The organism is Paractinoplanes abujensis, assembly GCF_014204895.1.
Classification (GTDB): domain Bacteria; phylum Actinomycetota; class Actinomycetes; order Mycobacteriales; family Micromonosporaceae; genus Actinoplanes; species Actinoplanes abujensis.
The window spans coordinates 6,704,748-6,760,421 of sequence record NZ_JACHMF010000001.1 but is presented as its reverse complement, the minus strand read 5'-3'; the positions used below and the strand labels follow the sequence as shown (position 1 = coordinate 6,760,421).

Annotated in this window: 56 protein-coding genes and 2 tRNA genes (2 of these 58 running past the window's edge); 29 read left to right on the top strand and 29 right to left on the bottom strand. The window is 70.2% G+C overall.

Translation table 11 applies throughout. The annotated features are described in order from the left end of the window. On the bottom strand, positions 1-691 hold the beginning of the coding sequence (locus BKA14_RS30980) for a Hansenula MRAKII killer toxin-resistant protein 1 (protein WP_184954320.1). 851 nt of this gene lie to the left of the window's left edge; the window shows 691 of its 1,542 coding nt (coding positions 1-691); it begins with the start codon at positions 689-691; its stop codon lies off the left edge, out of view. Between the two features lie 166 nt (positions 692-857). Here BKA14_RS30980 and BKA14_RS30975 point away from each other — a divergent pair, with 166 nt between their 5' ends. Next, a complete protein-coding gene (locus tag BKA14_RS30975) occupies positions 858-1,784 on the top strand; it encodes a PASTA domain-containing protein (protein ID WP_184954319.1) in 927 nt (308 codons plus the stop codon). Positions 1,785-1,788: 4 nt separating this feature from the next. On the opposite strand, the gene BKA14_RS30970 is transcribed toward BKA14_RS30975, so the two are convergent. Further along, on the bottom strand, positions 1,789-2,088 hold the full coding sequence (locus BKA14_RS30970; RefSeq protein ID WP_184954318.1) for a hypothetical protein: 300 nt from the start codon (positions 2,086-2,088) through the stop codon (positions 1,789-1,791). A gap of 370 nt (positions 2,089-2,458) precedes the next feature. Between BKA14_RS30970 and BKA14_RS30965 the strand changes: the two genes are divergently transcribed. The 3 genes from BKA14_RS30965 to BKA14_RS30955 all read left to right on the top strand — a co-directional run bounded on the left by BKA14_RS30965 (position 2,459) and on the right by BKA14_RS30955 (position 4,139). Continuing rightward, on the top strand, positions 2,459-3,340 hold the full coding sequence (locus BKA14_RS30965; protein WP_184954317.1) for a helix-turn-helix domain-containing protein: 882 nt from the start codon (positions 2,459-2,461) through the stop codon (positions 3,338-3,340). Further along, on the top strand, positions 3,304-3,528 hold the full coding sequence (locus BKA14_RS30960) for a DUF397 domain-containing protein (protein ID WP_184954316.1): 225 nt from the start codon (positions 3,304-3,306) through the stop codon (positions 3,526-3,528). Before BKA14_RS30965 ends, BKA14_RS30960 begins: the two co-directional genes overlap by 37 nt. A 158-nt stretch (positions 3,529-3,686) precedes the next feature. Next, complete coding sequence (locus BKA14_RS30955) at positions 3,687-4,139, top strand: hypothetical protein (RefSeq protein ID WP_184954315.1); 453 nt, start codon at positions 3,687-3,689, stop codon at positions 4,137-4,139. Positions 4,140-4,142: 3 nt separating this feature from the next. On the opposite strand, the gene BKA14_RS30950 is transcribed toward BKA14_RS30955, so the two are convergent. The 3 genes from BKA14_RS30950 to BKA14_RS30940 form a co-directional block, all read right to left on the bottom strand. Beyond that, entirely contained in the window at positions 4,143-4,739 is a 597-nt protein-coding gene (locus tag BKA14_RS30950) for a hypothetical protein (RefSeq protein ID WP_239093122.1), read from the bottom strand. Between the two features lie 108 nt (positions 4,740-4,847). Further along, entirely contained in the window at positions 4,848-5,672 is an 825-nt protein-coding gene (locus tag BKA14_RS30945; RefSeq protein WP_498370438.1) for a WecB/TagA/CpsF family glycosyltransferase, read from the bottom strand. A gap of 371 nt (positions 5,673-6,043) precedes the next feature. Further along, a tRNA-Leu gene (locus tag BKA14_RS30940) sits at positions 6,044-6,126 on the bottom strand. A 199-nt stretch (positions 6,127-6,325) separates the two neighbouring features. Between BKA14_RS30940 and BKA14_RS30935 the strand changes: the two genes are divergently transcribed. The 7 genes from BKA14_RS30935 (at position 6,326) to pknB (ending at position 15,255) form a co-directional block, all read left to right on the top strand. Continuing rightward, positions 6,326-7,120, top strand: coding sequence for an FHA domain-containing protein (locus BKA14_RS30935; protein ID WP_184954313.1), 795 nt, complete (start codon positions 6,326-6,328; stop codon positions 7,118-7,120). A gap of 5 nt (positions 7,121-7,125) precedes the next feature. After that, a complete protein-coding gene (locus tag BKA14_RS30930) occupies positions 7,126-7,608 on the top strand; it encodes an FHA domain-containing protein FhaB/FipA (RefSeq protein ID WP_133873756.1) in 483 nt (160 codons plus the stop codon). Then, complete coding sequence (locus BKA14_RS30925; protein WP_184954312.1) at positions 7,605-9,062, top strand: PP2C family protein-serine/threonine phosphatase; 1,458 nt, start codon at positions 7,605-7,607, stop codon at positions 9,060-9,062. Before BKA14_RS30930 ends, BKA14_RS30925 begins: the two co-directional genes overlap by 4 nt. A gap of 79 nt (positions 9,063-9,141) precedes the next feature. Further along, positions 9,142-10,602, top strand: a complete 1,461-nt coding sequence (locus BKA14_RS30920) for an FtsW/RodA/SpoVE family cell cycle protein (RefSeq protein WP_184957057.1) — start codon at positions 9,142-9,144, stop codon at positions 10,600-10,602. Next, positions 10,599-12,095, top strand: a complete 1,497-nt coding sequence (locus tag BKA14_RS30915; protein ID WP_184954311.1) for a penicillin-binding transpeptidase domain-containing protein — start codon at positions 10,599-10,601, stop codon at positions 12,093-12,095. The genes BKA14_RS30920 and BKA14_RS30915 overlap by 4 nt, the downstream gene beginning before the upstream one ends. 2 nt (positions 12,096-12,097) lie before the next feature. After that, positions 12,098-13,402, top strand: a complete 1,305-nt coding sequence (locus BKA14_RS30910; RefSeq protein ID WP_184954310.1) for a serine/threonine-protein kinase — start codon at positions 12,098-12,100, stop codon at positions 13,400-13,402. Then, positions 13,399-15,255 (top strand): Stk1 family PASTA domain-containing Ser/Thr kinase, encoded by a 1,857-nt coding sequence (gene pknB / locus BKA14_RS30905; protein ID WP_184954309.1) that lies wholly within the window; start codon positions 13,399-13,401, stop codon positions 15,253-15,255. The genes BKA14_RS30910 and pknB overlap by 4 nt, the downstream gene beginning before the upstream one ends. A 52-nt stretch (positions 15,256-15,307) precedes the next feature. Here pknB and BKA14_RS30900 read toward each other — a convergent pair whose 3' ends face one another. Genes BKA14_RS30900 through BKA14_RS30885 form a run of 4 tightly spaced genes read right to left on the bottom strand, consistent with a single transcriptional unit; the run spans position 15,308 to position 19,125 of the window. Next, complete coding sequence (locus tag BKA14_RS30900; RefSeq protein ID WP_184954308.1) at positions 15,308-15,958, bottom strand: aminodeoxychorismate/anthranilate synthase component II; 651 nt, start codon at positions 15,956-15,958, stop codon at positions 15,308-15,310. Between the two features lies 1 nt (position 15,959). Beyond that, complete coding sequence (locus BKA14_RS30895; protein WP_184954307.1) at positions 15,960-16,265, bottom strand: hypothetical protein; 306 nt, start codon at positions 16,263-16,265, stop codon at positions 15,960-15,962. A gap of 5 nt (positions 16,266-16,270) precedes the next feature. After that, positions 16,271-18,313: a class E sortase gene (locus BKA14_RS44435; RefSeq protein ID WP_239093119.1), complete on the bottom strand. Its 2,043-nt coding sequence runs from the start codon at positions 18,311-18,313 to the stop codon at positions 16,271-16,273. Then, positions 18,313-19,125 (bottom strand): DUF881 domain-containing protein, encoded by an 813-nt coding sequence (locus tag BKA14_RS30885; protein WP_184954306.1) that lies wholly within the window; start codon positions 19,123-19,125, stop codon positions 18,313-18,315. Before BKA14_RS30885 ends, BKA14_RS44435 begins: the two co-directional genes overlap by 1 nt. Positions 19,126-19,304: 179 nt before the next feature. Between BKA14_RS30885 and BKA14_RS30880 the strand changes: the two genes are divergently transcribed. Together BKA14_RS30880 and BKA14_RS30875 are read left to right on the top strand one after the other, a co-directional pair. Continuing rightward, the gene (locus tag BKA14_RS30880) at positions 19,305-19,568 is read left to right on the top strand and encodes a cell division protein CrgA (RefSeq protein WP_184954305.1); all 264 of its coding nucleotides are present in this window, start codon (positions 19,305-19,307) and stop codon (positions 19,566-19,568) included. Between the two features lie 197 nt (positions 19,569-19,765). Next, a complete protein-coding gene (locus BKA14_RS30875; protein WP_184954304.1) occupies positions 19,766-21,898 on the top strand; it encodes a (Fe-S)-binding protein in 2,133 nt (710 codons plus the stop codon). A gap of 2 nt (positions 21,899-21,900) precedes the next feature. Here BKA14_RS30875 and BKA14_RS30870 read toward each other — a convergent pair whose 3' ends face one another. After that, positions 21,901-22,569 carry a GOLPH3/VPS74 family protein gene (locus BKA14_RS30870; protein WP_184954303.1) on the bottom strand — a complete coding sequence of 223 codons (669 nt, stop codon included), beginning with the start codon at positions 22,567-22,569 and terminating at the stop codon, positions 21,901-21,903. Between the two features lie 100 nt (positions 22,570-22,669). Between BKA14_RS30870 and BKA14_RS30865 the strand changes: the two genes are divergently transcribed. The 4 genes from BKA14_RS30865 to BKA14_RS30850 all read left to right on the top strand — a co-directional run bounded on the left by BKA14_RS30865 (position 22,670) and on the right by BKA14_RS30850 (position 26,647). After that, positions 22,670-24,004, top strand: coding sequence for a hemolysin family protein (locus BKA14_RS30865; RefSeq protein WP_184954302.1), 1,335 nt, complete (start codon positions 22,670-22,672; stop codon positions 24,002-24,004). Further along, positions 23,997-25,052, top strand: a complete 1,056-nt coding sequence (locus BKA14_RS30860) for a hemolysin family protein (RefSeq protein ID WP_184954301.1) — start codon at positions 23,997-23,999, stop codon at positions 25,050-25,052. Before BKA14_RS30865 ends, BKA14_RS30860 begins: the two co-directional genes overlap by 8 nt. 74 nt (positions 25,053-25,126) lie before the next feature. After that, positions 25,127-26,029 carry a LamG-like jellyroll fold domain-containing protein gene (locus tag BKA14_RS30855; protein ID WP_184954300.1) on the top strand — a complete coding sequence of 301 codons (903 nt, stop codon included), beginning with the start codon at positions 25,127-25,129 and terminating at the stop codon, positions 26,027-26,029. A 339-nt stretch (positions 26,030-26,368) separates the two neighbouring features. Continuing rightward, a complete protein-coding gene (locus tag BKA14_RS30850) occupies positions 26,369-26,647 on the top strand; it encodes a site-specific integrase (protein WP_239093117.1) in 279 nt (92 codons plus the stop codon). Positions 26,648-27,018: 371 nt separating this feature from the next. Here BKA14_RS30850 and BKA14_RS30845 read toward each other — a convergent pair. Further along, a tRNA-Gly gene (locus BKA14_RS30845) sits at positions 27,019-27,092 on the bottom strand. 52 nt (positions 27,093-27,144) lie between these two features. After that, a complete protein-coding gene (locus BKA14_RS30840) occupies positions 27,145-27,645 on the bottom strand; it encodes a pyridoxamine 5'-phosphate oxidase family protein (RefSeq protein WP_184954299.1) in 501 nt (166 codons plus the stop codon). Between the two features lie 75 nt (positions 27,646-27,720). Between BKA14_RS30840 and dcd the strand changes: the two genes are divergently transcribed. Next, the gene (dcd, locus tag BKA14_RS30835; protein WP_184954298.1) at positions 27,721-28,299 is read left to right on the top strand and encodes a dCTP deaminase; all 579 of its coding nucleotides are present in this window, start codon (positions 27,721-27,723) and stop codon (positions 28,297-28,299) included. A gap of 144 nt (positions 28,300-28,443) precedes the next feature. Here the strand turns inward: dcd and BKA14_RS30830 are convergent, their stop codons facing one another. Both BKA14_RS30830 and BKA14_RS30825 read right to left on the bottom strand, forming a co-directional pair. Beyond that, on the bottom strand, positions 28,444-28,587 hold the full coding sequence (locus BKA14_RS30830) for a hypothetical protein (protein WP_184954297.1): 144 nt from the start codon (positions 28,585-28,587) through the stop codon (positions 28,444-28,446). An 11-nt stretch (positions 28,588-28,598) separates the two neighbouring features. Next, positions 28,599-29,252, bottom strand: coding sequence for an HAD family hydrolase (locus BKA14_RS30825; protein WP_239093116.1), 654 nt, complete (start codon positions 29,250-29,252; stop codon positions 28,599-28,601). 182 nt (positions 29,253-29,434) lie between these two features. Between BKA14_RS30825 and BKA14_RS30820 the strand changes: the two genes are divergently transcribed. Then, positions 29,435-29,902, top strand: coding sequence for a YcxB family protein (locus BKA14_RS30820; RefSeq protein ID WP_184954296.1), 468 nt, complete (start codon positions 29,435-29,437; stop codon positions 29,900-29,902). Positions 29,903-29,944: 42 nt separating this feature from the next. Here BKA14_RS30820 and BKA14_RS30815 read toward each other — a convergent pair whose 3' ends face one another. Beyond that, complete coding sequence (locus tag BKA14_RS30815; protein WP_184954295.1) at positions 29,945-30,688, bottom strand: hypothetical protein; 744 nt, start codon at positions 30,686-30,688, stop codon at positions 29,945-29,947. A gap of 216 nt (positions 30,689-30,904) precedes the next feature. Here BKA14_RS30815 and BKA14_RS30810 point away from each other — a divergent pair, with 216 nt between their 5' ends. Further along, the gene (locus tag BKA14_RS30810; RefSeq protein ID WP_184954294.1) at positions 30,905-31,393 is read left to right on the top strand and encodes a hypothetical protein; all 489 of its coding nucleotides are present in this window, start codon (positions 30,905-30,907) and stop codon (positions 31,391-31,393) included. A gap of 177 nt (positions 31,394-31,570) precedes the next feature. On the opposite strand, the gene BKA14_RS30805 is transcribed toward BKA14_RS30810, so the two are convergent. Next, entirely contained in the window at positions 31,571-32,455 is an 885-nt protein-coding gene (locus tag BKA14_RS30805) for a hypothetical protein (protein WP_184954293.1), read from the bottom strand. 276 nt (positions 32,456-32,731) lie between these two features. Between BKA14_RS30805 and BKA14_RS30800 the strand changes: the two genes are divergently transcribed. Beyond that, complete coding sequence (locus BKA14_RS30800) at positions 32,732-33,007, top strand: YciI family protein (RefSeq protein WP_184954292.1); 276 nt, start codon at positions 32,732-32,734, stop codon at positions 33,005-33,007. On the opposite strand, the gene BKA14_RS30795 is transcribed toward BKA14_RS30800, so the two are convergent. Then, complete coding sequence (locus tag BKA14_RS30795) at positions 32,992-33,543, bottom strand: phosphoribosyltransferase (protein WP_184954291.1); 552 nt, start codon at positions 33,541-33,543, stop codon at positions 32,992-32,994. The two genes, BKA14_RS30800 and BKA14_RS30795, sit on opposite strands and share 16 nt — an antisense overlap. A gap of 100 nt (positions 33,544-33,643) precedes the next feature. Between BKA14_RS30795 and BKA14_RS30790 the strand changes: the two genes are divergently transcribed. Continuing rightward, complete coding sequence (locus tag BKA14_RS30790; protein WP_184954290.1) at positions 33,644-34,771, top strand: PP2C family protein-serine/threonine phosphatase; 1,128 nt, start codon at positions 33,644-33,646, stop codon at positions 34,769-34,771. On the opposite strand, the gene BKA14_RS30785 is transcribed toward BKA14_RS30790, so the two are convergent. Next, the gene (locus tag BKA14_RS30785; protein WP_184954289.1) at positions 34,768-34,974 is read right to left on the bottom strand and encodes a hypothetical protein; all 207 of its coding nucleotides are present in this window, start codon (positions 34,972-34,974) and stop codon (positions 34,768-34,770) included. The two genes, BKA14_RS30790 and BKA14_RS30785, sit on opposite strands and share 4 nt — an antisense overlap. 296 nt (positions 34,975-35,270) lie before the next feature. On the opposite strand from BKA14_RS30785, the gene BKA14_RS30780 reads away from it, so the two are divergent. Then, positions 35,271-37,127, top strand: coding sequence for an acyl-CoA dehydrogenase (locus BKA14_RS30780; protein ID WP_184954288.1), 1,857 nt, complete (start codon positions 35,271-35,273; stop codon positions 37,125-37,127). A 114-nt stretch (positions 37,128-37,241) separates the two neighbouring features. Here the strand turns inward: BKA14_RS30780 and BKA14_RS30775 are convergent, their stop codons facing one another. Next, positions 37,242-37,763 (bottom strand): SixA phosphatase family protein, encoded by a 522-nt coding sequence (locus tag BKA14_RS30775; protein WP_184954287.1) that lies wholly within the window; start codon positions 37,761-37,763, stop codon positions 37,242-37,244. Between the two features lie 88 nt (positions 37,764-37,851). On the opposite strand from BKA14_RS30775, the gene BKA14_RS30770 reads away from it, so the two are divergent. Then, a complete protein-coding gene (locus BKA14_RS30770) occupies positions 37,852-38,154 on the top strand; it encodes a DUF6458 family protein (protein ID WP_184954286.1) in 303 nt (100 codons plus the stop codon). A gap of 69 nt (positions 38,155-38,223) precedes the next feature. Here the strand turns inward: BKA14_RS30770 and BKA14_RS30765 are convergent, their stop codons facing one another. Then, a complete protein-coding gene (locus tag BKA14_RS30765; RefSeq protein ID WP_184954285.1) occupies positions 38,224-39,063 on the bottom strand; it encodes an NAD(P)H-binding protein in 840 nt (279 codons plus the stop codon). 118 nt (positions 39,064-39,181) lie between these two features. On the opposite strand from BKA14_RS30765, the gene BKA14_RS30760 reads away from it, so the two are divergent. Continuing rightward, positions 39,182-39,556: a winged helix-turn-helix transcriptional regulator gene (locus BKA14_RS30760; RefSeq protein WP_239093114.1), complete on the top strand. Its 375-nt coding sequence runs from the start codon at positions 39,182-39,184 to the stop codon at positions 39,554-39,556. Between the two features lie 22 nt (positions 39,557-39,578). Here the strand turns inward: BKA14_RS30760 and trhA are convergent, their stop codons facing one another. Beyond that, the gene (gene trhA / locus BKA14_RS30755; RefSeq protein WP_184954283.1) at positions 39,579-40,256 is read right to left on the bottom strand and encodes a PAQR family membrane homeostasis protein TrhA; all 678 of its coding nucleotides are present in this window, start codon (positions 40,254-40,256) and stop codon (positions 39,579-39,581) included. A 78-nt stretch (positions 40,257-40,334) separates the two neighbouring features. On the opposite strand from trhA, the gene BKA14_RS30750 reads away from it, so the two are divergent. The 3 genes from BKA14_RS30750 to BKA14_RS30740 are packed head-to-tail and all read left to right on the top strand — an operon-like array spanning position 40,335 to position 42,563. Next, positions 40,335-40,940 carry a 5-oxoprolinase subunit B family protein gene (locus tag BKA14_RS30750; RefSeq protein ID WP_184954282.1) on the top strand — a complete coding sequence of 202 codons (606 nt, stop codon included), beginning with the start codon at positions 40,335-40,337 and terminating at the stop codon, positions 40,938-40,940. Further along, positions 40,937-41,764 carry a 5-oxoprolinase subunit C family protein gene (locus tag BKA14_RS30745; protein ID WP_184954281.1) on the top strand — a complete coding sequence of 276 codons (828 nt, stop codon included), beginning with the start codon at positions 40,937-40,939 and terminating at the stop codon, positions 41,762-41,764. Before BKA14_RS30750 ends, BKA14_RS30745 begins: the two co-directional genes overlap by 4 nt. Beyond that, positions 41,760-42,563 carry a LamB/YcsF family protein gene (locus tag BKA14_RS30740; protein ID WP_184957053.1) on the top strand — a complete coding sequence of 268 codons (804 nt, stop codon included), beginning with the start codon at positions 41,760-41,762 and terminating at the stop codon, positions 42,561-42,563. The genes BKA14_RS30745 and BKA14_RS30740 overlap by 5 nt, the downstream gene beginning before the upstream one ends. Here the strand turns inward: BKA14_RS30740 and BKA14_RS30735 are convergent. From BKA14_RS30735 to pdhA, 6 genes are all read right to left on the bottom strand, one after another. After that, the gene (locus BKA14_RS30735) at positions 42,505-44,295 is read right to left on the bottom strand and encodes an NHL domain-containing thioredoxin family protein (RefSeq protein WP_184954280.1); all 1,791 of its coding nucleotides are present in this window, start codon (positions 44,293-44,295) and stop codon (positions 42,505-42,507) included. The two genes, BKA14_RS30740 and BKA14_RS30735, sit on opposite strands and share 59 nt — an antisense overlap. Positions 44,296-44,364: 69 nt before the next feature. Beyond that, positions 44,365-48,186, bottom strand: coding sequence for a hypothetical protein (locus BKA14_RS30730; protein ID WP_184954279.1), 3,822 nt, complete (start codon positions 48,184-48,186; stop codon positions 44,365-44,367). A 305-nt stretch (positions 48,187-48,491) separates the two neighbouring features. After that, positions 48,492-48,629 carry a hypothetical protein gene (locus BKA14_RS30725; protein ID WP_166661173.1) on the bottom strand — a complete coding sequence of 46 codons (138 nt, stop codon included), beginning with the start codon at positions 48,627-48,629 and terminating at the stop codon, positions 48,492-48,494. Positions 48,630-48,793: 164 nt separating this feature from the next. Next, the gene (locus BKA14_RS30720) at positions 48,794-50,206 is read right to left on the bottom strand and encodes a dihydrolipoamide acetyltransferase family protein (RefSeq protein WP_184954278.1); all 1,413 of its coding nucleotides are present in this window, start codon (positions 50,204-50,206) and stop codon (positions 48,794-48,796) included. Between the two features lie 5 nt (positions 50,207-50,211). Beyond that, positions 50,212-51,201 (bottom strand): alpha-ketoacid dehydrogenase subunit beta, encoded by a 990-nt coding sequence (locus tag BKA14_RS30715; protein WP_184957052.1) that lies wholly within the window; start codon positions 51,199-51,201, stop codon positions 50,212-50,214. Beyond that, on the bottom strand, positions 51,198-52,337 hold the full coding sequence (gene pdhA, locus BKA14_RS30710) for a pyruvate dehydrogenase (acetyl-transferring) E1 component subunit alpha (protein WP_184954277.1): 1,140 nt from the start codon (positions 52,335-52,337) through the stop codon (positions 51,198-51,200). The genes BKA14_RS30715 and pdhA overlap by 4 nt, the downstream gene beginning before the upstream one ends. Positions 52,338-52,747: 410 nt before the next feature. On the opposite strand from pdhA, the gene BKA14_RS44430 reads away from it, so the two are divergent. Continuing rightward, positions 52,748-54,256, top strand: coding sequence for a hypothetical protein (locus BKA14_RS44430; RefSeq protein ID WP_184957304.1), 1,509 nt, complete (start codon positions 52,748-52,750; stop codon positions 54,254-54,256). 3 nt (positions 54,257-54,259) lie between these two features. On the opposite strand, the gene BKA14_RS30700 is transcribed toward BKA14_RS44430, so the two are convergent. Continuing rightward, a complete protein-coding gene (locus tag BKA14_RS30700) occupies positions 54,260-55,471 on the bottom strand; it encodes a hypothetical protein (protein ID WP_184954276.1) in 1,212 nt (403 codons plus the stop codon). Positions 55,472-55,508: 37 nt separating this feature from the next. Continuing rightward, positions 55,509-55,674: the end of a GTPase gene (locus BKA14_RS30695; protein ID WP_184954275.1), read on the bottom strand. Its footprint extends 1,517 nt past the window's final position; the window shows 166 of its 1,683 coding nt (coding positions 1,518-1,683); its start codon lies off the right edge, out of view; the stop codon is at positions 55,509-55,511.

Genomic DNA, 55,674 nt, shown 5'->3' with positions numbered 1-55,674 from the left:
TCGCCGCGCCGATCCCGAGGTCGCCGCGGCGTGCGGCGGGCACGGCGGTGAGGGCGCCGACCAGGAACGCCGCGGACAGGGTGAGCAGGGCACTCGGCCAATAGATCGTGCCGTACAGCCCGCTGTTGGCCACCTCGGCGAACTGCCAGCTGGTCAAGTAGGTCGCGGAATCACGGTTCACGGTCAGCTCGACCACGATGCCGGCGATGGCCAGCGCCCACAACCAGACGCCGGTGGCCATCAGATTGGCCGCGACCGGGCGCGACGACACCGCCCAGAACGCGACGACCAAGCCCAGCACGAGCCCGACCACGGCGTATCCGCCCGCGATGACTTGCGGGCTGAAGGCGTCGAAGCGTACGGCGGAACGGGCCGGAAGCGCGATGAGCGCGACCGTCACCAGGGCTCCGACCGCCGCGCAGGCGGCCAGGGCGAAACGCCACGCGGCGGTGGTGCGCGGTCCTGGACCGCCCCGGGAGCGGCTGCCCAGCACGGCGCCGAACACCGTGGCGCTCGCCGTGATCCAGGTGGCCCAGCCCAGGCTGCCCAGCCAGGCGCTGTCGTCGGGGGTCGGCGTGACCGGCCAGACCACCACACCCAGGCCGTAGCCCAGGCCCAATTGCGCGGCGCCCGTGCCCGCTGCGGCTCCTGCCGCGGTGGCTACGCGTGCCATCCAGCCCTTGTCGGCCATGCGCCGCACTGTAGCGGTAGCCGCCGATGCCTGCGAATCGATGGATCGGTCTCTGCATGTCCTTCTCACCTGTAGCCACCTGGTGTGTTTGTCCTGCGGAGGCCAGACATGTCCCGCAAGATTCGATACGTTGACCCATGCGGGTGAACGAGCCGGAGGAGAGGCGATGTCCGACGAGAGCGACGAGACGCGACGTCTCTCGCCCGGCGATGCCGAGGACCCTGCCGCCGAGGCGACCGAAGGGCCGGCGAAGTCCGAGCCTGACGACCTGGACGCGACGCGGGTCGACGAGGCCACGGTGGGCCGCGCCTCCGTGCCGCCGCCCGGCGACGAGGACACGCTGGACGGGGTACGCCGCAGCGACGACACTCTCGACGACGTCCGCACGGTGCCGGCAATCCGCGACGAACCGACGGTAGTCACCGGCCGGCCCGGGTCGACCGCGGTGATGCCGCCGGTCGGCGACGACGACTGGGCGCCCAGCCGGGCCAACCCCGCGTGGTCGGGGCGGGCCGAGGTGCGGCCGCCCCAGCCCGGGCGCGGTTACCCCGAGGTCGACTGGGCCGCCTCGGCGCCGGCCCAGCCGCGGGACCGCTGGTGGATGCCGATCGTGGTCGGCATCGTGGCGCTGATCCTGCTCGGCGTGCTGGGCTGGGCGATCTATCTGCTCGTGCAGGACTCGTCGGACGAGACGCCCGCGCCGGCCACGAGCACCTCGGCCGCGCCGGCTGAGACGCCCACAACTGCGGCCGAGACCGTGACGTCGTCACCGAGCGCGACGCCGACCGCTACGTCGCCGGATCCCGTGCAGTCCACGACGGATCCGACCGCGAGCGAGATCACCATCCCCGCGCTGCGCGGGTTGGCCCTGGCCGAGGCGCAGGAGGCGCTGCGCTCGACCGGGCTGAACTACCGGTTGATCTATCGCCAGGCACCGGACGTGCCGCCGGACACGGTGATCGACAGCGATCCGGTGGAGGGGCAGGAGGTCCCACCGGACACGACGGTCACCCTGGTGATCGCGGCTCAGCCGACGAACAACCCGACGGACACGGCCGAGCCCACGGACGGCACCGGCGCGGACGGTAACTGACGGGTCAGCGGTTGGTCCGCACCGTGCGGGCCTGGACTGTGCCGCTGACCAGGCCCGGCTGCCGGCCGTTACGGGCCCGGGGGTCGGGCGCCTTGCCGACGGCACGCAGGCCGCTGACCTGGACGAAGATCGAACGGCGCTCCACGGCGTCACCCGTCGCGTTCAGTTCATAGCCGTCCAGCCAGATCCAGCCCTCGTACGTCGGCCAGTCGTGGACCCGGATGACACGGAACAGCATCGGCGCCGCGAATTGGACGCTGGCCGCCTTCGTCACGTGTATGACATCACCGGACCGAGGAAGCACGTCATCTCCTGCCCTGAAACCTTGACACGAAAGCACCAAGTGTGCCCGGCGTTAACGCCTATGCAAGCTTTCGACGATGCCAATCCTCGAAAGCGTTGCGGAACGTCACCGTTACCGATCCTGAGGCCTGCCGAAAGTGGATCAGTCCACGTCGGACGGCGCTTAAGATCGTCACCCCGTTAACGGTGGCGCATCTCTACGTTGAGCGGGGCTCGGCCCATCCCCCGATCGGGGCGGAGTGACGCGAGCCATACCGAAAAGATTGCACCACGAGTCCGGTCGATGCAAGTTGCATGTCAGCCCTTAGTGATTACCGGTTGGTAGGTCCGATGAACTTGAATCACTAAATGATCGACAGGAGACTGTGGTTGTGAATCAACATCGCAGTCCTACCATTCGACGCCGCCGGCTCGGGGTCGAGTTGCGCCGGCATCGGGAGGGTGCCCGGGTCACCATCGACATGGTGGCGGAGCGATTGGGTTGCTCCACGTCCAAAGTGTCCCGAATTGAGACGGGACATACCAGCGCCACTCCTGGCGATGTTGCGGCCATGCTGGACATCTACCGCGTTTCCGACGAGGTCAAACAGGAGCTTGTCCACATTGCCCGGGAGGCGCGGCAAAAAGGATGGTGGCACCCGTATTCCACTGTTCTCACGGGGGCCTACGTGGGGCTGGAGGCTGCCGCCCGGTCCGTCCGGACGTACGAGTCGCAGGTCATTCCGGGTTTGCTGCAGACCGAAGCGTACGCAATTGCGGTGATTCGGGCCGCCCAACCGGGGGACAGCGATCAGGAAATCGAGCAACGGGTGCGCGTCCGGATGGAAAGACAGTCGTTATTGATTCAGGACGATCCGATTGATCTTTGGGTGGTGCTCGATGAGGCGGTGGTAAGCCGGCCGGTCGGCGGCGACGACGTCATGCGTGATCAATTAGCCAGATTGATCAACACCGCGCAGTTGCCGAACGTCACGTTGCAGATCATGCCCTTCGCGGCGGGCGCGCACGCCGGGATGGACGGCACGTTCGCCATTCTCGAGTTCGAGGAGGAGGGCGACGCCGACGTGGTGTTCACCGAGAATGCGACCGGCGGCCTGTTTCTGGAGAAGGCCGAGGAGCTCGGCCAGTACAACTCCATCTTCGAGACCATCCGGACGTCGGCCCTCCCCCCGGAGGAGTCCATCGGGATGATTCACATGCTGGTAGAGGAGCCATTGTGGAAGTCGAAGCGAAGGGTTTCCGGATCGATCTGAGCCGGGCACAGTGGTTCAAGAGCACTCGCAGCGGGCCCAACTCCGACAACTGTGTCGAGGTGGCCTTCGTGGACGAGGCGATCGCGGTGCGCGACTCCAAGAACCCGCACGGACCGGCACTGATCTTCACTGCCGCCGAGTGGGACGCGTTCGTCGGCGGCGCCAAGGACGGCGAGTTCGACCTCTGATCCCTCGAGGTCCGTCGTAGTGCGGCCGGTTCTCCCTCATCGGCGCGGGAGAACCGGCCGTAGTCATTTCTCCGCTCGCCTCGTTGAACGGCAAAAGCGCGGCCCGGACCGCGCAACACCGGCGGGGTCGCTTCCCCCGAGCGAGGCAAGGCAGACAGATGACGATGGGTTCGGACAACCTCAGTAACTCCTCGACGGCGCAGGACCGCTTCAGCGGTGGGGTCAGCGCCTATCGGCAGAACCGGCGCGAAGCCGCGATCGCCGCCGAGGCCGCCGACGGCGAACTGGTGTCGCGCAGCTCCTCGGGTCTGCCCACCCGGTCGCCGGGCCGCTCGCACAGCATCGACTCGACCAACCCGCTCGACCGGGCGGCCAAACTGCCCTCCCTCGACCTGCAGGGGCTGACCGAGCCGGTCTTCCCGTCGAGCGGCTGGCCGGCCATCGACTCCGGGTCGTCGCAGTCGATGGCGGACCACCCGCTGCTGCGCGGTCTGCTGCTGGAACTGCCCGCCCGCGGCACATTGCCCACTTCGGACTGGCTGGACCGCTGGTTCGAGGCGGCCCGATCGATCCTCGAGCTCCTCTATGTGCAGGAAGCCAAGAAGGGCTGACGGTCAGCGGCTGTTGACCGGCACCCGCGGCCGGTTGCGCCCGATCGGGGCCAGCGCCTGCACGCTGAGCTTGCTGTGCCGCAGACCGGCCCGAACGCCGATCGCCAGCACGGCCACACCCACCACCGTGATGCCGATGCCGGCCAGGTCGGCCCCCGGAACCTTCACCACACCGCCCGCGATCGGCAGGCTGAGCAGCGCCGCCAATCCGGTGACCTGCAACGGCACCAGGATCAGCGGATGCGCCGCGGCCGCCCGCAGGGCCGGCGGCACGGGGGTCTGCGGCGCCGTGGCGAAGGCGCCCGCACCTCGCCGCACCTGAGCCATCCGGCGCAGGCCGGCGGTCAGCACGATCAGGGCCGGAACGGCCGGCACGAGCGCCGCGGCCGGAGCCGCCGACTGGCCCGGCAGCAGAGCCGTGACGATTCCGATGGCGACGAACACCGTCGCGCCGGCGGCGATCAGCATGGTGATCAGGCCGGCCCGGCGGCGCAGAGCCGGCGCCGAACGAGCCGACGGCAGCGAGTCGGCCAGCAGCCCGGCCGTGAGCCAGACGGCAACCAGGGCGCCGGCGAGGATGAGGTCCGCGACGATGTTCACATCGACAGCGTTCACCCGGTGGCGCCAGGACGAAACCGGGTTTCCACCCGACCGGACCCCGTAGGGGGTGTCGGTGATTACCCTGTCGCGACCCTGAGGCGGTCCAGTTCAGACAGCGAACGTGGTGACCGGCTCGGTGGCCGGCGCGGGCGGGGTCGCCTTCCACAGGCCGCTGCGTTGAGCCGCCAGCCGGGCCAGGTAGGCCGGGTTGAGCAGCACGTATCGCTTCCACAGACGCTTCGGTTCGAGGCCCAGGCGCCACAGCCACTCGAGCGCGTACTTCTGCATCCACGCGGGCGGGTTCTTGAGCAGGCCGGCGTGATAGTCGAACGCGGCCCCGACGGCAAGAAGTGGCATGTCGAGAAGCGGACGCATCGCGTACGTGAAGATTTCTTGCCGCGGACACCCGAGCCCGACCAGAACGATGCGTGCCCCCGAGCTCTTGATCCGCTCGGCGATCTCCTCCGCCTCGCCCGGGTGGCTCGTCCGGAACTTCGACGCCTCCACCCCCGCGATCTTCAGCGCCGGGAACATCTTCTCCAGGGCCGGCACGAGCCGCTCCAGGGTGGGCTGCGTCGACCCGTACAGATAAATGGGCAGCCCCTCGGCCGCCGCCCGCTCCACGACCTTGAGCGTCAGCGTCGGCCCGTACACCCGATCCGTCAGCCCCGCGTGGTGCACGCTGTTCAGCGCCCACCGCACCGGCTGCCCGTCCGGCGTCACCAGGTCGAAGGAGTTGAGCCGCGCGTTGTGCGCCTTGTCCTGCACTCCCGTCATGACCCCGTGCACCGCCAGCGCGGTCACGGCATAGGGCCGCCGCTCCTGAGCCGCCTCCATGATCCGGGCAGTCGCGTCCGCATAGTCAGTGACGTCCACCAACACTCCGAGCACACTGCGCTTGCCGGTCTGAGTAGCGGCCTGTTGGGCACTCACGAAGGCATCCTCGGGTTAGGCGTCACCGTCAATTTTCGCCGCCGAGCATAGCCTTCCGCATCCCCATCACCCATTAGGAGCCGAGGGGCCGCCCGCCCGACGCGCCCGGCACGCGGCGCATCCCGTTTTCAGCCCCTCTGCCCACCTGTTGCCGCCCCGTCATGATGTTGGGACCACACCGTGACCATCACTCAGGGCGACCAAAGCGGGGTTTTGGATCGTCTCGGCGTAGCCGGCAGCCCCACAAAACGTGAGAAATACACCACACCGCGCCCACCGTGACGTGGGGCGCCCGAGCGACCGGCTCCGGTGCAGATATGACGAGGAGCCCCGGTTCGCGCTTCTCAGCGAACAGGGGCTCCTGCGACTCGTGGGGATGGGGGGAGTTGAACCCCCACGTCCTTTCGGACACACGGACCTGAACCGTGCGCGTCTGCCATTCCGCCACATCCCCGTGGCTTTATGAAGCCGGCCCGGAGGCCTGCCTTTTTGTTACGGGCTGCGACAGACTACGCTGTCGCACGTCACCAAGCGAGTTGATATCGCCCGTGACGCCAGGGAAGACTAGCACGGCGTCTACGGGTGTCATACGAGGGTCAGAAGTGCCGGTCGCTCTTGAGCTACAGATGCGCAAGCGGCGGCCGGATACCATCATGTCCTCGGAAGCCGAGGAGGAGCCGGTGAGCGTGCTGCAGCGCTTTGAGAAGCGATTGGAAGGCCTTGTCGAAGGGGCCTTCGCCAAGGTGTTCAAGGGTGTCGTGCACCCGGTGGAGATCCTGAATGCCATGCAGCGGGAGGCCGAAGCACACAAGGCCATCCTCGCCGGTGGCCGGACTCTCGTGCCGAACCGCTACGTGATCGACCTTTCGCCCTACGACCACAGCCGGCTGGCGCCGTATGCCGCCGCGCTCGCCCAGGAGCTGGCCCAGTCGCAGGCCGAGTTCATCGGGGAGCAGGCGTGGACGGTCTACGGCGACGTGATCGTCGAGATCGAGCGTGGTGACGGGCTCGACACGGGCATGTTCCGGGTCACCGCCGAGGTCTACACCGGCGGCGAGGTCGCCCCGGTGCAGCAGCCGGCGTATGACGCGGGCCCGCAGTACCCGCCCTACGAGCAGCAACAGCAGGGTGGCTATCAGCACGGCGGCGGCGCGCCCAACGGCCGCGGCGGTGTGGGCCTCATCTCGGGTGACGGCCGCACCTACCCGTTGCAGATGGGTTCGACGGTGATCGGCCGCGGCGACCAGGCCAACCTGCGCCTGCCCGACGTCGGCATCTCGCGCCGGCACGCCCGTCTGGATTACGACGGCAACCAGGTCGTGCTGACCGACCTGGGTTCGACCAACGGCACGATGGTGAACGGCCAGCGGGTCTCGGCTGTGGCGCTCAACCCGGGCGACATGATCCAGCTGGGCACCACCACGCTGACGTTCCGAGTGGACGGCTAAGCACCTTGCCCGAATTCGTCCTCACCGTCGCCCGGTTCGGCTTCCTCATCCTGCTGTGGATCTTCGTGTTCACGGTGGTGGGAGTGATCCGCCGGGATCTCTTCGCTGGGGTCCGGTCCAAGAGCATCGTCGCCAGCCCTCGGGGGGTGGGTGGCGCGGTGCCCGAGGGCCGGCCCGCGAAGGCGAAACGCGGTAAGGCGGCGCGGCAACTCGTGGTCACGGCCGGCCAGCTGTCCGGCACGCGCATCACGCTGAGCGAGGCTCCGATCACTATCGGTCGTGCCGAGGATTCGACCCTCGTCATCACCGACGATTTCGCCTCGGCCCGGCACGCGCGGCTCGTTCCGCGGGACGGTCAGTGGTTCGTCGAGGATCTCGGCTCGACGAACGGCACGTACCTCGACCGCGGTAAGGTCTCCGGACCTACTCCCGTCCCCCTTGGCGTACCGATCCGTATCGGTCGCACTTCTCTCGAGTTACGGCCATGACCCTGACCCTGCGCTATGCCGCTCAGAGCGACCGCGGTCTGATCCGAGACCTGAACCAGGACTCCGTCTACGCCGGGCCGCGGCTGCTTGCTGTCGCCGACGGTATGGGCGGCATGGCCGCCGGTGACGTCGCCTCCAACATCGTCATCGCCGCCATGGCGCCGCTCGACGAGGACGTCCCCGGCGACGCGATGGTGGACGCCTTACGCCACGCGGTCGGCACGGCCAATCAACAGCTGCGCGACACCGTCGACGCCAACCCGCAACTCGAGGGCATGGGCACGACGCTGACCGCGGTGCTCTTCTCGGGCAGCAAGTTCGGCATGGTGCACATCGGCGACAGCCGGGCCTACCTGCTCCGCGGGGGCGAGTTCGCCCAGATCACCAAGGACGACACGTACGTCCAGATGCTGGTCGACGAGGGCCGGGTCAGCCCCGAGGAGGCGAGCAGCCACCCGCAGCGGTCGCTGCTCACCAGAGCGCTCGACGGTCGCGACATCGACCCCGAGTACTCGGTGCGTCAGGTACTCAAGGGCGACCGTTACCTGATCTGCAGCGACGGCCTCTCCGGCGTCGTCAGCGCGGAGACCATCGGCCAGACGATGCGCGAGCTGGCCGACCCGCAGGCCTGCACCGAGCGTCTGGTGCAGCTGGCCCTGCGCGGCGGCGGTCCCGACAACATCACGGTGGTCATCGCGGACGCGACCGACGCCGACATCGTCGAGCAGGCGCCGATCGTGGGGGGCGCCGCGGCCATCGACCGCGGCAACAACACGGTGGCCGACAGCTCGACCTCGGCCGCCCGGGCCGCCGCGCTGCAGGCGCCTCGCCCGGCCCAGCCGCAGCCCGAGCGGGACACCTATGCCGAGCCTGAGCCCAAGGGGCACCCGGTGCGGGCCACCCTGCTCGTGCTGGTGCTGCTGGGCGTGCTCGGCGGCGGTCTGTGGCTCGGCTACCAGTACACGCAGGATCAGTATTACGTCGGCGCCACCGAGGCCGGGCAGCTCGCGATCTTCCGCGGGGTTCCGGGCCAGATCGCCGGCCTCGACCTGTCCAGCGTCAACGAGACCAGCCCGTCCCGCCTCGACGACCTCACCACGGTCGCGCAGGATCGGGTCAAAGAGGGCATCCACGCCAACGACCGGCCGGACGCCCAGCGCATGCTGGCCGAGCTGACCGACGAGACCCCGTCGAACCCGAACCTCAAGCCGCTCTGCGACACCGTCACCACGCCGCCCGCCACGGCGGCGCCACCGGTCCTGCCGAGCGCCGGGACCAGCGGCCGACCGGCCGCCCCCGGCAGCACGACTGCCGCCGGTGGCACCGGAACCGGCAGCACCGCAGCCGGCACCAACGGCTCGGTGCCCACCTCCGTGCCCGTGACCACGCCGTCCGCTCAGGTTTCCGAGTCTGCGCCCGCTGCCGATCCGGTCGGGTGCCGGACCGTCAACTGAGCTTCGGCTCGACCATGTCTGGGGATCCTTCTTGACCGCGCCCGCCGTGCCTGCTTCCTCGCCCGCTTCCACGGGCGAGATGGCGCGTATCCCGGGAATGAAGACCCAGCGCAATGCCGAGCTGGGTCTGCTGGCGTTCGCCATGGTGCTGGTGGCGGCGTACGGCGCGACAGTCGAAGCGGGCCGGATCGGCGAGATCACCCCGACCTTCTGGGTGCCCGCCGCGCTGCTGAGCGTCCTCTTCCTCGGCCTGCACTTCGTGGTGCGCTACACCGCGCCGTACGCCGATCCCGTGCTCATCCCGGCCGTCGCGCTGATCAACGGGTTGGGTGTGGGTTTCCTGCGGCGGCTCGACATCGGTGACGCACTCTCCGAGAAGCAGCCGATTCCGGGCATCTTCTCCGGCATCGGCGGCCGCCAGCTGGCGTGGACGCTGATCGCGCTGATCCTGGCCGCGGTCCTGCTGCTGGTGGTCCGCGATCACAAGGTCGTCTCCCGGTACGCGTACACCCTGGGTCTGACCGGCATCGTGCTGGTGATGATCCCGGCCGTGCTGCCGCGCAGCCTCTCCGAGGTCAACGGGGCCAAGCTGTGGATCCGCATCGGGTCGTTCTCGATCCAGCCCGGTGAGTTCGCCAAGATCGCGCTGGTCTCGTTCTTCGCCTACTACCTGGTACGCAAGCGCGAGGTGCTGTCGCTGGCCAGCCGCCGGGTCCTCGGCATCGACTTCCCGCGCGGCCGTGACCTCGGCCCGGTCGTCACGGTCTGGCTGCTCAGCCTCCTGGTGCTGGTCTTCGAGAAGGACCTGGGCACCGCGCTGCTGTACTTCGGCCTGTTCATCGTGACGCTCTACGTGGCCACCGAACGGTCCAGCTGGCTGATCATCGGTCTGCTGCTGTTCTTCGGCGGTGTCTACGTGGCCTACCTGCTCGGCGCCTCGGTCGGCGGCCCGTTCGCCAACTTCTACGACCGCGCCCAGGTCTGGCTCAACCCGTTCGACAGCGAGAACTACGAGCGCGTCGGCGGCAGCTATCAGCTGGTGCAGGGTCTGCTCTCGCTGGGCACCGGCGGCCTGTTCGGCTCCGGCCCGGGCGGCGGTTCGCCCCGATTCGTGCCCGAGGTGCAGAACGACTTCATCTTCGCCGGCATGGGTGAGGAGATCGGCCTGTTCGGGCTCTCCGCGCTCCTGGTGCTCTACCTGCTGATCGTGGAACGCGGCCTGCGGTCCGCGCTGGCCGTGCGGGACTCGTTCGGCAAGCTGGTCGCGGGCGGCCTGTCGTTCACGCTGGGTTTGCAGATCTTCGTCATCCTGGGTGGCATCACCGGGCTGATCCCGCTGACCGGTCAGACGACCCCGTTCCTCTCGTCCGGCGGCTCCTCGCTGATGGCCAACTGGCTGCTGATCGCGATGCTCCTGCGCATCTCGAACGCGGCGCGCGGCCCGGCGGCCAGCGGCGGCGGCACGGATCGGGCCGGTGGCGGAGGTAAGAAAGCACCAGCACAACTGCACGGCGCCATGACGGAGGTGATCAAGCCGTGAACGCACCACTTCGACGGGCCGGCGTGGTCATCCTCGTCCTGTTCGGGCTGCTTTTCGCCAACTTGAACTGGGTACAGGCCTACAAAGCGGACGACTACCGCACCAACGACTACAACCGGCGCGTGGTGGTCGCCCAGTACGAGCGCCCCCGCGGCGTGATCGAGGCCGGCGGCCAGGGGGTCGCGACCAACAAGATCACCGACGACGCCCTGAAGTACCTGCGCGTCTATCCGCGTAAGGAGGTCTACGCGCCGGTCCTCGGGTATCGGCCCGTCGGCCTGGCCGCGACCGGCATCGAGAACGCCGAGAACGACTTCCTCTCGGGCGAGAGCGACAAGCTCTTCGCCGACCGGGTCAAGGACATGTTCACCGGCAACAACACCGGTGGCGGCAACGTGCTGCTGACGCTCAACACCAAGGCGCAAGAGACGGCTTGGAAAGAGCTGAACGACAACGAGCGCAATGTCACCAAGGGCGCGGCGATCGCGATCGACCCGCGTACGGGGGCCGTCCAGGCCATGGTGTCGATGCCCAGCTTCGACCCGAACCCGCTGGTCAGCCACGACGAGAAAGCGGCCGCGGCGGCCTACAACAAGCTCAACAAGGACCCGGCCCAGCCGCTGCTGAACCGCTCGACCGCCGAGACCAAGCCCCCCGGCTCGGTCTTCAAGGTGATCGTCTCGGCGGCCGCGCTCCAAAACGGTTATACAACCGAGACCGAGATCGAAGCGGGGCGCGAATACCGCGAGAGCGGCGCGGTCATCCGCAACTCCGAGGACGAAGTTTGCCCTGGTAGCCAGATTGATCTGAAGGACGCGCTGACCACCAGCTGCAACACCGGCTTCGCCCGGCTCGGCGTGACGCTGGGCCGTGACAAGGTGCTCGCCGCGGCCAAGGCGTTCGGCTTCGAGGACGACCAGCTGACCGTGGGCGACCTCGAGGGCAGCGGCCTGCCGGTTGCGATGAGCGACACCGGCAAGATCGCCAACCCGGACGGCAGCGTCGACAAGGGCGCGCTGGCCCAGTCGTCGCTCGGCCAGCGCGACGTGCGGATGACCCCGCTGCAGGGCGCCCTGATCGCCGCCACGGTGGCCAACGGCGGCAAGCAGATGCGCCCCTACCTGGTGCAGAAGCTGACCAGCCCCGACCTCCGGACGATCTACACGGCCAAAGGAAAGGTGCTCCGCGAGCCGATCAACGGTCAGGTCGCCGACGATCTGAAAGACATGATGGTCAGCGTCGTCGAGAACGGCACCGGCAAGCGCGCCCGCATCGACGGCATGGAGGTCGGCGGCAAGACCGGCACGGCCCAGAACGCCGAGGGCGCCGACCCGCACGGCTGGTTCGTCGGGTTCGCCTTCAACGACAAGGGCGAGGCGGTCTCGGCGGCGTGCGTCATGCTTGAGAACGTGCCCGGTGGCCACGCCAGCGCCGAGGCGGCCCGGATCGCCGGGCTCATCATGGAGGCCGCGGCGGGTCAGGGAGGGAACTGAGCATGATCAGCCCTGGGGTGACCCTCGGCGGCCGGTACGTTCTCGACGAGCGGATCGCCGGAGGGGGGATGGGCGATGTCTGGCGCGGCACCGACGAGGTGCTGGGCCGGACGGTCGCTGTCAAGATCCTGCTGCCCGCGCTGCTCGACGAGCCCGGCTTCGCCGAGCGGTTCCGGGGCGAGGCCCGCACGATGGCCACGATCAACCACCCCGGCGTCGTCGACGTCTACGACTACGGCAGTGACCAGCAGCTCGCGTTCCTGGTCATGGAGTACGTCGAGGGCGATGCACTCTCGCGCACGCTGAGCCGGGTCGGCCGGCTGACCCCGGCCCGCACGATGGCGCTGATCGCCCAGGCCGCCGATGCCCTGCAGGCGGCCCACGCCAACGGCATCGTTCACCGCGACGTGAAGCCCGGCAACCTGCTCGTCCGCCCCAACGGCACACTGGTGCTGACCGACTTCGGCATCGCCCGCTCGGCTCTGGTGGGCCAGCTCACCGTGGCCGGCTCGGTGCTCGGCACGGCGTCCTACATCTCGCCCGAGCAGGCCTCCGGCGCGGTCGCGACGTCCGCTTCCGACGTCTACGCGCTCGGCGTGGTCGCCTACCAGTGCCTCTCCGGGCACCGGCCGTTCGACGGCGCGACGCCGATGGAAATCGCCATGAAGCACGTGCGGGAGACGCCGCGCCCGCTGCCCGGCGACATCCCGCCCCAGGTCCGCACGATCGTCGACCGCGCCCTGGCCAAGGACCCGAACGCCCGCTGGCCGTCCGCGTCGGCGCTGGCCGCCGTGGCCCGGCAGGCCGCCGCCTCGCTGGCCAACCCGGCTCAGGCACCCACCGGCGCCCCGGCCCGCGCGGCCGGCCCGGTCAGCCCCGCGCCGGTGCACCCGAAGAGCCGCCCGTCCAGCGGCGCCCCGATGCCGGGCTCGCCCATGGCCGGCACGGCCCGCCCGCCTTACCCGCCGGTGCCCCGGCCCGTTTCGGGCGCCCGCGGAGCGGCGTCGGTACCTTCCGGACCACCCGTTCAACCGCAGCCCTACCGTCAGCCGTATCAATCACAGCCGGCACCCGCCGCCAAGCCCGAGAGCTCCGGCGGGCGGCAGGTGCTGATCGTGCTGGCTGTGGTCCTGGCGCTTCTGGTCCTGCTCTGCGCCGGGGTGATCTCGTTCCTCTACAACCAGCAGAAGAACAACGCGTTGGGCGGCACCGTCGGGGAGCCAACGGTGGCGTCGTACCGTCTAACTACGCAGGCGGGTGCGAACCCCGGCTGGATCAGAGCTAACGAAGGACGACAGAGGCTATGACGGCGCAGGCCCGCCTGCTCGGTGGCAGGTATCAGGTCGGCGAGCTCTTGGGCTACGGCGGCATGGCCGAGGTGCACCGCGGACGCGACCTCCGGCTCGGCCGTGACGTGGCGATCAAGATGCTGCGCACCGACCTGGCCCGCGACGCGACGTTTCAGGAGCGTTTTCGTCGCGAGGCGCAGAACTCGGCGGCCCTGAACCACCCCGCGATCGTCGCCGTCTACGACACCGGCGAGGAGATCTCGTCCACCGGCGAGAAGCTGCCCTTCATCGTCATGGAGTTCGTCAACGGGCGGACCCTCAAGGAGGTGCTCGCCCAGGAGCAGCGCATCCCGACGCGCCGGGCCCTCGAAATGATCGCCGACATCTGCGCCGCCCTGGAGTTCAGCCACCGGCACGGCATCATCCACCGGGACATCAAGCCCGGCAACGTGATGATCACGCAGAACGGCCAGGTCAAGGTCATGGACTTCGGCATCGCGCGGGCCTTGGCCAGCGGGGCCACCACCATGACGCAGACCAGCGCGGTCATCGGCACGGCGCAATATCTGTCGCCCGAGCAGGCCCGCGGCGAGTCGGTCGACGCGCGATCCGACGTCTACGCCGCCGGCTGTGTGCTGTTCGAGCTGCTCGTCGGCCACCCGCCGTTCGTCGGTGACAGCCCGGTCAGCGTGGCCTACCAGCACGTCCGGGAAGAGCCCAAGGCCCCCAGCGACATCAACCACGAGGTCCCGCCGGACGTCGACGCGATCGTGCTCAAGGCCCTGGCCAAGAACCCGATGAACCGCTATCAGAGCGCGCAGGAGATGCGGGCCGACGCGCTGCGCGCCGTGGCCGGGCGTCCGGTGCTGGCCACCCCGGTGATGACCGAGGCCGAGACGATGGCCATGCAGGGCCCGCCGTCGCGGCAGTGGCAGCCGCAGGCCGCCACGACCATGCAGCGTCCCGTGGCCGGTGGGCCGCGCCCGCCGGAGCGGCGGTCGACGTGGGTGTGGGCGTCGCTGGCCGCCCTCGGTGTGCTGGTGGTGATCGTGCTGGGCGTGGCGCTGGCCCAGATGCGCAACAACGCGAACGAGACCAACGCCGGCGACACACCCACCTCGGCCCCGGTGACGTACAAGATGCCCGACCTGGAGGGCAAGACCGACGCGGAAGCCTTGGCGCTTCTCAAGACGGCGGGCATCTCCGACATCGATCGCGACGAGCCGCAGATCAGCCAGGATTGCGACGGCACGGTCATCAAGCAGGTCCCGCAGGCGAACGCCACGGTGGCGGCCGACCAGCAGGTGCGCTATCAGCTCTGTCAGAAGCCGGACAAGGTCGAGGTGCCCGACGACCTGGTCGGCTCGACCCGTGACGCGGCCAAGAGCAGGCTCGAGGGCCTCGGCTTCAAGGTCAAGTTTGAGGAAGTGCCGAGCCTCAAGCAGGAAGGCACCGTGGTCAAGGTCGAGAAGGCGGGCCAGACGGTCGAGCCGGGCCAGACGCTGACGGTGCAGATCTCGAACGCCCGGCAGACCAGGATGCCCGACGTGGTGGGCAAGTCGGTGGCGACGGCGATGGGCACCCTCGACAACGCGGGCCCCTTCAACGTCAACACCGTGCTCGTCCAGGATCCCAACGGGGTCCCGGGCACCGTGGTCGAGCAGAACCCGAGGGCGAACTCGACGGTGACGAAGGGGGACAAGGTCACCCTGACGGTCGTCGCCGAGCCCGACCCGAACGAGACCACGCCCGACCCGGACGACACCGAGTCGCCGGGCACGGGAGGCACAGGCAACGCCGGGGGCACCGGCTCCGGATCGGGCACCAACGGCCTGATCAACTATCCGATCACCCCGGTGCGCCGCGACTGACGACGCCACGAGAACGGCCGCTCCCGGCATCGGGAAGCGGCCGTTTTTTGGCTCAGGCGGTGGCGAACGCCGCGCGGCGCCGGGTCTCGACCTCGGCTGCCAGCGGGGGAGCCTTCTCGAGCGCGGACGGCAGGCCGCAGGAGGCGAGCCAGTTGGCCAGCATCGTGTGCCCGCCCTCGGTGAGCACCGACTCGGGGTGGAACTGCACGCCCTCGATCGGCAGCTCGCGGTGGCGCATGGCCATGACCACCCCCGACTCCGTACGACCGGTGACCTCGAGCTCGGCCGGCAGCGTCTCGGGCACGACGGCGAGCGAGTGGTAGCGCGTGGCCGTGAACGGCTCGGGCAGCCCGGCCAGCACCCCCGTACCGCCGTGGTGCACCTCGGAGGTCTTGCCGTGCAGCAGTTCGGGTGCGCGGGTCACGGTGGCCCCGAACGCGGCCCCGATCGCCTGATGGCCCAGGCAGACCCCGAACATGGGGACCTTCCCGGCGTACGCCTTGATCACGTCCATGGTGATGCCGGCGCGCTCGGGCGTCCCGGGCCCGGGTGACAGCAGAATGCCCGCCGCGCCGAACGAGCCGACGTCGGCCACCGAGATCTCGTCGTTGCGCCGCACCTCGCACTCGGCGCCGAGCTGCCCCAGATATTGCACCAGGTTGAAGACGAAGGAGTCGTAGTTGTCGAGGACCAGGATGCGCACGTCAATCACCGGGAATCTGGGCGGCGTCGGAGGGGTGGGGCTGGTTCGACTCGGTGTCGTACGGAATGTCGTCCGGACCCTCGTGGTCGGGGCTGTCCGTGCTGGTCACGTCGGCGTTGCCCCCGCCGTCGGGGCCCTGCTGCTCGGTGCCCGTGCCGACCTGCACGTCGTCGAACGGCAGCAGCGGCGTGGCCCACGGGAACACCACGTACCAGAGCAGGGCGGTCGTGGCGGCGATCATGCCGAGCGACCCGATGAGCTTGCCCCAGACACCGCCGGGGAGCTTGCGCCAGATCCAGCCGTACATCGGCGTCAGGCCCCCTTGATCTCGGCCGGCATGCCGGCGTTGGGCTGGGCCTGGTCACGCTTGGACGTCGAGACCAGCTCGGCGTGGATGATGAGCCGCTCGTAGTTGTTGTACTTCGGGTTGCAGGTCGTCAGCGTGAGCAGCGACTGGGTCGGCCGGGCCCGGGGCTTGCCGGGCACGGGCGCCACCACCTCGACGGCGCTCGGCTTCACGACCTGCTGCTGGTAGACCTTGTAGACGTACCAGTTGGTGCGGGTCTCGACGCCGATCACGTCGCCGTCCTTGAGCTCGTCGAGCCGCCAGAAGATCTTCTTGATGCGGTGACCGGCCACCGAGAAGTTGCCGACCTGGCCCGGCTTGGCCGAGTCGGGGTAGTGGCCCGGCGCGTATCGGATGTCGTCGGGCTGCACGCCGTCGACGACCACCCACTCCTTGTCGAGTTTCGGGATGTAGAGCCGGCCGACCAGGTTGGATCCGGGGGCGGCGGGCGCCTTGGCGGCGGTCGACGCGCTCGGGCCCACGGTCGGGTCGTTCCACACCTCGTCGAGCTCGGTGTCGAGGGCGTTCTGCTCGTCCTGCACCTTGGCCGAGTTGCCGAACACCTCGTAGCCCGCGAACAGCAGGACGATCAGACCAAAGGTGATCATCAACTCGCCCGAGACGCGGATGGCGCCGCGAATGCGCGAGCCCAGGCTGGGCCGGGTCATCTCGGAGTAGACGCTCTTGTAACCCTCGCCGGTCTGCTCCGGTCGTAGCTTGACGACCTTCTCGCCCCGCCTGGGTGCTTCGGCCACGGCCTCTTCCTCCGCCGGGGGCCTCGGACCGCCCGGACCCGGCGGGGCGACCGAGGCGGCGCCCAGCACGGCGTCGGGCTCGGCTTTCGCCTTCGCGGCCTGCGCGGCGACGCCCGGGACCGCGGAGAGGAGCGCGGTGGGTGCCTTGATGGGGGAGGGCTGCTCGTCGGGCCGCGGCACGGCCGGGAGCAGCCCGGTCGGCGCGTCCGACGTACGGATGACGGCGGTCTCGCCCGGGTCGCCCGGCGGGGCGGGCTCGTGGCGCGGGGTGGAGCCGGGACTGACCGGGACACTGGAGCGCACCTGGCCGCCGGGGCTCACCGCGCCGGCTGGGTGAGCGCCGGTGGTGGCGGGCGGGCGGAAGGCCTGCGGCGGGCCGGCGGGCTCGGGGCGGGGCTCGAAGAAGCCGTTCCCTCCCGCACGCCCGTCGCGAGCGACCGGCTCGCCGTAGGCGCCGCTGTTGTAGAGACTGCTCGGCGCCTCGTACGAGGGGCCGTCGGGGCGGCGGCCGTAGGGCTCGGCCGAAGTGAAGGCCTGCTCGCCGCCGCTGTAATGGCCGTTGAGGGGTTGGCCGGGGGTGCCGGGTGCCTCCGGGCCCGCAGACGGCGTACGGGCGTTCTGAGCGGCTCGGAACGGCGGGGCCTGCGCGGAGGCGCCGAACGACTCGGTGTACTGCGGGCCGTTGACCGGGACGCCGTGCTCGTAGGTCCAGCCCGGGGCGCGGCCGGGAAGGGGCGCGGAGGGCGGCCCGGGCGTGCCGGTGGGCGGCGGTGGCACGACCGGGGCCGGTGGCGCGGGTGGCCGCGGCGCGGACTGCTGCTGAGCGGCGGGCTGGTAGGCGGCCTGGTGACGGGTCGCTTGCGGCTGGGGCGGCTGCTGCTGGGCGGCCGGCTGATGGGTGGCCGGCCGGGGCTCGGTCGTGGTGAAGAACTCGAAATCCTGGCGGCCGGGCGGTGCCGAGGCGGGCCGCACGGCGCGCGCGGCCGCGCCGAGGGAGCCGCCGGCGGCGATCCGCTGCTGCACCTCCTCGTCGGTGCGCAGCACAGCGGTCTCGGCGGCCGAGGGGGACGGTGGTGGCAGCGAAGGCGGGGCCGAGCGCGGGGCCGCGCCCAGGCCGATCGGCGGGGCCAGCGGACCCCCGGGCACACCGTCGGGCGACGCGTCGCTGATGCGCGGGATGAACGCCGTCTGGGCGTCGGTGTCGGGGGCGCGATGCCGTCCCGACCCACTGCCCGCGGACGTGTTGTCAGCCATTACCCGGCAACCCGCGCGGATCGGAGGTCACTCGACCCGTCGTACGCCCGCACTGTCACGTTCCTCTCGACGGTTTCCGTATAGCCGAGGCCGAAGTCAGCGACCGCATCCCGGAATTGCTGGACCCCTTCCGCGGACTCCAACGCGCGACGCATCCCTGTGGGTTCGCCGATTGCGGTGATCGTGAACGGCGGCGAGAAAACTTGGCCGTGAAGCAGCAGCGTGTTGCCGACACAGCGTACAGCGCTGGTGGAGATCACGCGGACATCCATGATCGACATTGCCTCGGCCCCACCGGCCCACATCGCGTTGACGACGGCCTGCACATCGCCCTGGTGCACCACGAGGTCGTCGTTGTCGGGGGCGTTGGCCGCCACGAAGTCGTTGCTGCGGCGCGAGGAGTCGTCGAGGGTCACCGTCAGCCCGGGCCCCTGCAGGGCGGTGAAGCCCGCGGGCGCGCGCAGCCCCTCGGTGGTCCGGCGGGCCGCTCCGACCGGGGCGTCGACCTCGGCCAGCCGGGCGGTGTCCTGGTCGACTTCGGCCCGCAGCTTGGCCGCCACCTGCTCGCGCGCGTCGAGGCGTACGCGCTTGTCGGCGATCAGCTGGGTCAGCTGGGGACGGCGGTCGTCGCGCAACGCCGTGCCGTCCGCGATCGTGGCCGAGGTGGTGAAGAGCAGGCCCGCAGCGAGGGCGATCAATGGGACACCGGCCGACCAGCCCCCCATGCGCAGGCTGGGACGATGCGGCCGCAGACCCCGCCACGCGCGGCGCAGGACAAGCCGCCACGAGGGTGTGCCGGTGGTGTATTCCACGTCCTCGTATCCCCTCGAAATATCCGCGTCGGACATTTTCCTCGCCCGGCGGGTGCCTGTCTGCCCGTCGCCTTGACTACGCTAGCTGTCGAACATTAATCGCCACGGGCAGCATTCGGGGTCTCCGGAGCCGCTCAGCGGTGGGGTTGTTCACCACTTGTTGCCCTCAGGAGAGCACCGTGCCGAAGTCTCAGGTCCGAAAGAAGAAGGTCTACACACCGCCGACGGACATTCGTCCCGCGGCGGCTGCAGCCTCCAAGAAGCCGAGCCCGATGTGGCTGCCGATCAGTGCCGTGGCGCTGATCGTGATCGGCATCGCCTGGCTGGTCGTGTACTACCTGTCGTCCCAGCAGTACCCGGTGGAGTCGCTGCGGTATTGGAACCTGGCGATCGGCTTCGGGTGCATGGTCGCCTCGCTGGGCATCCTGTCGCGCTGGCGTTAGCCGGCTGACGTAACGCCGTTGAGCCCGCTCACGCGCGGGTAGTGTGGCTTTTGTCTGAATAAAGCGCACCCCGCGCCGGCTGGCCGGGGTGCGCTTTGCGCCTGCGGCCGCCCCACTTGACCCGGTGGCGTGCGGCCGTCTATTACTCGTGGGTAACATGGGCGCGGCGGACCGCCGACCGAGGAGGCACAACGCTGATGGACATCGCGCAGATAGTCGCCACCGTGCTGGCCGGCGCCGTCACCGTCGTCGCGGTCGTGCTTGCGGTCCGCGCCGTCCTGACCATCACCGCGGTGATCCGGCAGGGCCAGCCCGACCCGGCGCGCTTCGCCGACAAACCCACCCGTACGAAGACCATGCTGGTCGAGACGCTGGGCCACACCCGGATGCTCAAGTGGAGCGCGATCGGCGCCGCCCACTGGCTCGTGATGGTCTCCTTCATGATCCTGTTCCTGCTGGTCGTGGAGGCCTACTTCGAGGTCGTCGACCCCGAGGGCGGGCTCCCGATCGTCGGGCACTGGGTCGTCTACGGCTTCGTCACCGAGTGGATCGGCATCCTCGGCCTGGCCGGCATCCTCTACCTGATCTTCGTGCGGCAGCGGAACATCAGGCAGAAGCGCAGCCGCTTCCTGGGCTCCACGATGTGGCAGGCGTATTTCGTCGAGGCGGTCATCCTCGGCGTGCTGGCCTGCGGCTTCCTGATCCGCGGGTTCAAGGTCGCCAACGACACGTTCGAGTACCCGGCGTGGGCCACCCCGCTGTCGCACGGCGTCGGCAACCTGCTGCCCGCGGCCGAGGACGGGCCGACCTGGGTCGCGCTGGTCAAGCTGTGCATCTCCATGGGCTGGCTGATCACCATCGCGCTCAACCCGACCATGGGTGTGGCCTGGCACCGCTTCCTGGCCTTCTTCAACATCTTCTTCAAGCGCGCGCCCGAGAAGCCGGCCGGTTCCGGGCTGGGCGCGCTGCGGCCGATGATGAGCCAGGGCAAGCCGCTCGACTTCGAGGAGGCCGACCCCGAGAAAGACCAGTTCGGCGTGGCCCAGGTCGAGCAGTTCACCTGGAAGGGCCTGCTCGACTTCTCCACCTGCACCGAGTGCGGACGGTGCCAGTCGCAGTGCCCGGCCTGGAACACCGCCAAGCCGCTGTCGCCCAAACTCCTCGTGCTCAGTCTGCGCGATCACGCGTACGCGAAAGCTCCTTATCTTCTGGCGGGCGGCGGCAAGGACCTGACCGGTGAGGAGAAGGCGACCGAGGCCCAGCTGGCCCACATGGACGTGCTGGCGCTGGCCGAGGGCAACCGGCCGCTGATCGGCACCGAGGACGAGCAGGGCGTGATCGACCCCGACGTGCTCTGGTCGTGCACCACCTGCGGGGCGTGCGTCGAGCAGTGCCCGGTCGACATCGAGCACGTCGACCACATCGTCGACATGCGCCGCTACCAGGTGCTGATCGAGTCGTCGTTCCCCAGCGAAGCCGGCGTGATGCTGCGCAACCTGGAGAACAAGGGCAACCCGTGGGGCGCGCCGCAGAACACCCGCGAGGACTGGACCAAGGGCCTCGACTTCGAGGTGCCGCGGGTCGGCGAGACCGAGGACTTCGACTATCTGTTCTGGGTCGGTTGCGCCGGCGCGTTCGAGGACAGGGCCAAGAAGACCACCCGCGCGGTGGCGAAGCTGCTGCACGAGGCCGGTGTCAACTATGCGATTCTCGGCGAGGGCGAGACCTGTACGGGTGACCCGGCGCGGCGGATCGGCAACGAGTTCGTCTTCCAGATGCTGGCCCAGCAGAACGTCGAGACCCTGCAGGAAGCCGGCGTCAAGCGGATCGTGGCCACCTGCCCGCACTGCTTCAACACGCTCGGCAACGAATACGAGCAGCTCGGCCTGAAGGTCGAGGTCGTGCACCACACGCAGCTGCTGGCCCACCTCGTCAAGGAGGGCAAGCTGACCCCGGTGCAGCCGGTCGACGGCGGCGTCACCTACCACGACCCCTGCTACCTGGGCCGGCACAACCGGGTCTTCGACGCCCCGCGCGAGGTCCTCGGCTCGGCGGTCGGCGAGCTGACCGAGATGCCGCGCAACTCCGAACGGTCCTTCTGCTGCGGCGCCGGCGGTGCCCGCATGTGGATGGAGGAGAAGATCGGCAAGCGGATCAACGTCGAACGCACCGAGGAGGCCCTGGCCACCGGCGCGAAGACGATCGCCGTGGGCTGCCCGTTCTGCTACACGATGATCGGCGACGGGGTCACCGGCCAGGGCGAGCAGGAGAACGTCGAGGTCGTGGACGTCGCGACGGTGCTGCTGCGCTCGCTCAAGCAGGAGGTCTAGGCCTACGAGGGTGTGCCGGCGGTGGCCGCGGTGGTCGAGGCGACGATGGCCACCAGCACTGCCGCCTGGATCTCGTCGATGGCCCGCTTCACGGCCTCGGCCGCCCAGGCTCCCTCGCTGATCTCGAGCAGCCGCGCCCTGGCCACCTTCTGGTCGAGGTCACCGAACACCCTCTGGTCGAGGTCGGTGGCCGCGACCAGGGCGCAGAGCGCACCCGTACGGGGTTCGACCGGGCCGGAGCCGAGCACGGCCCGCCGCATCCGCTCGCGCGCCGCCGTCTCCTGCGCGGGCTCGACGTCGTGAGCGGCCGGATACTTCGTCCGGGGGAAAACCCACAGCACCTTGTCCTTCTCGGTACGCAGAATGCCGTCGGCCACCAGCTTGTCGAGCACCTGAGGGCGGGTGTCCTGGGCGAACTTCGACACCCAGTGGCCGGGCTTGCGCGGTTTGTCCTCGGCCACGATCTTCATCAGGGCCGCGTCCACCAGCGGGTCCCCGGTCGGGGTGATGTCGAGCGCGACCACCTTCTTGTCGACGACGTCGACCCGGCCGGCCAGCGCCAGTTCGAGCAGCAGCCCGCCGCCCAGACCGTGGTCCAGGTGGGTGCCGTCGGTCAGCGGGGTGCCGTCGTCGTCGTACGCCAGCAGCGTGAACTCCTCGACCAGGTTCATGCCCTGACGATTTCCAGTTCCGGGCCGTGCCAATCCTCACGCCGGGCGGGCACGCCGGGTTAGCCCCGGTCCGGCACAATGAGGTCGAGGTGAACCGATCATGGACGGCCTGCTCCTGACCGCGGTGCTCCCGTTGGCGGCGTTTGCCCTGCTCACGGTGGGCAACGCGTTCTTCGTGGCAGCCGAGTTCGGGTTGGTCACCGTCGATCGGGCCGAGATCGCGGCCCGCGCCACCACAGGAGATCGCCGGGCCCGCACAGTCCAGCACGCCCTGCACGAGCTCTCGTTCCAGCTCTCCGGCACCCAACTCGGCATCACGCTGACCGCGCTGCTCACCGGCTACCTGGCCGAGCCCGCGCTCTCCAAGCTGTTCGACCCGATCGTCGAGCCCGTCGCGGGCGACGCCACCGAGGGTGTCACGCACGCGCTCGCCCTGGTCGTGGCCACGCTCATCTCGATGCTGTTCGGCGAACTGGTGCCCAAGAACGCGGCACTGGCCCGCCCGATGCGCGCCGCGCTGCTGACCGCGGCCCCGCTGCGGACCTTCTCGAAGCTCTTCAAATGGCTGATCGGCGGTCTCAACGGGTCGGCGAACTGGCTGGTCCGCCGGATCGGCATCGAACCGCAGGAGGAACTGGCCAGCGCCCGCTCGCCCGAGGAGCTGGGGCTGCTCGCCGCGATCAGCGCCGACGCCGGTGCGCTGCCCGTCGAGACCGCCACGCTGCTGCGCCGCACGATCCGTTTCGGCGAGAAACGCGCGGCCGAGGCCATGACCCCGCGGGTCGACGTGGCCGGGCTCAAGACCACGGCCAGTGTGGCCGAGCTGATCGCCGTCGCCCGCGAGACCGGGCACACCCGCTTCCCCGTCTACGAAAACACGATCGACCTGGTCATCGGGGTGGTCGGGGTGCCCGACGCGCTCGGCGTGCCACCCGAACGCCGGGGCGCCACCCAGGTCGCGACGATCGCCAAGGAACCCGTCTACGTCCCCGAGAGCCTCCCCCTCGACAAGGTGCTGGCGGCGCTGCGGGAGGCGAACGCCGACCTGGCCATCGTGGTCGACGAGTACGGCGGCACCGACGGGGTCGTCACGGCCGAGGACCTGATCGAGGAGCTGGTCGGGGAGATCGCCGACGAGTACGACGTCGAGCCCGCCGAGACCTCGACACAGGAACTCACGGCGCCCGACGGCGAGAAGTCGTACGTGGTCGACGGTCTGCTCCGCGAGGACGAGCTGATGGAGCAGACCGGATTCGCGCTGCCCGAGGGGCCGTACGAGACGCTTGCGGGTTTCCTGCTCTCCCGGCTGGGCCACATTCCGGTCGTGGGTGAGTCCTACGAGTCGCAGGGGTGGGAGTTCACCGTGATGGGGGTCGACCGGCACCGCATCGAACAGGTGCGAGTGTCCGCCCCGCCGGAGCCCGACGATGACTGAGCTCCTGGTCACCTTCGTGCTGCTGATCGGCAACGGGCTGTTCGTGGGCGGCGAGTTCGCGCTGATCGCTTCCCGGCGTACGGCCCTGGAACCGCTCGCCGCCACCAACCGGCGCGCCCAGTGGGCCCTCTCCGCGATGAGCCAGATCCCGCTCATGATCGCCGGCGCCCAGCTGGGCATCACGATCTGCTCGCTCGGCCTGGGCGCGCTGGCCGAACCGGCGCTGGCCCACTTCCTGGAAGGCCCGTTCCACACGATCGGGCTGCCCGAAAACGCGATCCACCCGGTCGCGTTCGTGCTGGCCCTGGGCGTGGTCGTGTTCCTGCACACGGTGATCGGCGAGATGGTCCCCAAGAACATCACGCTGGCCGGACCGGAACGGGCCGCGCTCATCCTCGGGCCGTTCATGCTGGCCTTCTGCACGGCCACGAAGCCGCTGCTCAACGCGATGCGCTGGGCCGCCCGGGTGGTGCTCAAGATCTGGTCGATCGAGTCGACGGATTCGGTCAAGACGGTGTTCACGGCCGAGGAGCTGGCCGGCATGGTCACGCAGGCGCGCAGCGAAGGCCTGCTGGGCACGGAACAGTACGCGCGCATCCGTGCGGCGCTCGAACTGCACGGGCGTACGGCGGCCGACACCCTGCGACCCTGGTCGAGCGTCACCACGATCGCCGACGACGTGTCACCGGCCACGGTCGAGGCGGTGGCCACCCGTACGGGCCGGTCGCGGTTCCCCGTGGTGCAGCGCGAAACCCGCCGCGTGCTCGGGTTCGTGCACGTCAAAGACATTCTCGGGTACGCCGCCGAGCGGCGCACGAGGCCGATCCCGCCCGAGATCATCCGGCCCCTGGCGGTGGTGGCGCCCGACCGCACCCTGGCCGACCTGCTGCTGACCATGCGGCGCGACCGGCTGCACATCGTGCTGGTCAGCGACGGACGGCGACCGCTCGGCGTGATCACATTGGACGACGTGGTGCACGCCGTGGTGGGCGAGCCCGGCCACCCGATCCTGCCCACTGCGACAGGGCAGCCTCGGGCGGTCGGCTGACCGCGTACGGGTTGTTCTGGTCCTCATGGCGGCCCGGATTCGATTGTCCGCCGACCATTTCGGACAATAAGCGTATGTCTCGCAAACGGTGGTGGCTGGCTCTGGCGGGTTTGCTGGTCCTGGTCGGCGCGGTCGCGCACGCCCAGCGGCCGTCACCCGGGCCGGCCTTCGCAGTGGTCAAGCCGCCCGACTCCGCGCCGGACGACTCCGCGGTCGGCGGCCCCTCCGGCAAATTGGACAAGTCGGGTGGCGTACGGGCTCTGGCCGGGTTGCTTCCCGTGCAGGAGCCGGTGGAGCAAAAGTCCTCCCAGCCCCCCGGGCAGATCGAAATCGCGCGGGGGCCGGTAAGTGTGCGCTACGACTTCGACGGGGGCGTCGGGCAGCCGATCACCGACGACCGGGGCCGGCACGAACTGCGCCCGCTCGGCCAGAACGGGGGCGCGCTCCGCCTCGTACAGCAAGGATCGGGTCTGGCCGTCTCCTACCCCAACCGCTGCCGCCTGGCCCGCGAACGCGACTGCCCCCGCGCCATCCTCGAAGGCGTCCGCGACGACTCGCTCAACCCCGGCACCCGCAAACTCCGGTACGGCGCCTCCGTCCGCATGACCTACGCCGACCTCGCCGACGGGGCCAACGTCGTGCAGAAGGGATACTCGGTCGGCGGCATCAGCCAGTACAAACTGCAGGTCGACCACCGCCTCGGCCACCCCAGCTGTGTCGTGGCCGGCGAGGGCCGGATCTACCGGGCCGAACCCACCATCGACGTGGCCGACGGGCAGTGGCATTCGCTGGCGTGCACCCGCCACCGCGACAAGCTGACCCTCGAGGTCGACGGCCAGGAAGCCGCCTCGACCACCGTGCCCCCCGACTTGTCGATCGCCAACGCCGAGCCCCTCCGCGTAGGCGGCAAAGGCACCAGCAAAAGCAACGACCAGTTCGCCGGCGAAATCGACGACGTCTTCATCAAAATCAACTGAATCGCCCAGGAGCGCGCTGCAGCCGGGCACCGTCCACGTACGTCAGGCATTCGTCGAACAGCGCGGCCTCGGCCCGCAGTAGTCACGGGCCGAGCGCGCGTCGTTACCCCCTCGGCCGTGATGTCGGCTGTCGCCGCCCACATGCAGGACAGTGCCGTGGCGTTTGTCTGCACCGGCGAGAACGGCCGAACCGGGGTGACGCGGCGCCTTCAGCCAGGTCCGAGACGATCGCGGCCGTCGAGCACATGGGCGCGTACGTCGGCAAGGCCGCCGAGGCGTTCGTTTTCACCGGTGAAAGCGGGCGAACCTGTGGCGCGGCAATTTCAACAAGCTGGTCAAGTGGCAGCGATCGGCGCGACCGGGCTGCACTTCCACGACCTGCGGCACACCGGCAACTCCCTCGCCTCACGGGCACCGGGCGCGAGCCTGCGGGACATCATGGCGCGGATGGGCCACGACAGCCCGCACGCAGCGTTGATCTACCAGAACCCCAACCGGGAGGCGGACCACGGGATTGCCGCCGCGATGGACAGGGCAGTAACGGCGGCCCGACGTAAGCCGACGAAGCGAAAGCCGAAAGATGTCACCCCAAGGGATGACACAAGACAGGAGAAATAGAGGCTCGAAGGTACTGTCGCGGCCGACGATGGGAGGGCAGCGTGCCCGACGAGGCCCAAATCCGAGAGGCACAGGCACTCAGACTGCGGTTTCTGAACGCGATTTGGGATCGGGAGCACTGCAGGCCGAGCTAGAGAAGGCCGAGCCGGAAGCTGGGAAGGTCCGCCGGATCGGAAAGTACGTCGTACGGATCCTTGGCACGGCGGGTGGGAGCCTGGCTTCCAGCGGGCTGGTTGAGGCAGGTAACGCGCTGTTCTTCAACTAGCCGCCAGGCGACCTAAGGGCCCGCTAATGGCCCATCACTGTTTCAGCATGACCTAGAACGACGGAAGCCCTGGCGGACCATCGGTCCTGACCAGGGCTTCCGTCTGTGGAGCGGGTGACGGGAATCGAACCCGCACTGTCAGCTTGGGAAGCTGATGTTCTGCCATTGAACTACACCCGCGGCGGGCCCCACTGTACCTGATTGTGGCCGCCCGAAGAGCACTCACCCGGCACTAACTCACCGCCGCCAGCGGGCGGGGTAACTCTGCGCGCCACGTGCGGGTCATCGGGGTCACGATCGGTAGCGCGGCCAGGGGTAGGGCGCCGGCTGGGCCGTGGGTGCGCAGGGTGGCGCTTTCGATCGTCAGCTCGAACAGGCGCCAGTCGACGTCCGGTGACGCGTGCAGGGCCCGGGAGAGGTCGGCGATCACCCGCGGGTCGTGGACGCGGACGGCCCGGCCGGTCAGGAAGGCCTCGTCGTCGTTCTCTTCCGGGGGAAACGAGTGCAGCGCGTAGCGGCCGTCGCGTTCCAGGTCGCGCCGTTTGGGTGAGTCGATGATGAAGCAGTAGAGGCCGGCGTCGGTGATCACCGGTGAGACGGGGTGAACCCGTGGACCGCCATCGGCACGCACGGTGGCCAGGTAGGCCAGGCCAGGACCGTACTGCTGGAGGAGCGCGCGGATGCCCGCCGCGAGGGTGGGCTCGGCGGCGGTGAGATCGGACCAGGAAGCCATGACGTGATTCTATCGAACATACGTTCGACACGCCCACCAAAACACGCCGAACGGGCAGGTAGGTATGGTGTCCCGATGCTGCTCTCCGACCGTGACCTGGTCTCCGAGATCAAGTCCGGTGATCTGTCTCTGGAGCCCTTCGAGCCGGCGCTGCTGCAACCGTCCAGCATCGACGTGCGGCTGGACCGATTCTTCCGGGTGTTCAACAACCACCTCTACACCCACATCGACCCGGCCGAACAGCAGGACGACCTCACCGCCGAGGTCGAGGTCACCGACGGTGAGGCCTTCGTTCTTCACCCGGGCGAGTTCGTTCTCGCCTCCACCCTCGAGGTCATCACTCTCGGCGACCAGCTCGCCGGCCGGCTCGAGGGCAAGAGCAGCCTGGGCCGCCTCGGCCTGCTGACCCATTCCACGGCGGGCTTCATCGACCCCGGCTTCAGTGGTCACGTCACGCTGGAGCTGTCCAACGTGGCCAACCTGCCGATCAAGCTCTGGCCGGGCATGAAAATCGGCCAGCTCTGCATCTTCCGCCTGTCGAGCCCGGCCGAGCACCCGTACGGTTCGGCCGTCTACGGCTCGCGTTACCAGGGCCAACGCGGTCCGACGCCGAGCCGCTCGGCGCAAAACTTCCGGCTCTGGCCGACCAGCTAAGAGGTCAAGATCTTCAGGTCCCGGCGGGGTGGTGGGTGCTGGCCGTCGCTCCCGCGGGGACCCGGGCGGGCTTCGCCGGCCGCCGGCGCGTCCAGAACGCGAAACCCACCCGGGCGACCTGCGGGAATGGTGACGCTCAACGGGTTACAGCGTCGGGGGTTTGTTCACGTCGCCGGACCGCTTGCGGCGGCTCTGCGCCCAGGCGAAAGCGATCGCCGCGACGATGCCCGCGACCGCGATGAAACAGCTGATCAGGATCAGTAAGTGCCAAGGTTTGATCGCGCCCATAGCGCCTCACCCTAGATCAAAGCTGCCACGACCTCGCTCATCGAGGTGATCACCGCGTCGGCGTGGGTGAAGGCGCCGATCTTCCAGGGCTTGTTCGCGTAGCCGATCACAGCGACCCCGGCCGCGCGGGCAGCCTCGATGTCGGTCAGCGAATCCCCGATCAAGGTGCAACGGCTCGGCGTGCTCCCCACAGCTTCGATGGCGTCGAGCACTGGACCCGGGTCGGGCTTCATGCGCCGGGGATCGGCCCGGGGGCGGCCGACGACAGCGTCGACGTAGCCGGTCAGTCCCTGCCGGGCCAGGTAGAGCTCGATCGCCGCGGCAGAGTTGTTGCTGACCACCGCCACCGGGACGCCCTTGGCCCGAGCCGCCGCGAGCACCTCACGTGCGTACGGCGTGGGTCTGGCTCTTCCGGCCGCGACCAGTTCCGCGGCGATCAAGGCCTCCTCAACGGCAGCCGTCAGCGCCGGGGAACCGTGCTCGTCGGCCCACCGGAGCACCGCCAGCGGATCATCCATGCCGGGCGGATCGGCGAGGGGCGTCACCACACGAACAAGGTCGGCGGCCACCAGGGGCGCGGGCAAGCCGGCGAACATGGCGCAGATCGGGCCGTCGAAATCCAGCAGCAGGGGCCCGGCACCGACCACCTCATCGAGCTGCTGCACCGAACCGCCCCCACCCGGCTGCACACTGACCGCCGACGAACAAGCTCGTCCGTGACCGGGTACTCATGGGCGGACGCGGCCCGAACCTACCGGAACAATCCTCATGCCCGGCCGTCCGTGGAGGCGTTGGTCGGCCGTGCGGACGATGGCCCGTACGGGAGCCGGAAACTTACTTTTTAGTCGTGTTATTGCAGATCACCGCACACAGGGACCCCCACCTGGCCGCGGCGGCCGCGCGGCATGAGACGCGGCGGCCGGTGATGCTGGCCCGGATCGGCGGCTGGGCGTTGCTCGGGCTGGCCGTCCTGATCCAGTGGACCGGCCACGGCCTCAACTACACACTGCTGCTGGCGGGCGTCGTGCTCGCCGTGGTCGTGCCGATGTTCCTGGTCAACCAGGGCGCTCGACGTGCCCGCGACGGCGGCCCGGCGACGTACGAGATCAGCGACGGCGGTGTGACCACCTCGACCGCGGAGAGCCGGCACGCGTACGCCTGGAACGCTTTTCGGCATGTCGACTTCCTGGCCGGCCAGCTGGTGTTCAACCTCGGCGGTTCCCGCTCGATCCGGGTGCCCACGCGAGGGCTCAGCCCGCAGCAGATCAACGAGGTGCTGAACACGGCGGTTGCGAACGGCGTCCCGGTCCGCTGAGCCGGCGGGAGCGGCCGCCCACGCAGCCGCTCCCGACTGCGGTCAGCGCAGCCAGCCGGGCCACCAGAGGCCCGTACGGAATCCGGTCGACCACTGGTGCTCGGAGCAGGACTGCTTGGTGGCGAACCGCTGCTCGTCCAGGATCGCCGTCGTGCCCGGGTTGTAAGTGCCCAGCCCGAAACCGACGCCCGTGACCGTCATCCGCGGGTTGTCCGCCACGATCTGCGCGAACGTCTTGGTCGCGGGACCGCCGGCGCTCTTGGGCAGACCGTTGATCGTCGTCGACGACGTCCACAGCTTGCCCTGCAGCACGTTCCACTCGGTGCGGATCTGGCGCTGCGGATTCCCGGCGCCGAGGTCCATGAGGTAGTAGTACGGCTCGAAGATCAGGGTGCCTTCGCCGGCCGGCGTCTTCACGAAGAGGTGGTACGCGGGCAGCGCCGCGTCGTTGACGCCCGCCCCGGCCTGGTCGAGCTTGACCGTCTCGTACGAGACCTCCTCGACGGTGCTCGCGAGCACCGGCCGGATGTTCTCACGCCACGAAACCTTGTCCTCGTTCTTGCCCGCCGCGGTCGCCAGCTTGATGCCGTCGGTGCCCACGGTGGCCGTTGCCGTGCCGACCTTCGTGACGCCGTTGGTGTTGCTGTGCTTGACGATCGTGCAGGGCCGGTGCGACGAGGCGCTGGCCGGCTGCGCGCTCACCACGGTGACCGACAGGGCAGCCAGCACACCGGCAGCCACAGCCGCCACCGGCCGCCGAGTGAAGCGGGGGATGTTATGGGTCATATGTCCATTCTAGGCGTTCCGGGCACTTGATCGTTTTTGCAAGCCCTCGTACGGGTTACTTCATGCAGGAGCACCGTGGGCCAGACCCTGCTAATGATGACCGCCTGCCGGCCGAGCACTCGGCGTGCGGGGCCAGAGTCGGGCGCCGGGAGCAACTGTCGCGTCGGGCCTTTACTCCCCGCGTCTGAGCCTTGGTTGACCCGGAGAATGGCCCGGGTGGCGACCATCCGGTGGGCTGACGTGGAAGAGTGGTTCGATCCCTCGCAGAACGGCAGCGCCCCCGATGTGGTGGTGCCTGATACGGCGATCGCGGACTGGGAGGCGCTGCTGGCGCTCATCCGGTCTGAGGGCTGGCGGTGTGAGTACGCGCTCGGCGAGGAGCGGCGGCCGCTGCCTCCATCGGCCGCTGAGCTGTTTGAGCCGGACCCGGAGGGCAGGGGTCGGAGTTTGTGGGTGTGGCCGGACCCCGGCCTGGAATGGATCGTCCGGTTGTGGACTCCCGACGAAGTCGTGAGCGATGTCAGCCTGCACGAGATTCAGGGACAGAAGAAGTTGGACGCCTTCTGCCGCTTCCTGTGCACACTCGGCGCGGCCCTCGGGAAGTCCGTCCTCATGTACGCCGAGGGAAGTCATGACTATCCGCCGATGATGGCGTACCAGGTGGCCGATGATCGGGTGGTCTTCCTCGCCGGCTCGTGGCGCTGACGAAGCCGGACGCCGTGCCATCGGCATGCCATCACGAGGGGCGCCTCAAGGCGCGGGATCGGGCGGTGCCGGTAAATCGTCGCCGCTCGCGTGAAGGCGTGACCCATCCGGGCCGTTGAATCAGCGAGGCCGGACCCGGCCCGGGGAAACGAGCGTGTTGCCGGTGCGGCACTGGGCTCAATGCCTGTCAGCTTGGGCGACCTCGGCGATGTCGTCCAGCATGACGGAATACCAGTTGTTCCTGGCGATGGCGTGCAAGACGGAACCCCGGCCGGTGTAGCGCACGCGTTGTGCCTCGGTCCCGTCCGGGAGGACGATCCGGCATTGCCGACCGGCCGGCTCGACACCCTGGCCGCCTGGTCGCAGCGGCGTCACCAGGTCGTACTCGGGACCCCAGCCGCCGATCAGCGCGCCTTGGGCGTTTCGCATGAGGAGGCTGTGCGCCGAGCGGTGGGGCGCGGGGCCCAGGTCTCTCGGGACGTTGCCGGTGATGGAAATCAGGTGAAAGTCGGTGTACGGGCAGCAGTACGCACTCTCCCCGGCGACGTTGAGCGCGTAGCAGTCGAATACGGCGGGGAGTGCATCGTCGGCCGGGTAGAGCCAGTCCGGGACGAGTTCGTGCGTGAAGCGGACAAGGCCGTGAGCCTGAGGGCCGCTCCCGCCCATCGCCTCGTCGAAGTATCCGATCCACAGATCGCCCGAGGGCGTCGTCAGGATTTCTTCGATGGCGTCGCCCAGGTAGCCGGCGCGGACGAGGTGGCCCTCACTGGTCCAGATCTGCGCGTTCGGTGAGGCGCCCGCTCGGCCTCGGGCGGCCGCGAGGAGGAACTGCCCGCCCGGCAGCGGCTGAACGAATGACACCTTTAGTTCCGTTTCGACCGTGGCGGAGGTGACGATGCCGGTGCCGCCGGCATGGGCTGTCACCTGCTTCCGGTCGGGCTGTCGGCGATGCGGCCACACGGCGAAGGCCGTCCCGTCCGGCCCCACGCCGACCGCTTCCGGCTCGGGCTGCCACTCGCGGCGGTCCGTCGGTGTGAGGAAACCGTGGTGCTTGAGCGCCACGACGGGAAGTCTCAGCACCTCCAGCCGTCGTGTGAGGCTGTCTCGATCGCGTTCTGCGCGCGTCCTGGTCATCACCGTGCATCATCCGGCACACGCCCTATGTGGGTGAGCCCGATGAGAGGGCGCTGCTCGGATGACCACGTGTGGTCAGGGTCGGGCTGGCGGTTGGATCGATGTCCCGCCGCGGACGGCGGTGCGTATGGGCGAGCAGCCGCCGGCCGGTCCGGCATGCGGGTCGCCGGGGCGCGACGACCGTACTATCGGGGTGTGTATTTGATGATCTCCAAGTACCTGGTGCCGCTGGCGGAAGTGGATGCCGTGCGGGAGGCGCATCTGGCCTTTCTGGAAGGGCTGGAAGCGCAGAACCTCGTGGTGACGGCCGGTCGGCAGGACCCGCCCGTCGGTGGGGTCGTGGTGCTCGACGTCGACGACGAGGCGAGGGCCCGCGAGATCATCAGTCAGGACCCGTACGTGGTCCGGGGTGTGGCCGAATACAGCGCGACCGGGTGGGTTCCGACGCGCGGGGCGCTGAAGGACTATCCGAAGGTTTGATCGGGGTCGATGTCGGCCGCGGTGAGCAGGCCGCGCAGGGTGAGTTCGTCGGCCAGCGGGGGTGGGCACTCGTTGACGATCACCGCGGTGCCGACGTAGCTGTTGCCGAACAGTGAGCGCAGGGCGCGAGCTTGGGCCCCGGTGGCGGCCCAGTCGTCGACGACCAGCACGCGGTCGTCGGGGGTGATCAGCTGGCGGCGTACGCCTAGTTCTTGTTTTTTGCCTCTGTGGTCGGAGGGGACCTCGGCCCAGATCATCGGCTCGGCGATGGGGAGTCTTGCGCCGGCTCGGTAGGCCTCGACGAAGCCGGCTCCCAGGGCGCGGGCGACCAGGGGGCCGACGAGGAAGCCGGTGACTTCGGGGGAGACCACGACGGTGGGTCGAGCCGCGCGGAAGAGGTCGGCCAGGGCGTCGCCCACGCCGGCCAGGATCGTGGGGGAGCGCCACCAACCCGAGCGGTCGCTCACCAGGTAGCCCTGGCCGGGGTCGGTCCAGCGGAACTCGGCCCTGAGGTGATCACGCAGATCGGTCGTCACGCGGACATCCTGTCACCGCGTGGGGGTGTCATTGGGCCGCGCGGTCAGAACCCGCTCAGACTACGGGTCAAGTTAGTGCAGTCGGGGCGGGAGATCGGGCATGCTGTTCCGCGTAGCCATGCCTAATCTGCCGCCGGGCCGCCGCCCGCTGAGCCCTGGATCCCGCGCCGGACTCGGCGCGGCCCTTGTGCTGCTCGCTGTCGTGTCCGCCGTGGAGCTGATCGACAACACCCAAGCCGATTTCGTCGGGCTGTTCGCGGCCGTCCCGTTCCTCGCCGCGGTGTTCGCGTTCTGGCAGACCGTGATCGTGGTCGGGGTGCTGGCCACGATCGTCGGGATGGTGTTTCTGGGCGCGGCCGGTCCGATGGATCTGGCCGGCTCGGTCAACATCTCCGGCATTCTGCTGGCGACCGGCATCGCCGCCGCGGTGGCCATGATGCGCCAGCGTCAGGCCGACAAGATCGCCGAGTTGCAGCGGCTGGCCGCGGTGGCCCAGCAGGCGGTGTTGCGCCCGCTCGGGCCGCAGGTGGGTGCGCTGGCGGTGGCCGGGCGGTACATCTCGGCGACGGCCGCGGCCGACATCGGGGGCGACCTCTACGAGGCGCTCGACACCCCGTACGGGGTCCGGATCATCATCGGCGACGTGCGGGGCAAGGGTCTGGACGCGGTGCGGCTGGCCAGCATCGTGCTCGGGTCGTATCGGCATGTGGCGTACGAGCGAGCCGACCTCAAAACCGTGGTGGCCGACCTGGACCGTGCGGTGGCTCGCAGTGTCGGCGACGAGGATTTCGTGACCGCGGCCCTGGTCGAGGAGCGCGGCGGCACGCTGACGATCGTCAACTGTGGACATCCGGCGCCGCTGCTGCTGCGCCGCGGTGAGGTCATTCCGCTGGAGCCGTCGGCCCCGGCGCCCCCGCTGGGCTTCATGCCCGAGGTGTCGGCGCGGGTGGAGCGGCTGGAGCCGGGCGACCGGCTGCTGCTGTTCACCGACGGCCTGGGCGAGGCCCGCCGGGAGGGTGAGTTCTTCCCGACCGCCGACCGTGCGTGGCGGTTGCTGGGCCACGGCACGGTCGGTGACGGGCTTGCCTCGCTCGAGACGGCCCTGGTCGATTGGGTGCACGGCCGCCTCGAGGACGACATCGCGCTGGTGCTGCTCGAATACGCCGGCCGGGACGACGGCGCGGCGGTGCCGATCCCGAGCTGGGAGGTCGGCGCGGCCGGAAGCTAGGCCGCGATCTCCTTCGTCTTCTCCTCGGCCGAGACGGACTCGGCGGCGGGGGAGACGGGAGGCGTGTCGGACGGTGTGGTGACGATCGGGGCGGGCGAGACCGGCGCCGGCACAGGCTCGGGCCGGCGGTGGCGCCCGATGTAGTGGCGTGGCGGGTCCGCCCGGCGGGGCTCCGGAATGAGGCTCTTGATCGTGGCGAACATGGCGCGCCCCCTTTGGCGGCTGGCGAAGACGAAAGCTTCGTGTCTATCCGGAGCAACGAGCCGCGTCGCCCCCCGATACGTATGGGCCGCATGGGAGTCGGCAAATAGCCGAACGGCCATCCGGTTAGCCACCCGATCGGAGGCGTTTGATGTGCGAACCGACGGACAGACCCCCGCAACTGGGTGGTTGGTCACGAAACAACTCGTGGCTTGTCCGTTCCTACCGATCGGTAATACAGTGGGGTTACTGACGGGTAACTCCAGCCGGCGGCGTTCGGAGAGCGGGGCCAAGCACCATGACTCACTACAAGAGCAACCTTCGGGACCTCCAGTTCAATCTGTTCGAGGTCTTCGGGGCTGATCAGGCGTTCGGTCAGGCGCCGTACTCCGACATCGACGCGGACACCGCACGCGATGTGCTGACCGAGGTCAACCGCCTCGCCACCGAGGATCTGGCCGCCAGCTACGTCGAGGCCGACCGCAATCCGCCGGTCTTCGACCCCGCGACCCACAGCGCTCCGCTGCCGGAGTCGTTCAAGAAGTCCTTCGAGCAGTGGATGGCCAGCGAGTTCTGGCGTCTCGACCTGCCCGGCTCGCTCGGCGGCACCCTGGCCCCGCGCGCCTTCTGGTGGGCTCTGGCCGAGAACGTGCTCGGCGCCAACGCTCCGGTGTGGATGTATTCGTCGGGCCCCTCCTTCGCGTCGGTGGTCGACGCCGAGGGCACCGAGGAGCAGAAGAAGTGGGCGAAGCTCTTCGTCGACAAGCTCTGGGGCTCCTCGATGGTGCTGACCGAGCCCGACGCGGGTTCGGACGTCGGCGCCGGCCGCACCCGAGCCATCCCGCAGCCCGACGGCTCGTGGCACATCGAGGGCGTCAAGCGCTTCATCACCTCGGGTGAGCACGACCTCACCGACAACATCATCCACTATGTGCTCGCGCGCCCGGTCGGCGTCGAAGGCGTGGGCGGCCCCGGCACCAAGGGCCTGTCGCTGTTCATCGTGCCGAAGTACCACTTCGACCCCGAGAGCGGCGAGCTCGGCGAGCGCAACGGCGTCTACGCCACCAACATCGAGCACAAGATGGGCCTCAAGGTCTCCAACACCTGCGAGCTGACCTTCGGCGAGCACGGCACCCCGGCCAAGGGCTGGCTGCTCGGCGAGAAGCACCAGGGCATCCGGCAGATGTTCATGATCATTGAGTACGCCCGGATGATGGTCGGCACCAAGGCGATCGCGACCCTGTCGACCGGTTACCTGAACGCGCTGGAGTACGCCAAGAACCGCGTGCAGGGCGCCGACCTGGTACAGAACGACGACAAGGCCGCGCCTCGGGTCACGATCACCCACCACCCCGACGTACGCCGCTCGCTGATGCTGCAGAAGTCGTACTCGGAGGCCCTGCGCGCGCTGGTCGTCTACACCGGCACGTGGCAGGACAAGGTCGCTATCGCCGAGGCGGCCGGGGACACCGAGACCGCGAAGGCCGCCAGCAAGGTCAACGATCTGCTGCTGCCGCTGGTCAAGGGCGTGGGCTCCGAGCGGGCGTACGAGCTGCTGGGCCACGAGGCGCTGCAGACGTTCGGCGGCTCCGGCTTCCTGCAGGACTACCCGCTCGAGCAGTACGTGCGCGACGCGAAGATCGACACCCTGTACGAGGGCACGACCGCGATCCAGAGCCTCGACCTGATCTTCCGCAAGATCGTGAAGGACCAGGGCGCCGCGCTGGCCACCCTGGCCACCGAGATGCAGGCGTTCGTCGAGAGCGAGGCCGGCAACGGTCAGCTCAAGGTGGAGCGGCTCGGCCTGGGCAAGGCCCTCGGCGAGATGCAGCAGATCCTCGGGACCACGATGGGCTGGCTCGGCGCCGTGCAGGGCGGGGAGACCCGCGAGCTCTACAAGGTCGGTCTGACCTCCCGGCGCGTCCTGCTCGCGCTGGGTGATGTGGTGCTGGCCTGGTTGCTGCTGCGTCAGGCCGAGGTGGCCCTCAAGGCGCTGGGCGGCGACGTCTCGGCGGCCGACAAGAACTTCTACGAGGGCAAGGTGGCGGCGGCCCGCTTCTTCGTGCGCGAGGTGCTGCCGCGGATCGGCTCCGACCGTCGCATCATCGAGAACACCACGCTGGACGTCATGGACCTCTCCGAGGACGTCTTCTAAAGATCTCGGCGCGGCGGTCGCCCCACTTCCGCGCTGCTGAAGGGCATTGCCCACTCTCCTGAAAACGGCTGAGGCCGGCGGACAAGGACGTCCGCCGGCCTCAGCCGTCTCCGCTCAGCCGCGGGCCGTGTGCCGTTCGATCAGGCGCATCGATCGGGGCTCGGTGGCCGACCAGGAGCCGTCGGCGCTGCGGTGCACGGCCAGTCCCGACGTCCTCATGATCACGTCGACGCCGTCGTACTGGTCGTCGGGAATCAGCAGAGTGGACACCTCGGACACCGTCGGGTTGTGCCCGACGACGAGCACCGTACGAATGGTGTCCGGCACCTTGCGTACGAGATCGAAAACCTCGGTCGGGCCGCCGTGATAGAGACTCTGCTCGTAACGGACCTCGGGCGCGCCGCCGCCCGGCCGCGCCTGCGCCAACGCGATCGAGACGCCCTGCCACGTCTGGCGGGTGCGCGCCGCCGACGAGCAGAGCACCAGATCGGGGTGGAGCCGCTCATCGGCCAGCCAGGCGCCCGCCGCGTCGGCGTCAGTCTCCCCGCGGGTGGTCAGCGTACGGTCGAAATCGGGGCTCTCATCGGGCGTTACCGCCTTGGCGTGGCGGAGGATCACGAGCGTCCTGACGGTCATGTGTCCAGCTTGCCTGATTGAGGATCGGAGCGGGTGGGTAAACCCCACAGCGACGCATTGACCATGGTGAAGTTCGAGGAGGCCCGCGATGGGCATCGGCGGAAGCATCTTCCTGCTGGCGTTGGGCGCGATCCTGGCGTTCGCCGTCAACGCGGACATCAGCGGGATCGACATCAACATCATCGGGTGGATCCTGATGGCGGCCGGCCTGGTCGGCCTGGTCATCACGCTCTGGTTCTGGAACAGCCGGCGCCGCACCGTCGTGACGCGGCAGACCTCGGCCGAGCCGGCCGCGGGCGCTCCGGTCTACCCCAACCAGCAGGTTCGCAGCGAATACCGGGAGACCCGCCGCGAGGACGTTCCCCCGCCCCCGCCGCCCGCCTACCAGTAATCCGCACAAAGACTCGCGACGCCGGTAGCCGCTCATCCCCCTGGCGGCTGCCGGCGTCGCGCGCGTGTCTCAGGACTTGAGAGCTTCACTCACGTACGTCTTCAGCGACGTCGCCGGGCGGCCGAGCAGCGACTCGAGGTCGTCCGCGGGAGCGTAGAGCCCGCCATTCGCGGCGCCCCGGTCGGAGTCGGCCAGAATCGCCGCGAACGCCTCGGGCAGCCCCACCCCGACCAGCATCTCGCGGTACTTGTCCTCGCCCAGGTCGGTGTAGGTGACCGGGCGGCCCGACTGCTCGGCGACCTCGGCGGCGAACTCGGCCATGGTGAAGCCCGGCCCACCCAACTCGTAGATCTTGCCCGCCTGCCCGTCGGTGGTGAGGACCGCGGCGGCCGCCTCGGCGTAGTCGGCCCGCTTGGCGGCGCTGATCCGGCCGTCGGCCGCGGCGCCGAAGAACCCGTGCTCCAGGCCCTGCGCGACGTCGTAGTTCTCGAGATACCAGCTGTTGCGGAGGAACGCGTACGGCAGGCCGGACTCGGTGATCAGCTTCTCGGTGGCGGCGTGCTCCTCGGCGAGCTTGAGGTCGCTCGTGTCGGCCTTCGTGATGCTGGTGTAGACGAGCAGGCCCACCTGGGCGGCCTTGGCCGCGGCGACCACGTTGGTGTGCTGGGCCAGCCGGTTGCCGGCCTCGCTGCCGGAGATGAAAAGGACCTTGTCGGCGCCTTCGAACGCCGCTCGCAGCGCCTCCGGATCCTCGTACGCGACCTGCTTGACCGTGATGCCGAGGTCGGCGATCTTGTCGGTCTGGCGGCCGAGGCCGACGATCTCGCTCGCGGGGACGCCCTTGGCGAGCAGCGACTGGATGGTGAGCCGGCCGAGGTGCCCGGTGGCGCCCGTCACGACGATGGTCATGTGGTCCTCCTGTAGTTGATCCTTGAACCATATGAGCCAACGGTGCAGCTCAGAGATCACTTCCCATTCGATAGAAGGCACCTTGAAGTGCAGTACTCACCCGAGGGATAGTAAACAGGTGGAACCCAGTGCGTACGCGAAAGATTGTCCCAGCCGGCAGATCCTCGACCGGATCGGCGACACGTGGAGCGTCCTGGCCGTGATGATGCTGGCCGACGGCCCGCAGCGTTATTCGGCGCTGGCCAAGCGCATCGAGGGGGTCAGCCCCAAGATGCTCACCCAGACCCTGCGCGGGCTCGAGCGGGACGGTCTGATCGGCCGCACGGTGTACGCCGAGGTGCCGCCCCGGGTCGACTACGCGCTCACCGAGCTCGGCCGCAGCCTGCTCGACCTGGTGGGCGCGCTGGAGAAGTGGGCCGAGATGCACATCGACGACGTGCAGGCGGCCCGGGTCGCCTACGACAACCCGGGCGTACGGGTCCTTCAGGCTTAGAGCGACTCAGGCGTAGAGCGACTCAGGCGTAGAGCGCGAAGTAGATCGCGATGTGGTGGCAGATCGCGGCGATCAGCGTGCACGCGTGGAAGAACTCGTGGTGGCCGAACACCTCGGGCCACGGATTCGGCCGTCGCAACGCGTAGAAGACCGCGCCGACGCTGTAGATCACGCCGCCCACCGCCAGCAGCACCAGGGTGGTGACGCCGCCGCGGTGCAGCACGTCGGGCAGGATCGCGACCGCACCCCAGCCCAGGGCCAGATAGAGCGGGGCGCCGGCCCAGCGCGGCAGATGCGGCCAGATGGTCTTGAGCGCCACGCCGCCGAGCGCGCCGCCCCAGATCAGGCTGAGCATCAGCGTCGCCTTGCCCGGCGAGAGCAACTGGGTGCAGAACGGGGTGTAGGTGCCGGCGATGAAGATGAAGATCATCGAGTGGTCGGCCCGGCGCATGATCTGGTAGCCACGTTCGCTCCAGGCCCGCCGGTGGTAGAGCGCGCTGATGCCGAACAGCCCGCACACGGTGAAGCTGTAGATCAGGACGCTCAGGAAGGGCTCGATGCCCGGTCGGCTGAGGGCGATCGAGCACAGCACGATGCCGCAGACCAGCGCGACGAAGAACGCGTATTGATGAAGCCGGCCGCGCAGCCGCGGCTTGCCGAGGTCGGTCGGCTTCATCCGGAACGGGGCGGAGGTCGTCACGCTTTTCAGGCTACGGTATCGTAAGTTACCCGTCAGTATTTTCTGAGTGGTGAGCTGCGGCACTGGCAGGATGACGCCATGAGGCTGAGACGGGCGGGCGCCTCCGCGCTGCTGATCGAATGCCGCGACGGCGACGAGGTCGAGGCCTGGCGCCGCCTGGTGACGACCCGCCGCGACGCCGGTGACCTGCAAGTGATCGACATCGTTCCCGGCGCCCGAACCCTGCTGCTCGACGGCGTGGCGCCCGGCACCGACGCCCTGCTGGCCGCGTGGCCGCCGCCCTCGCCCGCGACATCCGCCCCTGCGGAGGGGGCGCTGGTGGAGGTCCCGACGGTGTTCGACGGCGACGACCTGGCCGACGTGGCCGGGCTCTGGCGCCTGTCCGCCGAGGCGACGATCGCGCGGCTGGCGGCGACGGAATTCACCGTCGCGTTCTGCGGGTTCGCGCCCGGTTTCGCCTACATGCGCGGGCACGGGCTGACCGTGCCCCGGCTCGACGCCCCACGGCCCCGCGTGCCGGCCGGTTCGGTCGGACTGGCCGGTGAATACTGCGGCATCTATCCCACCGCTTCGCCGGGCGGCTGGCGCCTGGTGGGGCGCACGTCGTCGTCGCTTTTCGACGTACGCCGTGAGCCTCCCGCACTGCTCACCCCGGGCACGCGCGTGCGGTTGGTGGCGGCGTGATCACGGTGGTGCGGGCTGGTCCGCTGACCACCGTTCAAGATCAAGGGCGTCCCTCGTACGCGCATCTGGGTGTGCCGCGGTCGGGGGCGCTCGACGGGCGGGCCCTGCGGCGCGCGAACACGCTGGTCGGTAACCCATCTGACGCGGCCGGCCTGGAGACGACACTGATGGGCTGCACGCTGCGGTTCACGCGGGCGGCCCGGGTGGCGGTCACGGGAGCGGTGGCGGTGGTCAAGCTGGACAAGGAGCCGGTGTCGGGGGTGATCGAGGTGCCGGCGGGATCCGTTCTGGAAGTGGGGCGGGCCACCCGGGGCGTGCGATCCTATGTGGCGGTTCGTGGCGGTATTGACGTCGAGCCGGTGTTGGGCAGCCGGTCGACCGACACGCTCTCGGGTCTGGGGCCGCCGAAGCTCGCGGACGGGGCCGAACTCGATGTTGCCGGTCCCTGCGAAGCGGATCTGCCGGACCTCGTGGACGACATCGTGATTGCTGACGAGGTGGAGCTGGGGGTCTGGCTGGGGCCGCGCGACGACTGGTTCGCGGGGAATGAGCTGTTCGAGAACCCGTACCAGGTCAGCCCGATGAGCAACCGGGTGGGCTGCCGCCTGACGGGCGAGGCGCTGCGCCGGGTCCGCCGCGATGAGCTGCCCCCCGAAGGGTTGGTGCTGGGCGCGGTCCAGGTGCCGGCCGACGGGCAGCCACTGATCTTCCTGGCCGACCATCCGACGACCGGCGGCTACCCCGTGATCGGCGTGGTCGACGACGTGACCCCGCTCGCGCAGGCCCGGCCGGGGAGTACGGTGCGGTTCCGTGCGCTCCATTGACCTGAACGCGGACCTCGGCGAGGGCTTCGGCCGCTGGACCCTCGGCGCCGACGAGGCGCTGCTCGACATCGTGACCTCGGCCAACGTGGCCTGCGGCTTCCACGCGGGCGACCCGTCCACGATGCACCGGATCTGTGCGGCGGCCGTCGAACGCTCGGTCGCCATCGGCGCGCAGGTGGGCTATCGCGACCTGGCCGGCTTCGGGCGGCGGCGAATCGACTACGACCCCGACGACCTGCGCGACGACATTCTGTACCAGATCGGGGCGTTGGAGGCGTTCAGCCGGGTCGCTGGGGGGCGCGTCGGCTACGTGAAGCCGCACGGCGCGCTCTACAACACGGCGGCCGTCGACGACGTGCAGGCCGGGGCGGTGGTGGCCGCCCTCAACGCGTACGGGGGGAATCTGCCTTTGCTGTGCCAGCCGGGCTCGGTGGTGGCCCGGCTGGCGACCGCGGCCGGGCTGCCCGTGGTGGCCGAGGGGTTCGCCGACCGGGGATATCAGGCCGACGGGACGTTGATGCCGCGGTCGGCGGCAGGGGCTGTGCTGCACGAACCGGACGAGGTGGTGGCTCGGACCGTGCGGATGGCCACCGACGGCGAGGTCGAGACCGGCACCGGGCAGGTGGTGGCGGTGCCGGTGGCGTCGATCTGCGTGCACGGGGACACCGCCGGCGCAGTGCAGCTGGCGGCGCGGGTGCGGGCCGGGTTGCTGGCGGCGGGGCTGCTGGTCGAGCCGTTCGTCAGGACTCGTCCATCCCCCGCAGGATCAGCGGGAGGCGGGCCGGACCGTCGGCGGTGACCACAATCGGCACGCCCCAGTCCTGCCGGGTGAGGTGGCAGGCGGCAAACTCGACGTCCACGTCACAGGTCGCGGCCTGGGCCACCACCTGCAGCACGCCCTTCGGCACGGCCGGGTTGATCACCAGGGGGCGGGACAGGTCGGTCGTCACCCCGGCCCCCGAGAGCAGCAGCTCGGGCGGGGCGGACGACACTTCGAGGCGGGTCGACGGGCCGAACTGGGTGTCCAGCTTCTGCCCCGGGGCGGGCGTGAAGACCACGTCGAGGGTCACCTCGCCCGGCGCGAGCGGGGAAGCTGGGCGCTCGGTGCGGTGACGTTCCCCGGCCACCGTACGCACGGCGCCGGGGGCGAGACGGGTCAGGCGGTGCGCCGACGACTCCACCACGAACACGTCGCCGGCGGCGGTCACCAGCACGTCGCTCGGCTCGGCCAGACCGGTGTCGACCGTGGACACCTCGTCGTCCTGCGGGTCGTAGCGGCGGATCGCGCCGTTGTACGTGTCCGCGACCAGCACCGAGCCGTCGGGCAGGGCGGCCACGCCGAGCGGGTGCTGCAGCAGGGCCTCCTTACCCGGGCCGTCGACGTGCCCGAAGTCGAAAAGACCCTGCCCGGCCGCGGTGTGCAGGACGCCCGCCTCGATGTAGCGCAGCGCCGACGTCTCACTGTCGGCGATCCACAGCCGGTCGCCGCCCACCGACAGGCCGGACGGCTGGGCCATCCACACGTCGGGAATCGGACCGTCCCGCAGCGACTCGACCGTCGTGCCCGCGTAGACCCCGACCGTGCGCTTGATCGGGTCGAACCACCACAGCTGGTGGATGCCGGCCATGGCGATGATCACACGGTCGTCGTACCAGGCCAGGTCCCACGGTGAGGACAGGTCGGCGGCCAGCGCGTCGTGCGGATGCTCGTCGACTGTGGAGCGCCACGGCCGACCGGAACCGGCGATCAGCGTGATCTCGCCGTCGGCCAGGCGCAGCCCGCGGAGCTGGTGGTTGACCGTGTCGGCCACCACCACGTCGTAACCCGCTGTGGCCGCGACCTCAGCCGGGAGCAGGAGCAGGCCCTGCGGCTCGCTGAACGGGTCGCCGCGTTCGCCGCGGCCGAACCGGCGGACCAGCGTCTCGCCGTCCGCCTCGACCTCGACGACCGAATGCCGGGCCGAGTCGCTGACCAGCAGGTGGCCGCCGGGCAGTTCGATCGCCTTGCCGGGGAAGCGGAACACCGTGTCGGCGGGGGCGGGCGGCACGTACGGGCCGTCGCCACGATGCAGGGTGCCGTCGGCGGTGTGCTTGACGATGAGCTCGTCGATCATCCGGGACAGGCCCTCGGCGTGGCCTTCGCCGGCCATCGAGGCGACCAGGTAGCCGGTCGGGTCGATCACCGCGAGCGTGGGCCAGGCCTTCGCCGCGTACTGCTGCCACAGGTGCATGTCGCCGTCGTCGACGACGGGGTGGTGCACGCCGTAACGCTCGACCGCGGCGGCCAGCGCCTTCGGGTCGCGCTCGTGCTCGAACTTCGGGGAGTGCACGCCGATCACCACGAGGGCGTCGCCGTACTTCTCCTCCAGCGGTCGCAGCTCGTCGAGAACGTGCAGGCAGTTGATGCAGCAGAACGTCCAGAAGTCGAGCAGAACGATCTTGCCGCGCAGGTCGGCGAGGGTCAGGTCCTTGCCGCCGGTGTTCAACCAGCCACGACCCCGCAACTCCGGGGCCCGCACACGTCCAGTCATCGCACCATCGTGCCGCACCGATGGCTCCGGCACGGCACGAAGGTGGTCAGGATGACAGCCGTACGGGCCTCAGCCGTTCGCCTTGAGACACAGCACCTGCTGCTTGCCGTCCGACGCCTTGTTGATCACGTGCGGCTGGCCCGGGTCGGCGCACTCGGCCACGGTGGGCACGATGGACGCGACCTGATACGACCCGGACTCCGAGCACTCGGCCTTGACCGCGGAGTCGCCCTCGCGCTTCACGCACTCGCCCTGGATCACCGACAGCGACTTGTCGTTGCCGCCGGCCACCAGATAGACGATGCCGAAGCCGATGCCGAGCAGCAGCACCGCGGCGATGATGACCGAGATCAGGATCGGCAGCATGCGGACGTGCGGGGTCGCGGGCTTGGCCGGCTTCTCCTCCGCCTTGAAACTGTCGAACCGGCCCTGATCGGCCTCGACGCCCGGCCAGCTGGTCGTCTCCTCCGGGGTGGGCGGTGTCACGGTGGCGCGGCTGGCCGGACCCGGCTGGTTCGGGAAGCCGTCGTTACCGGGGCCGAAGCCGTTCGGCGGCTGCTGCCCGGGCGGGCCGAAACCGTTCGAGCGGGGCTGAGTGGCCGGGTCGAAGCCGTTGAGGCCCGGAGGCATCGGCGGCAAGGCCGGCGCAGGCACGAACGGCTGCTCGCGGCCGGCGATGTCAGTGGTCAACTCGCTGTACGGCTCACCGGGACGGCCGCCGCCGGGACGGTCCCCACCGGGCCGATCGGCGTAGGGCGAACCGGGCGAGGCCGGCTCGGGTGCCGCCCCGGGCAGCGCGGGGGCCGAGGCCATGCCGGTCGGCGGGTTGCCCGGGCCGCCGGGGCCGGGCAGGGAGACCCGGGCGCTCGCCGAGGCGCGGGCACTGGCGCGGGCGGGCGACTGCGGGGCGATGCCCGGCAGATCCGGCTCGTCGCCACTTCCGTCGAGCTCGTTGAGACGCCCGTACGCCGAGGCACCGTGCCCGCCCGTGGCCGGTTCCGGGCGGTCGTCGTCCGGGTGGTTGCCGAACGGTGAGTCGCCGGGGTGGCCGCCGAACGGTGAGTCGCCGCCGAAGGCCGGACGGTCGTTGCCGGGCCGCGGCCCGAACGGCGAGTCGGCGCCGAACGACGGTTCGCTGTCGCGCGGCGGCTGCTCGTCCTCGACGGCGGGCTCGGTCGCGGCCGGGCGGCCGTAGACGCGGGCCTGCGGCGCGGCGGACGGCGGCGGAACCTCGGACGCCTCGACCGGGGCGGTGCGGTTCGTCGTCGGCACCGAAGCGCTGGCCGTGACCGGGCGGGCCGAGCCGACGGCGTTTTCGGACGGGTCGCGCGGCGCGGGCACCGAACCGTTGCGGTTGTCGGCGGCCGCGGGGGACCCGAACGCGGCGCCGGGCACCCGCTGCGGATAGCCGTTGTTCTCGGCCGGAGATTCGGGCCGCCGGTACGGCGCGTGCGCGTCCTCGCCGGACTGATCGTCGCCGCCGGGGCCGAAGGGGGAGGCGGGCCGGGCCGCGCCGTAGGCGGCACCGGGCTCACGCACCACACCGAACGGCGAAGGAGGCTGGGCGGGGGACTGGGACTCGGGCTCGGGCGAACCCGGGCGCGGGCCGAACTGCGAGCCGTTGTCGTCCTGGCGTCCGCCGCCGAAGGCCGAGCCGAACTGCGCGCCCTGGCCTTCACCCTGCACGGGGCCGAACGGCGACGAGGAGCCGTCGGGAGCGCCGAAGGGCCCACCGGCCGGGCGGGCCGAGCCGGCGGCGGGTGAGGTGGGCCGGGCGCCGCCCTCGGGCTGGCCGAACGGGCCGCCGGCGGGGCGGGCGGACCCGTACGCGCCCGAGTCGCCCTCGGACGCACCGAACGGGCGGGCGGAGCCGCTCGCGGGTGAGGTGGGCCGGGCGGTGCCGAAGGCGTTGTTGTCGCCGTACGGGTCGGCGGGGCGCGCGGAGCCGGAGTCGCCCTCGGACGCGCCGAAGGGGCCGCCGGCGGGGCGGGCGGAGCCGTACGCGGGCGAGTCGCCCTCGGGGGTGCCGAAGGGGCCACCGGCCGGACGGGCGGTGCCGAAGGCGTTTTGGTCGTTTTCGGAGCGGCCGTACGGGTGGGCCGCGCCGGAGTTGTTGTCGGACTCGCCGGTGGGGCGGGCCGAGCCGTATGCGGCCGCGTCGCCGAACGGGCGGGCGGAGCCGAACGCGCCCGAGTCGCCCTCGGGGGTCCCGAACGGGCCACCGGCGGGGCGGGCGGAGCCGCTGGCCGGGGAGGTGGGCCGGCCGTCGTTGTCGCTGTCGGGACGGCCGAACGGGTCGGCCGGGCGCGCGGAGCCGTGATCGTCCGCGGGTGCGCCGAACGGGCCACCTGCGGGGCGCGCCGAGCCGTACGCGCCGGAGTCACCCTCGGGCTGGCCGAACGGGCGGGCGGAACCGTACGCGCCGGAGTCGCCCTCGGGGGTGCCGAACGGGCCACCGGCGGGGCGGGCCGAGCCGAAGGCGGCCGAGTCGCTGCTGCCGGCGGAACGGCTGTCGGGTGCGGACGGGCGGGTGCCGAAGGCGGCGTCGGCCGAGCCGTCGTCGGACGGGCCGAACTGGGCCGGCGGGCGGGCGCTGCCGTAAGCCACACCGGCCACCGGGGCCTCGCCGGAGCTGCGGCCGAACGGGTCGGGCAGGCTGCCGCGCTCGGCCTCAGTGGTGCCGCCGGGCGCCGGGCGGCCCTCGGTGGCCTGGCCGTCGGGGTTGCGGCCGAACGGGTCGGCGAGAGGCTCGGGACGACCGTACGGGTGGGGGGCGTTCTCGGCCGAGACGGCGGCGGGACCGGACGAGGCCGGGCCGAACGCGCTGAAGTCGCTGGACGCCGGGGGCAGCTGCGGAGCGCCAGGGGGCGGGCCGAACGGGCCCTGCTGGCCGCGGACGGGCAGCTCACCCGACGGGGCCGCGGTGGCCGGCGTGGCGGGCTCGCTGCCGGGGGTGCCGCGCAGCGGGAAGCCGCTGCCGCCACCGCCGCGGGTCGGGAACGCCGAACCGCCGCTGCCGGGGGTGCCGCGCAGCGGGAAGCCGCCGCTGTCGCCCGTCTGCGCGGGCGGCGGGGCATCGGGCAGGCCGGTCAGGGTGGCCCCGGGCACACGGACGCGCTGGTCGCCGAAGGCGGAGATGCCGGGCGGGCGGCCGGTGGAGGGATCGATCGACTGCTGCTGCGGCTGCTGCTGCTGCTGCTCGGGCGCGCCACGACCGGCGGGCGCCGCGAAACCGTTGAAGCCTTCGACGCTGTCGACCGTGCCGGCCGGGTTGGCGTTGCGCTGCGGCAGCGGGGCGCCGGGGCGCTGGATGAAGTTCTGCTCGGGGGGTGTGCGGGCCGGAGGCGCCGGCGTCGGGGCCCAGCCGGTCGGCGGCTGCTGCGGCTCGGCCGCGCTCGGCGCGGACGCCTGCGGGGCCTCGGACGGCGGGGCGCCGAAGACGGAGGACGGGCCGAACGCGGACGGCGGCGTGGCCGAACCGTAGGCATTGTCGTTGCCGGGGGAGACCGACCCGTACGGCGAGGCGGCGCCGCGCTGCGGAAGCCCGTTGCCCTCGGGTGCGGGCGCGGGGGTGCGCTGCGGCAGGCCGTTGCCGTTGTCGTCGGGACCGGGCACGCGGGCCGACCCGTACGAGGTGCCGGTGGCCGGGCGCGGGGCATCGGGGCCCTGGCCGAACGTGGGCACGACGGGGACGACGAACGGCGAGCCGCCGTTGGGCGTGGCCTGCGGTGGTGGACCGTAGGAGGTGGGGAAACCGTCGGCGGGCGGCTGGGCCGAAGCCCGGGCCGAGACCCGCTGACCGTCGGTGTCCGGCGGGAAGCCGTCCGACGTCGGTCCGCCCGACGTGGCCTCGGCCGGTTGTGAACCGGCGTAGTGCCCCTCGGACGTCATGAGCGCCTCCTCATTCCATGCGGCCGTGCCAGCTCTGCACTGACGCCGGACAGACTCCGGCGTCGTGCCCAGCGCTGAGGCCAGGCCGTGCGAGGCATCCCCGAATTGCTCCGGTCAAACCTCGGCCTCGCGCCGACCGGCCGAGCCGGCTCGATGGCCGTGGCCAACCGTACCGGGCGAGGGCGGCATGAGGAATCCCGGTGTACGCCACCAAGGGGACTGTAAAAAGATCTTTAAGCACGGGGTGGAAAAGCGAACGGCCCGTCCGGGCTGGGGTTTCCGGGCGGGCCGTGGCGTCGTAGGTGTCAGAAGGTCTTGCGCTGGGCGAAGATCGCGATCTCGTCACGCATCGACTGAGTGGGCGCGGTCATCCAGGCCCGGTCGATGGCGCGGTTCTGACGGTTGATCAACCGGCGCTGACGAACGCGGTCGACGATGCTCATCTGCTTCTTCACTTCCCTCGAGCCGGGATCGCCGGCTCATCGTGGTGCTCGTCCCGTGTGAGTCCATTGTGCGCCTCAACGGGACGAGCTGCCAACGATTTAGAGGGTGACGCGCAGCACCTGCCTAACGATCGTAGGTCAAATGATGCTGACGCTTAACGAACTTACGACCAGGAGAGCAGGGTCCCCTCCGGGTCGGTGAGGAAGTCGCCGACGTCGCGCAGAAACTTCGAGCCCAGTTCGCCGTCGATGATCCGGTGGTCGAAGGAGAGCCCGAGGGTGGTGACCTGGCGAATCTTGATCTTGTCTTTGTGCACCCACGGCATGGGGCGGATCGCGCCGAAGGCCAGGATCGCCGACTCGCCCGGCGGAAGAATCGGCGTTCCTGTATCCACGCCGAACACTCCGACATTCGTAATAGAAAGGGTCCCACCGGCCATATCGGACGGCGGAGTCTTCCCGGACTTGGCCACCTGCACCAGTGTGGTGAGCGCCTCAGCCAGTTCCCGCAGCGAGAGACGCCCGGCGTCCTTCACGTTGGGAACGATCAGGCCCCGCTCGGTCGCCGCGGCGATGCCGAGATTGACGTAGTCCTTGACCACGATCTCGTTGGTCTCGGCCGACCACGACGAGTTGACCATCGGGTGGCGCTTCACCGCGAGCAGCACGGCCTTGGCCACCAGCAGCAGAGGCGAAATGCGGACGTCGCGGAAATCACGCCTTTCCTTGAGCTTCTCGACCGTCTTCATGGTGCGCGTCACATCGACGGTGAGGAACTCGGTGACGTGCGGCGCGGTGAATGCCGAGGCCACCATGTTCTGCGCGGTCAGCTTGCGCACGCCCTTGACCGGAATCCGCTGCTCGCGACCCGCGTCGAAGGAAGCAGCGGTCACGACGGGGGCCGCAACCTCAGCCGGAGCGGCCGCCTTGTGCACGTCTTCCCGGGTCACCGAGCCCAGCGGCCCGCTGCCCGTGATAGTGGCCAGGTCGACGCCGAGATCGCGAGCCAGCTTGCGCACCGGGGGCTTGGCCAGCACCGGGCCGCTGGTCCGCGCGATCGGGGCCGGCGGGGCGACTGGGGCCGGCGGAGCGGCCGGGACAACCGGCGCGGGCGGCGGCACAACAGCGGGCTGGGCGACGGAGGTCGTACGGGGGCGCCTTTTCGCCGTTGTGCTCTTGGGCCCGTAACCGACGAGCACGGCCGTGCGGCCGCCCGGCGCGGGACCACCGATCAGGCCCGGCTCGACCGCGCCCTCGGCCGGGGCGATCTCGACCGCGGCCAGCGACTCGGCCGACGGCACGGGACCGTCGGCGGGCAGCGGACCGGCCGCCGGGTCGGTGTCGATCGCCACGATGGGCGCGCCCACTTCGACCGTCGTGCCGGCCTCGACGTAGATCTTCGAGACGACGCCGCCCCACTTGGCCGGGATCTCGACCGCGGCCTTGGCCGTCTCGACCTCCACGATCGGCTGGTTGAGCTCGATCGTGTCGCCCACCTTGACCAGCCAGGCCAGGATCTCGCCCTCAGTCAGGCCCTCGCCCAGGTCGGGCAGGTTGAACTCCTTGATCCGCGACATCGGCGTCACCAGCCGAACGAACGGTCGACGGCGTCCAGCACCCGGTCGAGATCGGGCAGGTATTCCTCCTCGACGCGGGCCGCCGGATACGGGATGTCGTAGCCGGTCACCCGCAGCACGGGCGCCTCGAGCGAGTAGAAACAGTGCTCGGTGATGCGCGCGGCCAGTTCGGCGCCGAGGCCGATGTTGCCGGGGGCCTCGTGCACCACGACGGCGCGGCCGGTCCGGCGTACGGAGGAATAGATCTTGTCGTAGTCGACCGGGGAGAGCGTGCGCAGGTCGATCACCTCGAGGTTGCGCCCGTCCTCGGCGGCCGCGGTGGCCGCGTCCAGGCAGGTACGCACCATCGGCCCGTACGCGATCAGGGTCGCGTCGGTGCCCTCGCGAGCCACCCGGGCCTCGTGCAGCGGGTAGGCCCCCGCCAGGTCGGCGTCGAGGTCGACCTCGCCCTTCTCCCAGTAGCGCCGCTTGGGCTCGAAGAACACGATCGGATCGTCGGAACGGATGGCCTGCTGGATCATCGAGTACGCGTCGGCGGGGTTGGAGCAGGTCACGACCTTGAGGCCGGGGGTGTGCGAGAAATACGCCTCGGGCGACTCGGAGTGGTGCTCCACCGCGCCGATGCCACCGCCGAACGGGATGCGGATGACGATCGGCAGCCGCACCTTGCCCATCGAGCGGTAGAACATCTTGGCCACCTGGGCCACGATCTGGTTGTAGGCCGGGAAGACGAACCCGTCGAACTGGATCTCGCAGACCGGGCGGTATCCGCGGATGGCCAGACCGACAGCGGTGCCCACGATGCCGGCCTCGGCCAGCGGGGTGTCGATGACACGGTCCTCGCCGAAGTCCTTCTGCAGGCCGTCGGTGATGCGGAAGACGCCGCCGAGCTTGCCGACGTCCTCGCCCATGATGACGACTTTGGAGTCGTGCTCGAGCGAGCGGCGCAGGCCGTGGTTGAGGGCCTTGCCGATGGTGATCGTCTCGGCCATCAGTGGTCACTCCCCTCAAACGAGGCGTGGTAGTCGGCGAACTGGCTGCGCTGCAGGTCGAGCTCGGGCGAACCGTGCGGGTAGACGTTGTCGAACATCGAGATCGGCTGCGGGTCGGGCATCGACAGCACCCGCTCGCGCAGGCTGAGGGCCAGCGTCTTGGCCGACTCGTCGACCTCGTCGAAGAAGCTGTCGTCGCCGAGCTGCTGCTTGGCCAGGAACGCGCGGAGCCGGGAGATCGGGTCCTTGGCCTTCCACGACTCGACCTCGCTGGCGATGCGGTAACGGGTCGGGTCGTCCGAGCTGGTGTGCGCGCCCATCCGGTACGTGTACGCCTCGATCAGCGTCGGGCCCTGACCGTTACGCGCGTTGTCGAGCGCCGCCCGGGTGACCGCGAAGCTGGCCAGCACGTCGTTGCCGTCGATCCGGACGCCCGGGAAGCCGTAGCCCGCGGCCCGGCGGTAGAGCGGGATGCGGGTCTGGCGCTCCAGCGGCTCCGAGATCGCGTACTGGTTGTTCTGGCAGAAGAACACCATCGGGGCGTGGAAGACGCCGGCCCAGACGAACGCCTCGTTGACCTCGCCCTGGCTGGTCGCGCCGTCGCCGAAGTAGGCGATCACGGCCTCGCCGTCGGGGCTGCCGGTCTTGCCGTCCATCGTCACGCCCATCGCGTAACCGGTCGCGTGCAGGGTCTGCGAGCCGATCACGATGGTGTAGCCGTTGAAGCGGTGCTCGTTCGCGTCCCAGCCGCCCTGGTCGACGCCGCGGAACAGGCCGAACGGCATGATCGGGTCGATCCCGCGGGTGTAGAGGACGCCGTGCTCGCGATACGTCGGGAACGCCATGTCCTGGGGGCGCATGGCCCGGCCGGAACCGACCTGAGCCGCCTCCTGGCCCAGCAGGCTCGCCCAGATGCCCAGCTCGCCCTGGCGCTGCAGGGCGGTCGCCTCGGCGTCGAGCCGGCGGACCGTCACCAGGTCGCGGTACAGCTCGCGATACTCGTCGTCGGTGAAGTCGACGGAGTACGTCGTGCCGTCAGCGGTGGTGACGCTGTCGATCCGTTCGCCGTCGGGGGTCAGCAGTTGGACGAAACCGCCTGCGGGGGCGTCTGTCCCCGCCGTGCTTTCGCCGTTCGCCATCGAGTCTCCCTGTTCATCTCTGCGCCGCGACGGGTGTTGCCCGTACGCGCGGCGGACCGCTGGTCACCGCGCCTGGCCCGGGTGAGGTTGCCGCGCGGCGTATCGGCGCGGGCCTGGACCCCGCCGGGGAGTGACGGCCCCCACCTTGCCCCGCTGGGTCGGCGAAGCGACGGCGGCGGTGCCGTCGCCCCCATCCTGACAGAGAACGTGAGCCCCGTTACAGGTCAGGTCGATCACAGTCGAGAAATTCGCCCGTCATATCGGTGCCCGTATTTGTCCGAATAAGCGGCTTTCGTACGGTCACTACCGTACGAACGGGCAATTCGCGCCGCTGCCTTCATGCCCATGCGTCGTTCATCCGGTAACCACGGTCGATCAATGTTGATCATTGCAGCCGGCCGTGCCCGTCCATGCCGACGCAGAGGGGGACCCCGGCCGTGCCGGACCAGCGCGACGACGACCACCTCGTGCCGCCGATGAAGGTGATGCGCAAGCGGCTCAACGGGGTCTACCGGGCCGACACCGGTTTCTCCGGACCGACCCGCCGGTACGTGCTGATCGTCGCGATGCTGGTGGGACTGGCCTCGGTGCCGACCCTGGCCGCCATCACCGCGGGGTCGCGCGAACTGTCCGGCGGGCGAACGGACACGATGGACATTCCGTTCCTACCGCCGCCCTCGTCGGGACCCGTGCGCCAATATCCGTCGCAGGCACCCCCGTCGTCGCAGCCCGACTCAGTGAGCGGCGCGGCTCAGGGGGCTTCCAAGGGCGCCGATGCCGCCGTACGGGCGGGGAAGGTGCTCGGGCAGGCCGGAGCGCGGGAACCCGCCGCACCGGCGACGGACGGCTCCGGCCCGGCTCCTGGCCCAGGCGGTGGATCCCGCGATGGCGACAAATCGGACAGGGATCACGGACGGCGCGCCGACGGCGGATCGAGCAGCGGCAGCGGCTCACGCGACGGTGGGGGCTCACGCGACGGTGGCGGGTCTCGTGACGGCGACCGCTCACGCGGCGGTGGGTCGAACAGCGGCGACGGCTCACGCGGCGGCGGGTCGAACAGCGGCGACGGCTCACGCGGCGGCGGACCGAGCAGCGGCGACGGCTCACGCGGCGGTGGGTCGAGCAGCGGCGGCGAATCGAGCAGCGGCGGCGGGCCGAACGGTGGCGGTGGGCCGCGCGGTGGCGGCAAGCCCGGCGATGACGGCCACCGCGGTGGGAGGTCAGACGAGGGTGACGGGCCTGGAGACGTACGGGATGGGGGTGGTGTGTCTCGTGATGACGGAAAGCCAGGAACGGGACACGACAACCCCGCCCGCTGGGGCCGCAGACCCGCTGTGCCCGACCTGCCCCCGGTGCCCGACGAATCGGCCGACGAGCCCGAGCCGGCGCCTGACGACGACTCAGCGTCTGACGACCCGGCGCCTGACGACGACTCAGCCAGGGACGACTCCGCGCCCGACGACGACGATTCCGGGAAGCCGACCGTGCCCGGCCTGCCGGACGTTCCGGACGATCCGGAGCCCGATGACGACGGCGACCACGACCCTCAGCCCGCCGACCGGCCCCGCCACCGCGGTTGCGAGGAAAGCAAGCACGCCAAGAAGACCCACCGTTCCGTAACCCGTCACCGGTCGCGTGACCGGTCCGAACACAGCCGGAGGTCAGCTGTGGCCGAACGATCCAACAACATCCGTCCGTCCAGCATCCTGGAGCGCAGCTACGCCAACACCGGGGGCGGCCATCACGTCAACCTCATCCCGGAGGCCCGCTCGGAGGAGAACCAGAACCGCTCGTACCGCGGCAGTCACCGGGCCGGCAGCCAGCACCACGCCGACGAGCACACGCCCGAGCAGCAGCGCAGCTCCCGGGTGGGCCGGCATCACGCCGAGCCGAGCGAGGACCTGTCGGGCCGCTGGTAGACGTCAGGCGTCGTCGAGGCGGTGGCGGTTGGCCTCGATCCAGGCGTCGATCGCGTCCGCGTCGTTGGGGTCGACGCCCTCGGAGATCAGTTGAGCCACTGCCGCCGTGGCCGCGCTGCGCTTCTCGCCCGTCGCGTACAGCCGGGCGAACTCGGGGATCATCTCCTCAACCACGTGGTCGACCTGCTCGGCCGCGGCGGTGGGCAGGTCACGCCGCCGGACCGCGTAGGCCGACCAGGCACGCGTCACCCGGGGCAGCATCGCGGCGTCGTCCATGTCGAGGACCGCGCGCCGGTGCACCCAGTCGAGCAGGAACAACCCGGCCACGGCGGGGCTCCAGCGCAGCGGATCGGGGTCGGGCAGGCTCGCCGCGTGGTCGAGGATCAGGCTCAGGCAGAAGTGCAGCGAGGCCAGCTCGTCGTCGGCGTGCACCCGGTCGAGGCCGAAGCGCGCGGCCTCGGGGGAGGACAGGAAGTCGCGGACGAGTTCCGTGCTGTTGACGGTGGGCGGCTCGGCCAGCGGCGGGGTGGTCGCCGCGGGCAGCAGGGCCAGCCGTGCGCCGGCCAGTGCGCGGTCGGTGGCCAGCGAACCCTCGGCCGGCAGGTCGCTCAGGGCGTCGGTGATCTCGAGGTGGCGGTCGACCTCGCCGCGCAGCCGGCCCGGATCCTCCTCGCGGAACCAGGTCAGCTCGTCGCCGGAGCACATCTCGCGCACCTGCTCGAGGATGCGCGCGGCCGACGACCCGACGAACAGGTCCTTCGTGATGCCGATGTTGTGGTCGACCAGCGCGACGACCGCGTGCTCGGGGCCACCGTCCTGCTCGTCGTCGTAGGCGAAGGTCACCAAATAGGACGTCTGATCGCCGAAGACGTCCCCGTACGCATAGCAGCCGGTGGGCCGGACCCGGCCGAGCTGGGTGGTCCAGGACGGCGCCTGGGCCCCGCGCCGCACCTGGCCCGCGCCCTCGGCCCCGGGCACCAGGGCGGCGAAGACCTCGCGGATCGTGGTGGCCGAGGCTGTGCGCCGCCGGGCGGTCGCGGAGAGGAACTCGCCGACGAACCCGCGCACGGCGGCCGCGCGGTCGTCGCCCGCCACCGAGTAGACGCTGCCGAGCAGGGCCGTCCCCAGCAGCTCGGCGTCGAGCGCGCAGTCGAGCTTCGCCACGTCGCGGGCCGCGTGCAGGACCGCCTCGTACGGAGTCTGGGGTGCGGGCATGTCGCGAGCCTACCCGCCACGGTGCGTGCCGGGACTACTACGAACGCACCGCGGTCAGAGCTTCACGCGCCTGTGCGTAGGAGTTCAGCACCTCGCGCACCGGAGCCACCACATACTCCCGGCCGACCTCGGTGACCGAGTTCCGCAATCGCTGCTCGGCCCGGCGCCGGGCCCGCCGGGCGCCCCACTCCACGACCGGCCGC

Bases quoted from the DNA above. Each gene is read 5' to 3' on its own strand.
- BKA14_RS30955 (WP_184954315.1), top strand. From the start codon at position 3,687: ATGACGATGGGTTCGGACAACCTCAGTAACTCCTCGACGGCGCAGGAC.
- BKA14_RS30785 (WP_184954289.1), bottom strand. From the start codon at position 34,974: ATGTTCGCCACGATCAAGAGCCTCATTCCGGAGCCCCGCCGGGCGGAC.
- BKA14_RS44430 (WP_184957304.1), top strand. From the start codon at position 52,748: ATGCCGACGCAGAGGGGGACCCCGGCCGTGCCGGACCAGCGCGACGAC.
- BKA14_RS30780 (WP_184954288.1), top strand. From the start codon at position 35,271: ATGACTCACTACAAGAGCAACCTTCGGGACCTCCAGTTCAATCTGTTC.
- BKA14_RS30725 (WP_166661173.1), bottom strand. From the start codon at position 48,629: ATGAGCATCGTCGACCGCGTTCGTCAGCGCCGGTTGATCAACCGTCAG.
- BKA14_RS30975 (WP_184954319.1), top strand. From the start codon at position 858: ATGTCCGACGAGAGCGACGAGACGCGACGTCTCTCGCCCGGCGATGCC.
- BKA14_RS30935 (WP_184954313.1), top strand. From the start codon at position 6,326: ATGTCCTCGGAAGCCGAGGAGGAGCCGGTGAGCGTGCTGCAGCGCTTT.
- dcd (WP_184954298.1), top strand. From the start codon at position 27,721: ATGCTGCTCTCCGACCGTGACCTGGTCTCCGAGATCAAGTCCGGTGAT.
- BKA14_RS30830 (WP_184954297.1), bottom strand. From the start codon at position 28,587: ATGGGCGCGATCAAACCTTGGCACTTACTGATCCTGATCAGCTGTTTC.
- BKA14_RS30700 (WP_184954276.1), bottom strand. From the start codon at position 55,471: ATGCCCGCACCCCAGACTCCGTACGAGGCGGTCCTGCACGCGGCCCGC.
- BKA14_RS30860 (WP_184954301.1), top strand. From the start codon at position 23,997: ATGACTGAGCTCCTGGTCACCTTCGTGCTGCTGATCGGCAACGGGCTG.
- BKA14_RS30855 (WP_184954300.1), top strand. From the start codon at position 25,127: ATGTCTCGCAAACGGTGGTGGCTGGCTCTGGCGGGTTTGCTGGTCCTG.
- BKA14_RS30720 (WP_184954278.1), bottom strand. From the start codon at position 50,206: ATGTCGCGGATCAAGGAGTTCAACCTGCCCGACCTGGGCGAGGGCCTG.
- BKA14_RS30730 (WP_184954279.1), bottom strand. From the start codon at position 48,186: ATGACGTCCGAGGGGCACTACGCCGGTTCACAACCGGCCGAGGCCACG.
- BKA14_RS30815 (WP_184954295.1), bottom strand. From the start codon at position 30,688: ATGACCCATAACATCCCCCGCTTCACTCGGCGGCCGGTGGCGGCTGTG.
- BKA14_RS30775 (WP_184954287.1), bottom strand. From the start codon at position 37,763: ATGACCGTCAGGACGCTCGTGATCCTCCGCCACGCCAAGGCGGTAACG.
- BKA14_RS30925 (WP_184954312.1), top strand. From the start codon at position 7,605: ATGACCCTGACCCTGCGCTATGCCGCTCAGAGCGACCGCGGTCTGATC.
- BKA14_RS30895 (WP_184954307.1), bottom strand. From the start codon at position 16,265: ATGTACGGCTGGATCTGGCGCAAGCTCCCCGGCGGTGTCTGGGGCAAG.
- pknB (WP_184954309.1), top strand. From the start codon at position 13,399: ATGACGGCGCAGGCCCGCCTGCTCGGTGGCAGGTATCAGGTCGGCGAG.
- BKA14_RS30870 (WP_184954303.1), bottom strand. From the start codon at position 22,569: ATGAACCTGGTCGAGGAGTTCACGCTGCTGGCGTACGACGACGACGGC.
- BKA14_RS30910 (WP_184954310.1), top strand. From the start codon at position 12,098: ATGATCAGCCCTGGGGTGACCCTCGGCGGCCGGTACGTTCTCGACGAG.
- BKA14_RS30770 (WP_184954286.1), top strand. From the start codon at position 37,852: ATGGGCATCGGCGGAAGCATCTTCCTGCTGGCGTTGGGCGCGATCCTG.
- BKA14_RS30750 (WP_184954282.1), top strand. From the start codon at position 40,335: ATGAGGCTGAGACGGGCGGGCGCCTCCGCGCTGCTGATCGAATGCCGC.
- BKA14_RS30875 (WP_184954304.1), top strand. From the start codon at position 19,766: ATGGACATCGCGCAGATAGTCGCCACCGTGCTGGCCGGCGCCGTCACC.
- BKA14_RS44435 (WP_239093119.1), bottom strand. From the start codon at position 18,313: ATGGCTGACAACACGTCCGCGGGCAGTGGGTCGGGACGGCATCGCGCC.
- BKA14_RS30920 (WP_184957057.1), top strand. From the start codon at position 9,142: ATGGCGCGTATCCCGGGAATGAAGACCCAGCGCAATGCCGAGCTGGGT.
- BKA14_RS30800 (WP_184954292.1), top strand. From the start codon at position 32,732: ATGATCTCCAAGTACCTGGTGCCGCTGGCGGAAGTGGATGCCGTGCGG.
- BKA14_RS30865 (WP_184954302.1), top strand. From the start codon at position 22,670: ATGGACGGCCTGCTCCTGACCGCGGTGCTCCCGTTGGCGGCGTTTGCC.
- BKA14_RS30790 (WP_184954290.1), top strand. From the start codon at position 33,644: ATGCTGTTCCGCGTAGCCATGCCTAATCTGCCGCCGGGCCGCCGCCCG.
- BKA14_RS30735 (WP_184954280.1), bottom strand. From the start codon at position 44,295: ATGACTGGACGTGTGCGGGCCCCGGAGTTGCGGGGTCGTGGCTGGTTG.
- BKA14_RS30765 (WP_184954285.1), bottom strand. From the start codon at position 39,063: ATGACCATCGTCGTGACGGGCGCCACCGGGCACCTCGGCCGGCTCACC.
- pdhA (WP_184954277.1), bottom strand. From the start codon at position 52,337: ATGGCGAACGGCGAAAGCACGGCGGGGACAGACGCCCCCGCAGGCGGT.
- BKA14_RS30840 (WP_184954299.1), bottom strand. From the start codon at position 27,645: ATGGCTTCCTGGTCCGATCTCACCGCCGCCGAGCCCACCCTCGCGGCG.